The organism is Bradyrhizobium sp. WSM4872 (assembly GCF_055811715.1).
Window position 1 is genome coordinate 112,299 of record NZ_JBVVPT010000016.1, and the last position, 46,289, is coordinate 158,587.

General features: G+C 64.1%; 44 protein-coding genes (1 of these 44 only partly in view). 8 read left to right on the forward strand and 36 right to left on the reverse strand.

Translation table 11 applies throughout. The features are described from left to right. Together AC0L3C_RS21640 and AC0L3C_RS21645 are read right to left on the reverse strand one after the other, a co-directional pair. Nucleotides 1-68, reverse strand: partial view of an RNA polymerase sigma factor gene (locus AC0L3C_RS21640; protein WP_473265459.1) — the 5' end (the start) only. Its footprint begins 1,249 nt before the window's first position; the window shows 68 of its 1,317 coding nt (coding positions 1-68); it begins with the start codon at nt 66-68; its stop codon lies beyond the left edge, outside the window. After that, nucleotides 65-433: a YciI family protein gene (locus tag AC0L3C_RS21645; RefSeq protein WP_027570323.1), complete on the reverse strand. Its 369-nt coding sequence runs from the start codon at nt 431-433 to the stop codon at nt 65-67. The genes AC0L3C_RS21640 and AC0L3C_RS21645 overlap by 4 nt, the downstream gene beginning before the upstream one ends. Nucleotides 434-577: 144 nt before the next feature. Here AC0L3C_RS21645 and AC0L3C_RS21650 point away from each other — a divergent pair, with 144 nt between their 5' ends. Continuing rightward, on the forward strand, nt 578-1,543 hold the full coding sequence (locus AC0L3C_RS21650) for a 2-hydroxyacid dehydrogenase (RefSeq protein ID WP_473408923.1): 966 nt from the start codon (nt 578-580) through the stop codon (nt 1,541-1,543). Between the two features lie 118 nt (nt 1,544-1,661). After that, nucleotides 1,662-3,629, forward strand: coding sequence for a methyl-accepting chemotaxis protein (locus AC0L3C_RS21655; RefSeq protein ID WP_473408924.1), 1,968 nt, complete (start codon nt 1,662-1,664; stop codon nt 3,627-3,629). 163 nt (nt 3,630-3,792) lie between these two features. Here AC0L3C_RS21655 and AC0L3C_RS21660 read toward each other — a convergent pair whose 3' ends face one another. Continuing rightward, the gene (locus AC0L3C_RS21660; RefSeq protein WP_473265466.1) at nt 3,793-4,437 is read right to left on the reverse strand and encodes a TetR/AcrR family transcriptional regulator; all 645 of its coding nucleotides are present in this window, start codon (nt 4,435-4,437) and stop codon (nt 3,793-3,795) included. Nucleotides 4,438-4,553: 116 nt separating this feature from the next. Here AC0L3C_RS21660 and AC0L3C_RS21665 point away from each other — a divergent pair, with 116 nt between their 5' ends. Continuing rightward, nucleotides 4,554-5,198 (forward strand): glutathione binding-like protein, encoded by a 645-nt coding sequence (locus AC0L3C_RS21665; RefSeq protein ID WP_473265468.1) that lies wholly within the window; start codon nt 4,554-4,556, stop codon nt 5,196-5,198. 85 nt (nt 5,199-5,283) lie between these two features. Here AC0L3C_RS21665 and AC0L3C_RS21670 read toward each other — a convergent pair whose 3' ends face one another. The 11 genes from AC0L3C_RS21670 to AC0L3C_RS21720 form a co-directional block, all read right to left on the reverse strand. After that, nucleotides 5,284-6,051, reverse strand: coding sequence for a substrate-binding periplasmic protein (locus tag AC0L3C_RS21670; RefSeq protein WP_473408925.1), 768 nt, complete (start codon nt 6,049-6,051; stop codon nt 5,284-5,286). 34 nt (nt 6,052-6,085) lie between these two features. Continuing rightward, a complete protein-coding gene (locus AC0L3C_RS21675; RefSeq protein ID WP_473265474.1) occupies nt 6,086-6,478 on the reverse strand; it encodes a c-type cytochrome in 393 nt (130 codons plus the stop codon). A gap of 62 nt (nt 6,479-6,540) precedes the next feature. Then, a complete protein-coding gene (locus AC0L3C_RS21680) occupies nt 6,541-8,259 on the reverse strand; it encodes an outer membrane protein assembly factor BamB family protein (protein WP_473265476.1) in 1,719 nt (572 codons plus the stop codon). Between the two features lie 357 nt (nt 8,260-8,616). Beyond that, entirely contained in the window at nt 8,617-9,921 is a 1,305-nt protein-coding gene (locus AC0L3C_RS21685) for a TRAP transporter large permease (RefSeq protein ID WP_473265478.1), read from the reverse strand. 31 nt (nt 9,922-9,952) lie between these two features. Further along, the gene (locus AC0L3C_RS21690; protein WP_473281039.1) at nt 9,953-10,546 is read right to left on the reverse strand and encodes a TRAP transporter small permease subunit; all 594 of its coding nucleotides are present in this window, start codon (nt 10,544-10,546) and stop codon (nt 9,953-9,955) included. Between the two features lie 4 nt (nt 10,547-10,550). Next, on the reverse strand, nt 10,551-11,549 hold the full coding sequence (locus AC0L3C_RS21695; protein ID WP_473408926.1) for a TRAP transporter substrate-binding protein: 999 nt from the start codon (nt 11,547-11,549) through the stop codon (nt 10,551-10,553). Between the two features lie 39 nt (nt 11,550-11,588). After that, nucleotides 11,589-13,247, reverse strand: coding sequence for a hydantoinase B/oxoprolinase family protein (locus AC0L3C_RS21700; RefSeq protein WP_473408927.1), 1,659 nt, complete (start codon nt 13,245-13,247; stop codon nt 11,589-11,591). 2 nt (nt 13,248-13,249) lie between these two features. Then, nucleotides 13,250-15,334: a hydantoinase/oxoprolinase family protein gene (locus AC0L3C_RS21705; RefSeq protein ID WP_473408928.1), complete on the reverse strand. Its 2,085-nt coding sequence runs from the start codon at nt 15,332-15,334 to the stop codon at nt 13,250-13,252. Nucleotides 15,335-15,474: 140 nt separating this feature from the next. Beyond that, the gene (locus AC0L3C_RS21710) at nt 15,475-16,281 is read right to left on the reverse strand and encodes an NAD-dependent protein deacetylase (protein WP_473265489.1); all 807 of its coding nucleotides are present in this window, start codon (nt 16,279-16,281) and stop codon (nt 15,475-15,477) included. Between the two features lie 52 nt (nt 16,282-16,333). Beyond that, nucleotides 16,334-17,170 (reverse strand): SDR family oxidoreductase, encoded by an 837-nt coding sequence (locus AC0L3C_RS21715; RefSeq protein WP_473265491.1) that lies wholly within the window; start codon nt 17,168-17,170, stop codon nt 16,334-16,336. A 74-nt stretch (nt 17,171-17,244) separates the two neighbouring features. After that, entirely contained in the window at nt 17,245-18,564 is a 1,320-nt protein-coding gene (locus AC0L3C_RS21720) for a solute carrier family 23 protein (RefSeq protein ID WP_473408929.1), read from the reverse strand. Nucleotides 18,565-18,689: 125 nt separating this feature from the next. On the opposite strand from AC0L3C_RS21720, the gene AC0L3C_RS21725 reads away from it, so the two are divergent. Next, nucleotides 18,690-20,024: a dicarboxylate/amino acid:cation symporter gene (locus tag AC0L3C_RS21725; RefSeq protein ID WP_354204657.1), complete on the forward strand. Its 1,335-nt coding sequence runs from the start codon at nt 18,690-18,692 to the stop codon at nt 20,022-20,024. 263 nt (nt 20,025-20,287) lie between these two features. On the opposite strand, the gene AC0L3C_RS21730 is transcribed toward AC0L3C_RS21725, so the two are convergent. From AC0L3C_RS21730 to AC0L3C_RS21770, 9 genes are read right to left on the reverse strand one after another with little or no spacing between them, the layout of a single operon-like run. Next, nucleotides 20,288-20,635 carry a RidA family protein gene (locus AC0L3C_RS21730; RefSeq protein ID WP_007596366.1) on the reverse strand — a complete coding sequence of 116 codons (348 nt, stop codon included), beginning with the start codon at nt 20,633-20,635 and terminating at the stop codon, nt 20,288-20,290. Between the two features lie 15 nt (nt 20,636-20,650). Further along, nucleotides 20,651-21,772, reverse strand: a complete 1,122-nt coding sequence (locus AC0L3C_RS21735; protein WP_473408930.1) for an NAD(P)/FAD-dependent oxidoreductase — start codon at nt 21,770-21,772, stop codon at nt 20,651-20,653. After that, nucleotides 21,769-23,187, reverse strand: coding sequence for an FAD/NAD(P)-dependent oxidoreductase (locus AC0L3C_RS21740; RefSeq protein ID WP_473408931.1), 1,419 nt, complete (start codon nt 23,185-23,187; stop codon nt 21,769-21,771). Before AC0L3C_RS21740 ends, AC0L3C_RS21735 begins: the two co-directional genes overlap by 4 nt. Then, entirely contained in the window at nt 23,184-23,480 is a 297-nt protein-coding gene (locus AC0L3C_RS21745; RefSeq protein WP_473265502.1) for a (2Fe-2S)-binding protein, read from the reverse strand. Before AC0L3C_RS21745 ends, AC0L3C_RS21740 begins: the two co-directional genes overlap by 4 nt. Before the next feature lie 19 nt (nt 23,481-23,499). Beyond that, nucleotides 23,500-24,636 carry an NAD(P)/FAD-dependent oxidoreductase gene (locus AC0L3C_RS21750; protein ID WP_473408932.1) on the reverse strand — a complete coding sequence of 379 codons (1,137 nt, stop codon included), beginning with the start codon at nt 24,634-24,636 and terminating at the stop codon, nt 23,500-23,502. Between the two features lie 8 nt (nt 24,637-24,644). After that, the gene (locus AC0L3C_RS21755; protein ID WP_219681720.1) at nt 24,645-25,451 is read right to left on the reverse strand and encodes an ABC transporter permease; all 807 of its coding nucleotides are present in this window, start codon (nt 25,449-25,451) and stop codon (nt 24,645-24,647) included. Continuing rightward, nucleotides 25,448-26,323, reverse strand: coding sequence for an ABC transporter permease (locus AC0L3C_RS21760; RefSeq protein WP_473408933.1), 876 nt, complete (start codon nt 26,321-26,323; stop codon nt 25,448-25,450). Before AC0L3C_RS21760 ends, AC0L3C_RS21755 begins: the two co-directional genes overlap by 4 nt. After that, the gene (locus AC0L3C_RS21765; RefSeq protein ID WP_473408934.1) at nt 26,320-27,354 is read right to left on the reverse strand and encodes an ABC transporter ATP-binding protein; all 1,035 of its coding nucleotides are present in this window, start codon (nt 27,352-27,354) and stop codon (nt 26,320-26,322) included. Before AC0L3C_RS21765 ends, AC0L3C_RS21760 begins: the two co-directional genes overlap by 4 nt. Nucleotides 27,355-27,377: 23 nt before the next feature. Continuing rightward, entirely contained in the window at nt 27,378-28,412 is a 1,035-nt protein-coding gene (locus AC0L3C_RS21770; protein WP_473408935.1) for an ABC transporter substrate-binding protein, read from the reverse strand. Nucleotides 28,413-28,682: 270 nt separating this feature from the next. On the opposite strand from AC0L3C_RS21770, the gene AC0L3C_RS21775 reads away from it, so the two are divergent. Beyond that, complete coding sequence (locus AC0L3C_RS21775; protein WP_473265516.1) at nt 28,683-29,597, forward strand: LysR substrate-binding domain-containing protein; 915 nt, start codon at nt 28,683-28,685, stop codon at nt 29,595-29,597. On the opposite strand, the gene AC0L3C_RS21780 is transcribed toward AC0L3C_RS21775, so the two are convergent. The 9 genes from AC0L3C_RS21780 to AC0L3C_RS21820 are packed head-to-tail and all read right to left on the reverse strand — an operon-like array spanning nt 29,587 to nt 38,354. After that, nucleotides 29,587-30,960 (reverse strand): amidohydrolase family protein, encoded by a 1,374-nt coding sequence (locus tag AC0L3C_RS21780; RefSeq protein WP_473408936.1) that lies wholly within the window; start codon nt 30,958-30,960, stop codon nt 29,587-29,589. The two genes, AC0L3C_RS21775 and AC0L3C_RS21780, sit on opposite strands and share 11 nt — an antisense overlap. Next, entirely contained in the window at nt 30,957-32,540 is a 1,584-nt protein-coding gene (locus AC0L3C_RS21785; RefSeq protein ID WP_473408937.1) for an ABC transporter substrate-binding protein, read from the reverse strand. The genes AC0L3C_RS21780 and AC0L3C_RS21785 overlap by 4 nt, the downstream gene beginning before the upstream one ends. Before the next feature lie 22 nt (nt 32,541-32,562). Beyond that, on the reverse strand, nt 32,563-33,213 hold the full coding sequence (locus AC0L3C_RS21790; protein ID WP_473408938.1) for an aspartate/glutamate racemase family protein: 651 nt from the start codon (nt 33,211-33,213) through the stop codon (nt 32,563-32,565). A gap of 8 nt (nt 33,214-33,221) precedes the next feature. Further along, entirely contained in the window at nt 33,222-34,106 is an 885-nt protein-coding gene (locus AC0L3C_RS21795; protein ID WP_473408939.1) for a polysaccharide deacetylase family protein, read from the reverse strand. Then, a complete protein-coding gene (locus AC0L3C_RS21800) occupies nt 34,093-34,908 on the reverse strand; it encodes an ABC transporter substrate-binding protein (RefSeq protein WP_473408940.1) in 816 nt (271 codons plus the stop codon). Before AC0L3C_RS21800 ends, AC0L3C_RS21795 begins: the two co-directional genes overlap by 14 nt. A gap of 14 nt (nt 34,909-34,922) precedes the next feature. Continuing rightward, a complete protein-coding gene (locus tag AC0L3C_RS21805; protein WP_473265533.1) occupies nt 34,923-35,687 on the reverse strand; it encodes an amino acid ABC transporter ATP-binding protein in 765 nt (254 codons plus the stop codon). Beyond that, the gene (locus AC0L3C_RS21810) at nt 35,684-36,541 is read right to left on the reverse strand and encodes an amino acid ABC transporter permease (protein ID WP_473408941.1); all 858 of its coding nucleotides are present in this window, start codon (nt 36,539-36,541) and stop codon (nt 35,684-35,686) included. The genes AC0L3C_RS21805 and AC0L3C_RS21810 overlap by 4 nt, the downstream gene beginning before the upstream one ends. After that, on the reverse strand, nt 36,538-37,362 hold the full coding sequence (locus AC0L3C_RS21815) for an ABC transporter substrate-binding protein (protein WP_473265538.1): 825 nt from the start codon (nt 37,360-37,362) through the stop codon (nt 36,538-36,540). The genes AC0L3C_RS21810 and AC0L3C_RS21815 overlap by 4 nt, the downstream gene beginning before the upstream one ends. A 35-nt stretch (nt 37,363-37,397) precedes the next feature. Continuing rightward, complete coding sequence (locus AC0L3C_RS21820) at nt 37,398-38,354, reverse strand: N-carbamoyl-D-amino-acid hydrolase (protein WP_473265542.1); 957 nt, start codon at nt 38,352-38,354, stop codon at nt 37,398-37,400. Nucleotides 38,355-38,505: 151 nt separating this feature from the next. Here AC0L3C_RS21820 and AC0L3C_RS21825 point away from each other — a divergent pair, with 151 nt between their 5' ends. Together AC0L3C_RS21825 and AC0L3C_RS21830 are read left to right on the forward strand one after the other, a co-directional pair. After that, nucleotides 38,506-39,438 carry a LysR family transcriptional regulator gene (locus tag AC0L3C_RS21825; protein ID WP_473265546.1) on the forward strand — a complete coding sequence of 311 codons (933 nt, stop codon included), beginning with the start codon at nt 38,506-38,508 and terminating at the stop codon, nt 39,436-39,438. Nucleotides 39,439-39,455: 17 nt separating this feature from the next. Continuing rightward, nucleotides 39,456-40,175 (forward strand): type 1 glutamine amidotransferase, encoded by a 720-nt coding sequence (locus AC0L3C_RS21830; RefSeq protein WP_473265550.1) that lies wholly within the window; start codon nt 39,456-39,458, stop codon nt 40,173-40,175. A gap of 109 nt (nt 40,176-40,284) precedes the next feature. Here the strand turns inward: AC0L3C_RS21830 and AC0L3C_RS21835 are convergent, their stop codons facing one another. Both AC0L3C_RS21835 and AC0L3C_RS21840 read right to left on the reverse strand, forming a co-directional pair. Beyond that, on the reverse strand, nt 40,285-40,752 hold the full coding sequence (locus tag AC0L3C_RS21835; protein ID WP_473265554.1) for a nuclear transport factor 2 family protein: 468 nt from the start codon (nt 40,750-40,752) through the stop codon (nt 40,285-40,287). Nucleotides 40,753-40,829: 77 nt separating this feature from the next. Further along, nucleotides 40,830-41,162 carry an acyl-CoA thioesterase gene (locus AC0L3C_RS21840; RefSeq protein WP_473408946.1) on the reverse strand — a complete coding sequence of 111 codons (333 nt, stop codon included), beginning with the start codon at nt 41,160-41,162 and terminating at the stop codon, nt 40,830-40,832. A gap of 1,280 nt (nt 41,163-42,442) precedes the next feature. Between AC0L3C_RS21840 and AC0L3C_RS21845 the strand changes: the two genes are divergently transcribed. Further along, on the forward strand, nt 42,443-43,177 hold the full coding sequence (locus AC0L3C_RS21845) for an outer membrane protein (RefSeq protein WP_473408942.1): 735 nt from the start codon (nt 42,443-42,445) through the stop codon (nt 43,175-43,177). A 230-nt stretch (nt 43,178-43,407) separates the two neighbouring features. Here AC0L3C_RS21845 and AC0L3C_RS21850 read toward each other — a convergent pair whose 3' ends face one another. Then, a complete protein-coding gene (locus AC0L3C_RS21850) occupies nt 43,408-43,563 on the reverse strand; it encodes a hypothetical protein (RefSeq protein WP_473408943.1) in 156 nt (51 codons plus the stop codon). A 2,174-nt stretch (nt 43,564-45,737) separates the two neighbouring features. Next, a partial coding sequence (locus AC0L3C_RS21855; RefSeq protein ID WP_473408944.1) for an SbmA/BacA-like family transporter occupies nt 45,738-46,289 on the reverse strand: 552 nt, incomplete at its 5' end.

Consider the following 46,289-nt stretch of genomic DNA (forward strand, 5'->3'; position numbering starts at 1 on the left):
GCGCCGACCGCCTGGGGGCGCGCCGAGGTCAGCGCGGTCTCGATCCAGGCGGTATCGGCCTCGCTCACGTCAGATTTCCTCCGGGCCTGAACACGCCGACGGGGCGCACCTCATAGGCGCCGCCGGGATTGGCCGATCCGAGGTCACGCGCAACGTCGAGCGCCTCGTCGAGGTTCTTGCAATCGACGATGTAGAAGCCGAGCAACTGCTCCTTGGTCTCCGCGTAGGGGCCGTCCAGCACCAGCGGCGGGTCCTCCTTGCGCAGCGTCGCTGCCGCAGTGGTCGGCAGCAGCCGCGCCACCGGGCCGAGCCTGCCCTGCTTCGCGAGACCTTCCTGCACCACGGCGAGCTTCTTCATCACGGCCTCGTCCTGGTCCTTGCTCCAGGAGCCGACGAAGTCCTCGTCGTGATAGCAAAGGATCGCATAAAGCATGGGCAGTACCTTCTCTGAGCGCTTGTTTTGAAGACGATCCAGTATGCCTTGCCCCGACATGGCTGCGGAAAAAAACTGCAAGAAAAATCCGGCAGATCGTGCCAAGGAGGGCCTTCAAAAGCGGAACCTAAAGAGGCACTTCGAATGACCGTGGGCACACTGGCCGTCCTGATCAACAGCACGCAGCAAAACTGGCTGCCGGAGCGCTGGAAGGCCCGGTTCGACGCGGTCTGCGGCGGCCGCCGCGTCGTGCTGCTGCCCGATGCCGGGCTCGATCCGGCCGAGGTGCACTATGCCGCGGTGTGGAAGCCGGTGCCGGGCGACCTCGGTTCATTCCCCAATCTGCGCGCGATCTTCAATCTCGGCGCCGGCGTCGATGCGCTGATGGCGGACAAGAGCCTGCCCGACGTGCCGCTGGTGCGCGTCGCCGTGCCCGACCTCACCAACCGCATGACCGAATATGTCGTGCTACATGTGCTGATGCACCACCGCCAGGAGCTTTATCTGCGCCAGTCGCAGCGCGAGAAGCGCTGGGAGCCGACATATCAATGGCCGGCGAGCGCCGTCACGGTCGGTGTCATGGGACTGGGCACGCTCGGCGCTGATGCGGCCGATGTGCTGCGGCGGCTTGGTTTCCGTGTCGCCGGCTGGAGCCGCAGCCCGCGTACCATCGCAGGTGTCGAATGTTTCCATGGCGCCGGGCAGATCGACGCATTCCTGCGCACGACCGATATCCTCGTCAGCCTGTTGCCGCTGACGCCTGATACACACGGCATTCTCAACCGCGACGTCTTCACCAAGCTCAACCGCAAGAGCCCGCTCGGTGCGCCCGTGCTGATCAACGCCGGCCGCGGCGGCCTTCAGAACGAAGTTGACATCCTGGCCTGCCTCGACGACGGCACGCTGGGGGCCGCCTCGCTCGACGTCTTCGTGCAGGAGCCGCAGCCGAAGGACAGCCGGTTCTGGACCCATCCCAAGGTGTTGCTGACGCCCCACAACGCTGCCGACACCGACGCCGATGCGATCTCGGCCTATGTCGCCGAGCAGATCGCGCGGTTCGAGGCGGGTGGTGTGCTGGAGAACGTGGTGGACCGGACGCGGGGGTATTGAGACCTCACGAGCCACCCGGGCCCGTAAAATCACTGATCGCGGGCCGGTATCCCGTTCACCCTCTCTTAGCGAGAAGTTGATAGGCGTTGTTAATCAACGCTCAACGAACGAGTCGGACATGCGGGCGAACCTCGGCCTCAGGATGCGGATCACGGTTGCGCTGGCGGTGACCGCGGCGGCGACCGCCCTGTTCGCCGTGCTCGGGGCGATGTGGATCATTTCCGGCATCATCGACCGGGCCGACCAGCGCGAGCTTCGCAGTCACTACGATGCGCTCCAGTCGCGCATCGCCGAGGAATCCCAGCGCGCCGCCGCCATGAGCGCCGTCGTGGCCGCGATTCCGGCGACGCAGGACGCGATGGCCAAGCAGGATCGCAATACCCTGGTCAGCCTGTTCGGGCCGGTGTTTGCCGCGACCAAATCGGAGTACGGCGTCGAACAGTTCCAGTTCCACGTGGCGCCCGCGACCTCGTTTTTGCGCGTGCACCAGCCTGCCAAATTTGGCGACGACCTCTCGGGCTTCCGCAAAACCGTGATCATGGCCAACCAGGAGCACAAGGTCGTGGTTGGCCTCGAGGGCGGCCTGGCCGGGCTCGGCATCCGCGGCGTGGTGCCGATCGCGCAAGGCGGCAAGCATCTCGGCTCAGTGGAGTTTGGCCTGACCTTCGGCCAGTCCTTCCTGGACGACTTCAAGACCAACCGCCATGTCGACATCGCCTTCCATCTCGCGGACGGCGGCGGCTTCAAGCTGTTCGGCGGCACGCTGAAGGGCAAGAGCTTCTTCGATGCGGCCGATTACGGCCGCGCCGCCGGCGGCGACTTCACGGTCCGACAGGCCAAGCTCGACACCACGCCGGTGGCCGCGCTGCTCGGACCGATCAGGGATTTTTCCGGCAAGCCGCTCGGCGCGGTCGAGCTGGTGATGGACAATGCCGACTATGTGGCCTCCGCCGACCGTGCCTGGCTGCTGGCATTCGGCATCGCCGCGCTCGGGCTCGTGCTCGCCGCCATCGTCGGCTATCTCATCGCCCGCAGCATCTCGCGTCCGATCATCTCCATCACGAGCGTGATGCGCGAGCTGGCCGACGGACACCTCGATGTCGCGGTTCCCGTCAGCAAGGCGAATGACGAGGTCGGCGCGATGGTCAAGGCGGTCGCGGTGTTCCGCGACAACGCCGTCAACTTCAACCGGCTCCAGACCGAACAGGCCGACACTAAGGCGCAATCCGAAGCGGAGAAACGGCGCGCGTTCGCCGCGCTCGCCGACAATTTCGAAGCCAGCATCCGCGACGTCGTCACCACGGTCTCCTCGGCCGCGGTCGAGATGGAGAACACGGCGCGCTCGATGTCTGATATCGTCGAGCGATCACGGCAGCAGACCGGCACGGTGTCGTCGGCCTCGGCGCTCGCCTCGGAGAATGTGCAGACGGTTGCCGCCGCCGCGGAAGAGCTGTCGTCGTCGATGACAGAGATCAGCCGGCGCCTTGCGCACGCGACTGCGGTGGTCGGCAAAGCTGCCAGCGACGGGCGACGGTCGAATGAGCGCGTGCAGAGTCTGGCCGACGCCGCGCAAAAGATCGGCGACGTCGTCTCCTTCATCAGCGGCATTGCCGAGCAAACCAATCTGCTGGCACTCAACGCGACGATCGAGGCGGCGCGCGCGGGCGAAGCCGGCCGCGGCTTTGCGGTGGTCGCCTCCGAGGTGAAGGCGCTGGCAACCCAGACCGCCAAGGCGACCGAGGAGATCGGCGCGCAGGTGACGGCGGTCCAAGGCGAGACCACCGGCGCAGTGGACGGCATCCATTCGATCTGCGCCACGATCCAGGAGGTCGATGAGATCTCCGCCGCGATTGCCGCCGCCGTCGGCCAGCAGGGCACCGCGACGCAGGAGATCGCGCAGAACGTCCAGCAGGCGGCCGCCCGCACCGGCGAGGTCTCGCAAAACATCGCAGGCGTCACCGCCGGCATCGCCGCGACGGGAACAGCGGCGGAGGAGGTGCTGGGCTCGGCGATCGAGCTATCAAAGCAATCGCAGCGGCTGCGCGACGAGGTGGATCGCTTCCTTGCGCATATTCGCGCGGCGTAGGCGGGCTATAAACTCAGTGTCGTCCTGGCGAAAGCCAGGACCCATTATCCCAGGGAGGAGCTGCGGCGCGACGGCGGCAACTCCGAATCTTCGCCAAACCAAGTTCGGTGGCTATGGGTCCTGGCTTTCGCCAGGACGACGTTGGCTCGCGCCACGCAACCGCCTAGCTCTTTCCTCCCACCATCACGTCGATCGCCCCCTTCACGATCGCCTCGAGCTCCTTCCGCGACACACGCGCGCGGGAGCGGATGGCAATTGAGTGCACGGTTGCGGATGCGAGCTGCGCCAGCACGGCGGGATCGGCGCTGTCGGGCAACTCGCCTTTCTCCTTGGCGCGGCGGAAGCAACTCGCAAATGCCTTGTCGAGCTCGTTGAGGCCATCGAGCACCATCGCCCGGATGTCGGGATCGCCGACCGCCTCGGAGGCCGCCGTGACCACGGTGAAGCAGCCGCGCGGGCCGGTCTCGCCCGAGAGATAGATGTTCAGCGCGGAGGCGAAGATACGCTCCAGCCGCTGGCGCACGGGCATCTCCTGGCGAAAGATCTCCACCATCGATGCGCGCGCGTCCTCGCGGTAGCGCTGATAACTCTTGATGTAGAGCTCGCGCTTGTCGCCGAAGGCACCGTAGAGGCTCGGGCGATTCATGCCGGTGGCTTCGCTGAGATCGTCGAGCGAGGTCGCCGCGAAGCCCTGCGTGCGGAACAGGTCGAGCGCCTTGCCAAGCGCGACCTCGGGTTCATAGGCGCGCGGACGGCCCCGGCGCTTGGGTTCACTGGCAGCAGTTGGTGGCTTCGATTTTTGTACCATCTCGCAATTTAATCCTTGACCCTTCCCATAATATGCAAGACAGTACAAAAATCAATCTGGCCAGGTTGAGCGACACTCCAAAAGTCACATCGAGGAATTGCCCAAGGAGGCTCAAGATGGATCTTTATTTCTCGCCGCTCGCCTGTTCAATGGCGAGCCGCGTGGCGCTGTACGAAGCCGGCGCCGAAGCCAATTATCTCGAAGTTGATCCGCCGACCAAGACCGTGCTGAGCGACGGCACTGACTTCCGAACCGTGAACCCGATCGGCCTGGTGCCGACACTGCGGACCGATGAGGGCGTGGTCCTGACCGAGAACGCCGCGATCCTGCAATATATCGCCGACCGCTTCCCGCAATCGGGCCTCGGCGCCGCAGCGGGGATCGATCGCACGCGGCTGCATCAATGGCTCTGCTTCATCGGCACCGAGCTACACAAGGGCCTGTTCATCCCGGTGCTCGACCGCAAGGCGCCGCAGGAGACGAAAGCCTATGCGCTGGAGAAGAACCTGTCGCGGCTGGACTATCTCGACAATTACCTGAAGGGGCGCGACTTCCTGCTCGACCATTTCAGCGTCGCCGACGCCTATCTCGTCACGGTCATCAATTGGACCATGGCGACCCCGCCCATCGAGCTCGCCAAATGGCCGAACGTGAAGGCCTATTACGAACGCCTGCGCCAACGGCCGTCGATCGCCAAGGCGATCGCGGAAGAGTTCGAGCTGTACAAGGCCGAGCAGGCGCGGAAGAAGGCCGCGGCGTAGCGGCATTCGAAACGATCGTCGTTCCGGCCAATACGGCCGGGACGACAGGTTAAACAGCGCGACTGACCGCGCCCGGAACCCGTGGCTATTTCGGTGTCTGCAGTACGACCCCGTAGCGGCCGTATATCCGATCGATCGTGCCGTCGTTTCGCAGCCGTTCAACCGCTCCATCGATGGTGTCGCGCAATGCATCATCCGGACGGACCATGCCGACCGCGACGTTCCAGTTGAGATCGGCTACGGACTCGTCGCGATCCAGGATACGAAATGCCTTGTCCGGATGCGTCAGATTGAAATAACTCGCCGCAGTGGGTGTGACCGCAGCGGCATCGATCTCATGGTTTGACAAGGCATCGAGGCTGTCGCTCTCGAAGCCGAAAGTCGAGGTCGGGACGTGCCGTTGACTGATGATCATGGCAGCGACGGATCCGACCTGCACGCCAACCTTGGTATGCTCGTTGAGGCTCTGGAATGAGGCGAGTGCGCTGGATGAGGGAACGGCGAGTGCGACGCCCGTGCGATAATACGGTTTCGAGATTCTCAAGCGGGTTTCGCCCTGCGCTTCGCGGTCGGCGATGACATCCAGAACAATGTCGCATCCGGCGCTCCGCATCTGGTACTGGGTGATGATCCAGTCGAGACGCAGCGACACCCCGAGCTCGCGTGCCAGCGCGTCGCCCAATTCGATCTGAAAGCCGGGAGGATCGGCGGCCTTGCTTGCGAACGGAAGCGAGTTCGGATGGGCGCATAATCCGAGCACACCGGATGCGCGGATTGCGTCCAGGGTCCGCCCCTTCGCAGGATTCAGCAATCCGATCACGGCGCCGACCACCAGCGGGAGAACTGCCTTCATTCCGGGTCCTCGTGTCGACATCGGCCTGGTCGATTCAGCCCTCGCGCGGCTTCAGGGCGCGGATATATTTGACGATCTGGTCGATCTGCGCGTCGGTGAAGGCCCCGCCGAATGCCGGCATCGCACCAGACTTGCCGTTCTTGATGCGGCTGTGCAGATACTCGTCGTCGCGCGGCGAATTCATCAGTTGCGGTCCTTTGCCGGCGGCCCGGCCGCCAGCGGAGTGACAAAAGCCGCAAGTCCCTGCGAATAACTGCTCGACGTCGAACGTCCCGTTGTCGGGTACGGGAGTGGCAGACTGCGCCTGAACCGGTGCGGCATACAGCGACGAGGCGCCCAGCGCCGCCGACAAGAGCGCGGCGATCTTCTTCAAATGCAAGTTCAAGGTATCCAGCTCCATATCCTGAAGCACGATGTCCTGAAGCACGCCCGGAACTTCCAATGCACGGGAAGCAAGCTTGCGCCTGCTTCCCGGCAATCTGCGATGATCTATTTCAAGCTGAAGACGACGAGTGCCCCGTCATCACGCGGCATGCTCTTGTAGACGCCGCCGAAGTTTGGCGCGTATTCGTCCGCCAGCATGCCGCCAAAGCCGGCGGCCACGGCAATGTACTGCTTGCCATTGACGGAATAGCTGACGATGCCGCCCTGGTGGCCGGTGCCGTTGTTGTGACTCCATAGCTCCGCCCCGGTTTCGGCATCGTAGGCATGAAGGATGCCGCGGGAGTCCGGCACGAATACGAGATTGCCCGCAGTCGACAGCACGCTTCCGAGCGGCGGCTCGGGATAGCGAACCTCCCACTTCTTGGCGCCGGTGATGGGGTCGCGCGCATCGAGATGTCCATAAATCTCTCCGCCCGGAGGGGGTACCATCTTGAAATCGGCGCCGATGTTGAGCTGGACCTGAGGCGCTGTGACCGGCGTCGTCTTCTGGACGTCGAGCGTCATGCACCATTCCTGGCCGATCTTGTAGTACAGGCCGGTCTTCGGGTTGTAGGAGCCGGCGTTCCAGCTGACGCCGCCGCCGATGAAGGGGCACAGCGGCGGTTCGGTGACCTTCCCGGCGCTGAAGTCGCGACGGCCGATCAAGGCACCGGTCTTGGGATCGATATCCTTGACGAAATTGATGTTCTCAACGAGCCGCCAGACATTCTTCACGGCGAGATTGCGGTCATAGACGAAGACGAAACCGCCCTTGTTCGGGTGAACCACGAACTTCTGACCGTCACGTTCGAGCATCACAAACTCGCCGACCGCGCTGTCGAAGTCCCAGGCATCGTGCGGCAATTCCTGATGATGGAATTTCAGCCTGCCGGTATCGACGTCGAGACCGATCACCGAACTCGTGTAGAGATTGTCGCCGGGACGCGCGCCTTGCGTCTTGTAATCGGCGCCCGACCAATCGTAGAGCGGCGCCGGGTTTGCGGTGCCCCACAGGATCGTGTTGGTCTCGGAATCGTAAGTGCCCGGCATCCAGCCACCGCCACCGCCCGTGCGCCAGGAATCGTTTCCCCACGTCTTCATGGCCTCGTCGGTGCCGGCGACGGTCAAGAACTCCCACTTCTTCTTCCCGGTGGTGGCATCCAGGCCGAAGATCGGGCCGCGGCCCGGCCATTCACCGCCTTGCGCTCCGATGATCACCGTGCCCTTCGCGTAAAGCGGTGCACCGGTGAAACCGACCGTGAGCTTCTGCGAGTCGATCAGCCTGGTTTCCCAGAGGACCTTCCCCGACTTCATGTCCAGGCCAAGAACCCTGCCATCCATGGTGCCGACGAAAACCTTGCCCTCGCCGAGCGCTACGCCGCGATTGTAGGGGGAATGGGTCTGACGGGAGATCAGGGCCTCGTCCAGCTCCGGAAAATGGGACCAGATCACCTCGCCTGTCGCGCCGTTGAGCGCAAAAACCCGGCTGTAAGAACCCGAGTAATAGAGCACGCCATCCGCCGCGAGCGGCATCGATTGCAGGCCGCGGGTCGAGCGCCCTGGAATGTGGGTCCAGGCAACGTTCAGATTGCCGATATTGTTTGCATTGATCTGCGCCAGCGGACTGTAGTGATAGGATTTGTATGAACCGTGGTAGGTCAGCCAATCGTTCTGACCGCCGTTTTCGATCCGCGCAGTATCCACGGACTGGGCCAAGGCCGACGACACCACCAGCGTCGCGCCGGCAATAAGAGGTAGGCCAGACTTACACCAACGCTTCTTCATCCGTTCCTCCCGCTTTATGTTGTTTAACTTGCGTCTCACAGACGCCGCCGCGAGGGATGTTGCAGTCCGCTATCTGTCGGTTCTTCTCCATTGCAGACGAGCCGCCAACGGCTCTCGATCGCTCTCGGCGGACATCGCCAAAAGGTGCTACGTTCTCTGGATTGGTTGCAGTTGTGCTTATCCTCGCTCCGGCAGCGTACGCCGGATGATGAGGAGCGCAAAGACGGAACACGCGCACGGCGCGAATTTCACGCGCGGCGCGGATCACAAACGTCAGTTGCGCTGTCCGGTTCGTTTGGCCTCGCAGTCTCAGACTGCTGCGGGCGGACGCGATAGCGCCAAGGCTCGAGGAAGGATTTACCCGTACAGCACGCGCGGGAGGATCGTGACGATGCCGGGCCAGAGCGTCAGTAGCAGCACGAAGCCGACCATGATGAGCAGATAAGGCATCGTGACGCGCGCGATGTAGCCGAGGCCATCGTCTGTCAAGCCCTGGATCACGAACAGATTGAAGCCGACCGGCGGGGTGATTTGCGCCATCTCGACCGCGAGCACGAGGAAGATGCCGAACCAGATCTCGTCGAAGCCGGCGCCCTTCACGATCGGCAGCACGATGGGCAGCGTCATCACGATCATCGAGAAGCCATCGAGGAAGCAGCCGAGGATCAGATAAAAGATAATCAGCACCACGATCAGCATGAAGGGCGATAATCCCAAGCCCTTCACGAAGGCGGCGACGGCCTGCGGGATGCCCAGGAAGGCCGCGGCGTTGCCCAGGATCGAGGCGCCGAGCACGATCAGCGCGATCATCGAGCAGGTCACGACCGAGCCGATCAGCACGTCGCGGATCACCTGCTGCGACATCGAGCCCTGCGCCCAGGCGACCAGCGCCGCGCCGAGCACGCCGACCGCGGCGGCCTCCGACGGCGTCGCCAGCCCGCCATACATGGAGCCGAGCACGCAGGCGATCAGGAACAGCGCCGGCGCGAGGTCCTTCAGCGCCGCAAAACGTTCGCGCCACGGCACCTGCGAGAGTTTGGCTTCCGTCTCCGGCACCATGCTCGGGTTGAGGGTCGTGTGCAGCATCACCCACCCCATGAAGGTGGCGGCCAGCAGTAGTCCGGGCAGCACCCCGGCCGTGAACAGTTTCAGGATCGAGACATCGCCGAGCACACCGTAGATGATCATGATGTTGGACGGCGGAATCAGGAAGCCGAGCGTGCCGGCGCCGGCGAGCGAGCCAATCGCGATGTCCCGGGAATAGCCCCGGCGTGTGAGCTCGTTCAGCGACATGCGGCCGATCACCTGAGTCGTCGCGGCCGACGAGCCGGAGATCGCCGCGAAGATGGTGCAGCCGATCACGTTCACATGCAGAAGGCGACCCGGCAGAAGCCCCGCCCAGGGCGCCAGCCCCTGGAAGAGCGAACGTGACAGACGGGTGCGAAACAGCAGCTCGCCCATCAGGATGAACAGCGGCAGCGCCAGCAGTTCCTGCGTGGTCAGGATGTTCCAGGCATATTGCGGCAGCAGCTTGTCGAGCGGGATCGAGCGGAACATCGCCAGCAGCAGCGTCGCGGTGAGCGCAAGCGTCAGGCCGATCCATACGCCGCATGCCAGAAGCGCAAACAGGATCGCGAAGAGAGCGACGACTTCGATGGTCATGCGGTCGTGAATCCGATTGCGAGCAAGGCGATCATTCGACGGGCGAAGCCTTCATGCGGTGATCCTCCAGCGGCAGGCCGAGCACGGCCTGGATCGCGCGCGCCAGGAACTGGAGCGTCAGCAGCAGCATGCCGAAGGTGACGACGGCCTGCGGAAACCACAGCGGGGTGTCGCTCGAGGTCGAAACCTGGCCGCGCACATAGGCGCCGAAAGCGAACTTCGCCATCGACGAGGTCAGGAAGGCCATGAAGGCGAAGCCCGCGGCGGCCGACAGGATTTCGATCGCGCGCTGAAAGAGCGCCGGAACGTTCTTCAGCAGCAGCACGACACGGATATGGCCGCCGACGCGCAGGGTCATGGCGGCGCCGAAGGTGAAGGACGCGGCCATCAGATAGGAGGAATACTCCCACGCGATCGAGATCGTCGGCGGAAAGAACGGCAGGAAGTTCGAGAGGAAGCGCGTTGCGACCTCGCACAGCATCAGCAGCGTCAGCATCAAGAGGCAGCCGCCGCCGATCCAGCCGTCCAGCCTGCCAAGACGGTCGATGCCGTCGAGCAGGATGCGCAGCGGCGCCGGCGCCGCTGCGTTGAGACTCTGCGGATCCGCGGGCGAAACGCTGACCATGGGCTCAGCGCTTCATCTCGGCGAGATAGGCCCGCACCGGCTTGTCGGCCGCCGGCACGCGCTTGACGAAAGCGTCAAGCTGCGGCGCGGTCTTGACGCGAATGTCCGTGATCATGGCCTCCGAGACCGGCACCACCTCCATGCCGCCTTCCTTGAGCCGGTTGAGGCTGTCGACGTCCGCCTTCAGCGAGTTCGCCCAGAAGCCAGGCTCCATCTTCGCGGCGATACCGGCGACGAGCTGTTGCTGATCGGCGCTCAGCGCCTTCCAGGAATCGAGGTTGACGGTGAGCATCTGCGACGACCAGACGTGGTTGGTCGGGTAGATGTATTTCAGGAATTCCCAGAATTTGCCGTCGACGCCCGACACCGCCGAGGTGGATACGCCGGCGACCGCGCCCGAGGCCAGCGCCGGGATGGTCTCGCCCCAGGGAATCATCACCGGCGCCATGCCGACCACGGCCAGCATGTCGACGGCGTTCTTGTCGGGCACGCGGATCTTGATGTTCTTCAACCCGTCGACATCGGCGACCTTGACCTTAAGGTGCAGATATTGGGTCGGCCAGGGCACGATGTAGAGGATCTTCTGGTTGTTGCGCGCGGCGACCTTCTCGTATTCGGGCCGCACGTATTTGTGCAGCACCTTCAATTCGTCCATCGAGCCGCAGAGAAAGGGAATGCTCTCGACGCCCATGAAGGGCTCGTCGCCGACCTGCTGGATATTGAGGACGTCGGCGAGCGGCACCAGGCCGTCGCGCACGGCGCGCAGATGCTCGGGGCCCTTGAAGCCGAGCTGGCCACCGGCCTTCACGGTGATCGCGACCGAGCCGCCGCTCTGCTTCTTCACCTCCTCCGCGAAGGCAAACGCGTTCTGGGTGTGGAAATTGCCGTCAGGCCATACCGTCGACATGTCCCAGCTCACCGTCGCCGCTTGCGCACGGGTCGAGATGTGGCCGGCCGCGAGCAGCGTCGCTGCGCCCGCTGTAAAATTCCGTCGCGTGATCATTGAGCCCCTCCGTTTGCTACGCGCACGACGCCTGAAGCGTCATCGCGTATGCCCATAAACTGCAACCGCGTTGTCGGCCGACACCAGGCCGCTTTCGATATCGTCGTTGACGGCTGTCGGCGCGCGCTCCCGGGGATCGCCGATGCCGGCGCCGCCTGGTGTCAGCACCACCAGCCGGTCGTCCGGCGGCACCTGCTGAAAGCCTTTTCCACGCAGCTTCTTGCCGGACTTCAGGCCGACATAGCCGGCCTCGCCGTTTTTGCCGCCATCGCGGCCGCGTGGCGGATGATCGATGCGGTCGAACGCCGCCAGGATGTCGAACGGCGCGTCGACGCCGCTGCCGACCTCGATGATCTGGCCGAGGCCGCCGCGGGTGCGCCCTGCCCCGCCGGAATCCGGACGCAGCTCCTTGCGCCAGAAGATCAGCGGCGTCTGTGTCTCCGCGATCTCGACCGGCGTGCCGCGCACGCCGCTGGGATAGGCGGTCGCCGATAGCCCGTCCTTCGCGAAGCGCGCGCCGGTGCCGCCATTGGAGGTCACCGCCATCGAGAATCCGTAATTGCCGCCGGCGCCCGAGCGGGTCTGTCCGCGCACGTTGAGATTCCACAGGCACGATGTGCCTTCGGCGGGCACGCGCTCGGGAATGATCTGGCGCAGGCAGCCGAACACGACGTCGGGCAGCATCTGGCCGATGATGTGACGCGAGGCGACCGGCGCCGGCTTCGGCGCATTGAGGATCGCGCCCGGGGGAGCCGACACCGTCAGCGGCGAGAGCGAGCCGGCATTGTTCGGGATCTGCGAGGCGACGACGCAACCGAGACCGAACACCGTGTAGGCGATGGTGTAGGACAGAGGCACGTTGATGCCGAATCGCGACGCGGCCGAGGTGCCGTCGAAGTCGACGTGGATGCCTTCGTCCGAGATCGTCAGGGTCGCCTCGAGCGTCACCGGCGCGTCATAGCCATCGACCACCATGGTGTTGCGCCAGGTGCCCTTCGGCAGCTTGGCGATCTCGGCCAGAACGGCCTCGCGCGAGCGGTCGCAAATGTAGTCGCCGAGCGCATCGAGCGAGTCGATGCCGAACTCGGTCATCATCTCGACCAGGCGCTCGCAGCCGACGTCGTTGCAGCCGGCGAGCGAGTAGGTGTCGCCCTCGGTGTCGATCGGCAGCCGCGTGTTGGTGCGGATCATCGCCATCAGCGTCTCGTTGACGACACCCTGGTCGATCAGCTTCAGCATGGGGATGTAGAGCCCCTCCATGAACACGTCGGTGGCGTCGGGTCCGAAGCCGATGCCGCCGATGTCCATGAGATGGCTGGTGCAGGAGAACAGCGCCACCGGCTTGCCGCCCTTGAAACAGGGCGTAGTGACGACGAAATCGTTGAGATGGCCGGTGCCCATCCAGGGATCGTTGGTGATGTAGGCGTCGCCCTCCTTCATCGTCTCGATCGGAAAGTGAGCGATGAAGTGCTTGACAGATTCCGCCATCGAATTGACGTGGCCGGGCGTGCCGGTCACCGCCTGCGCCAGCATCCGTCCCTTGAGGTCGAACACGCCGGCCGAGAGGTCGCCGCATTCGCGCACGATCGGGCTAAAAGCGGTGCGGAGCAGCACCTGCGCCTGCTCCTCGACCACGGCGATCAGCCGGTGCCACATGATCTGAAGGTCGATCAGGCTCGCGCCGCTTGCCTTGCTCATGATCAGGCCGCCTTCCGTTCCATGACGATGCTGCCGGCACCGTCGATATGCGCGTCAAAACTGTTGGAGACGAACGTCGAGGTCTCGTCCTCCGCGATCACGGCGGGACCTGCAATCGTCGCGCCCGGCGCCATGTCCTCGCGGCGGTAGAGAGGGATTTCGATCACCTCCCCCGCCCGGCCGTCGAAGAACTTGCGGCTGCCGGTCGCCTTCCCGGCTGGCTTGCGCGTAACGGCCGCGACCGGAGCCGGATTGCGCGCCTCGGTCGTCGCCAGCACCGACCAGCTCAACACCTCGATCGCCGCACCCGGGATCGACCGCTCGAACATCGCCGCATAATCCGCCTCGAACTTCTGGCGCAGGCCGGCCAGATCGGCCGTCGCCAGCCGGCGGTTCGGCAACTCGATCGAGATCTCATGGCCCTGGCCGACATAGCGCATGAAGGCGGCGCGGCGCTCGCGCACCGGCGCACCGGCCGCACCCGTCTCGACCAGTGCGCGCGCTTCGGTCACCATTTCCTGGAGCAGGTCGGAAACACCTTCGGTGTCGGAATCGTCGAGCCTGACATGACGGCTGCGCACCAGCTCGTAGGCGATCGGAGCCGCAAGGAAGCCCACAGCCGAGCCCACCCCGGCATTGGAAGGGACGATCACGCGGGAGACACCGATCTTCTCGGCGACGCGCGCTGCATGCAGCGGTGCCGCGCCGCCGAAGGCGATCAGCGTATGCTGACCGACAATCTCGCCGCGCTCGACCGCATGCACGCGCGCCGCACTCGCCATGTTCTCGCAGACCACCTCGTGCACGGCATAGGCTGCAGTCTCGGCCGACAGACCCAGCGGCTCGCCGACACTGCGCAGCAGCGCCTGCTTCGAGAGCTCAGGGTCGAGCTTGATCGTTCCACCCGCGAAATCGTCGGGATCGATCATGCCGAGCGCAACGTCGGCATCCGTCACGGCCGGGCGCAGGCCGCCACGGCCGTAGCAGGCGGGCCCGGGCTCCGACGAGGCACTCTCGGGGCCGACCGTGACGCGCTTCATCGCATCGACATGGGCGATCGAGCCGCCGCCGGCGCCGATCTCGACCATCTCGATCACGGGAATCCGCACCGGCAGACCCGAACCTTTCAGGAAGCGCGCTGCGCGATCGACCTCGAACACGCGCGAGGTCTCGGGCTGGTATTTTTCAATCAGGCAGATCTTTGCCGTTGTGCCGCCCATGTCGAAGGACAGCACCTTGCTCTCGCCGAGACGCGCCGCGATCTGCGCCGCGAAAATGGCGCCGCCGGCAGGACCGGATTCGACGAGACGCACCGGAAAGCGCCGCGCCGTCTCGATCGAGGTGACACCGCCGCCGGAGGTGACGAGATAGATCGCGCCGCGGTACTGCTCGACCTGCAAGGCGTCGGACATGCGGGCGAGATAACCGTCGATCAGCGGTTGCACATAGGCGTTGGCCACCGCCGTCGATGTCCGCTCATATTCGCGGATCTCCGGGCACACCGCGGAAGATACGGTCACGGAAATACCGGGCATCTCCTCGCTGATGATCGCGGCCGCGCGGCGCTCGTGCTCGGGATTGGCGTAGGAGTGCAGGAAAGCGATCGCGACGCTCTCGACATTCAGCGCGCGCAATCTTGGCGCGAGCGCTCGCACCGCCGCTTCGTCCAGCGAGAGGCGGACGGCACCGTGGGCGTCGATACGCTCGGGCACGGTGAAGCGCAGGGATCGCGGTGCCAGCGGCTTCGGCTTGTCGATGCTGAGGTCATACTGGTCGTAGCGGCTCTCGGTTCCGATATCGAGCACGTCGCGAAAGCCGTCGGTCGCGATCAGCGCCGTCCTGGCGCCGCGACGCTCGATGATGGCATTGGTCGCGAGCGTCGTGCCGTGAATGAAGACGTCGATGTCGCTGATGTGGGCGCGCGCATCAGCGAGAATGAGCCGCATGCCATCGAGCACCGCCTGTTCGGGACGCTGCGGCGTCGTCAGCAATTTGCGCGTCTTGCGATCCTGCCCCACGTCCAGCACGATGTCGGTGAACGTACCACCGATATCGACGGCAAGCCGCACCTCGGCTCCCTCAAGCATTCCAAATTCTCCGTGCTGATCGTCAAGACTGAGGACAAAAGCGCAGCAATTTCCATGCCATGGACGACAGAAACATGCTGCATCCAGCTATTCTGCTTGGCACCCATGCAATAGGCAAGGCGTGTTCGCAGCCCGCGCGATCAGAGCAGGAATGCAAGCGCCGCTTCGCAGCGCTCCTCGACCTTCAGCGCGAGGAGATCATCGGCGCGGGTGCGTCCCAGATTGACCGCAGCGATCGGGATTTGCCGTTGCGCGGCAGCCTGCACGAAGCGGAAGCCGGAATAGACCATCAGTGACGAGCCGACGATGAGCATGGCGTCGGCCTGCGCCAGATGATCCTGCGCGGTTGCGACCACGTCGCGCGGGACGTTCTCGCCGAAGAACACCACATCAGGCTTGAGGATGCCGCCGCAGGCTTCGCAAGGCGGCACCTTGAACGACGAAAAGTCGGCGTGCTCGAGATCGGCGTCGCCGTCCGGCGCATCCGCGGCATCGAGCGTGAGCCATGCTGCATTGGCGCGGCCGAGCCTGTCCTGGAATTCGTTGCGCGGCGTCTTCGCTCCGCAGCCCATGCAGCGGACGAGGTCCAGCCGGCCGTGCAGGTCGATCACCTGGCGGTGGCCGGCGGATTGATGCAGCCGGTCGACGTTCTGGGTCAGCAGCATCTCGCAACGCCCGCTAGCCTCGAGCCGGGCAAGCGCGTGATGCGCATCGTTCGGCCTGGCCTGGCCGAACCGCCGCCAGCCGATCAGGCTGCGCGCCCAATAGCGCCGACGCGTATGCTCTTCCGACATGAAAGCCTGGAAGTTCACCGGCTGGGTCCGCTTCCAGTTACCATGTCTGTCGCGATAATCGGGAATGCCCGAATTGGTGCTACAGCCGGCGCCGGTCAGCACGAACAGATTTTCGTGCCGGTGGACGAAGTCTTCGAGCGGAGCTTTTTCCATGGCGCAGATGTAGTCTGCTGCGCTCGGTTTTGCCAGATGGCAAGGAAGCCCGCTAGCTCGCCCAGTTCTCGCGAAACTCGGGAAACAGCGTCAGGCCTCCGCAGGCATAGACGGTTTGCCCGGTGATGTAACTGGCCTCATCCGAGGCGAGGAAGGCGAACACGGCGGCGATTTCTTCCGGCGTGCCGACGCGGCCGAGCGGAATGTGGCTGGTGACCACGCCGCGCTTTTCCGGATCGCCGGTCCACGCCGCGTTGATCGGCGTGTCGATCGCACCGGGGCCGACCGCATTGACGCGAATGCCACGGCCGGCAAATTCCAGCGCCAGCGTACGCGTCAGATTGGCCATGCCGCCCTTGCTGATGGAATAAGCGAGGTAGCCCGGTTTCGGGATGATCTGGTGCACGCTGGAGCAATTGATGATGCTGCCGCCTCCGCCGCGCGCGACGAAATGGGCAAGCGCCTTCTGCGCGCAGAGCACGGCGCCGTTGAGATTGACGTCGATGATGCGGCGATAGGTGTCGATGTCGAGCGCCTCGCTCGGCGATTCCCGCTGGAAGCCCGCATTGTTGACCAGGCAGTCGAGGCGCTTCCAGCGCGCCAGGATCGTCTCGAACATTGCAGCGACGTCCTGCTCGCTGCTGACGTCGGCCTTGACGATGGTGTGATCGAGCTTGCCATGGCCGCGATCGCTCGATGCCGTACGCGCCAGGGCGAGCACCTCCTCCGCCTTTTCGGGATGATCGACATAGTTGATGGCGACGGACGCACCTTCCTGCGCGAGCCTGATTGCCACGGCGCGCCCGATGCCTTGGGAGGCGCCGGTCACCAACGCGTATTGGCCGACGAGGCGCGAGGAAAAGGTGGTCGAGCGGTCAGTATGTGGCATCGTTCTTCTCCGGGGGACACATCAACATGGAGGGAACCGGCGTTTTGTTCCATCCCCCCGCGCAGCACTGGGATTCACCCTTGGCGGCGAGCCAGTCGCGAAGTCAGGATCTGGTACAGGATGATGGCGCCAAAGGTTGCGGTGCCGATCCCGCCGATCGTGAAGGCGCCGAATTTGAGTGTGAGGTCGCCGGCGCCTGCGGTCAGCGCCACGGCGACGGTGATCAGGTTTGCCGGACTTGAGAAGTCGACCTTGTTCTCGACCCAGATCCGGCCGGCCATCGCGGCGATCAATCCGAACAGCACGATCGAGAGCCCACCGATGACGGGACCCGGGATCGACAGGACCAGCGCGCCGAATTTCGGCGAGAAGCCGAGCACGATCGACACCAGGGCCGCGAAGGCAAACAGCAAGGTCGAATAGACCTTCGTCGCCGCCATGACGCCGATGTTCTCCGCGTAGGTGGTGACGCCGGTGCCGCCGCCGCAGGCCGCCACGATGGTCGCGAGGCTGTCGGCGAGCAAGGCGCGGCCGAGATAGTCATCGAGGCTCCGGCCCGTCATGGCGCCGACCGCCTTGATGTGACCGAGGTTCTCGGCGACGAGGATGATCGCAACGGGCGCGATCAAGAAGATCGCATCGGTCTGGAAGGTCGGCGTGGTGAAGTTCGGCAGGCCGATCCACGGCGCAGCTGAAACTTGCGTGAAGTCGATCGGCTTGCCGAAGCCGAGGCCGTTCGCGAACAGCAGGTACAAAAGATATCCGCCGATCGCGCCGAGAATGATCGGCAGGCGGCGCCACAAGCCAGGTGCGCCAACGGCAACCACGCCGATGATCAGAACGGTCGCGAGCCCGATTCCTGTGTCGAACGCATTGGCGCTCACGGCCTTCACCGCCACCGGTGCAAGGTTGAGGCCGATCGCGGCGACCACCGCGCCGGTGACGACCGGCGGCAACAGCCTCTCGACCCAGCCAACCCCCGACCACATCACGATCAGCGCGATCATGCCGTAGAGGACGCCCGCTCCGACGATCCCGCCAAGCGCAACCGACAGGTTCGGGTTCGGCCCGTGCCCGGCATAGCCGGTGGCGGCGATGACGACCGCGATGAACGCGAAGCTCGAGCCGAGATAGCTCGGCACGCGCCCCGCGACGACGACGAAGAAGATCAGCGTGCCGATGCCGGAAAACAGCACCGCAACATTGGGATCGAACCCCATCAGCAGCGGCGCGATGATCGTCGAGCCTGACATTGCGACGCAATGCTGGAGACCGGAGACCACGGTCTGGCCAAGCGGCAGCCGCTCCTCGGGCATGATCACGCCGGAGGACTTCAGAGTCCAACGCGGGAAATAGCCTTGCGCTCGCTCATCTGAGTCCGTTGCAATCGGCATATTCCCCCCAGTTGCGGTGCAGCGACCGATCTTCGTGCGAACAGACAAAAATGTGATTGTCGCTTCTGCGGCGGCCATCACATGATGCAAATCAAACAAGATCAATACGTTCCGGGGCCTATTCTATGACACAGATTGCGATCCAGCCAGCCATCCACCGCCGGCACCAGCCCTGGTACAAGATCCTCTACATCCAGGTGCTGATCGCGATCGCGCTCGGGGTGCTCGTCGGCTATTTCTATCCCGATCTCGGCAAGGCCCTGAAGCCGCTCGGTGACGGCTTCATCGCGCTGATCAAGATGATGATCGCGCCGGTGATCTTCTGCACGGTGGTGCACGGCATCTCCTCGATGGGCGACCTCAAGCGCGTCGGCCGGGTCGGGCTGAAGTCGCTGATCTATTTCGAGACGGTCTCGACCGTGGCGCTCGCGGTTGGCCTGCTGGTCGGCGAGGTGCTCCAGCCCGGACACGGCTTCAACATCGATCCCGCCACGATCGACCCGAAATCGGTGGCGACCTACGTCACCAAGGCCAAGGAAGAAGGCATCGTCGCCCATCTGATGGCGATCATCCCCGACAGCTATCTTGGCGCCATCGCACGCGGCGATCTGTTGCAGGTGCTGCTGATCTCGATCCTGTCGGGCTTCGCCATTGCCTTTCTCGGCAAGGCCGGCGAGCCCATTGCGGAGGCGATCGACAAGGCCGCAAAGATGTTCTTCGGCATCATTCGCATCATCGTGCGCGTCGCGCCGATCGGGGCGTTCGGCGCAATGGCCTTTACCGTCGGGGCTTACGGCCTCGGTTCGCTGCTCAACCTCGCAGCCCTGATCGGCACGTTCTATCTCACCAGCATCCTGTTCGTTGTGGTCGTGCTCGGCGCAATCGCGCGGCTCGCCGGCTTCTCGATCCTGCGTTTCATCGCCTACATCAAGGACGAGCTGCTGATCGTGCTCGGCACCTCGTCGTCCGAAACGGTGCTGCCGCAGATGATCCAGAAGATGGAGCATCTCGGCGCTTCGCGCTCGGTGGTCGGCCTCGTCATTCCAACCGGTTACAGCTTCAACCTCGACGGCACCAACATCTACATGACGCTGGCGACGCTATTCCTGGCGCAGGCGACCAATACCCATCTGACCATCTGGCAGGAGCTCGGCATTTTGGGCATCGCCATGATCACCTCAAAGGGCGCCTCGGGCGTGACCGGGGCAGGCTTCATCACGCTCGCGGCTACGCTCTCGATCGTGCCCGACATCCCGATCCAGTCGATCGCGATCCTGGTCGGCATCGACAAGTTCATGAGCGAGTGCCGCGCGCTGACCAATCTGATCGGTAACGGCGTCGCCTGCGTCGTCATCAGCATCTCCGAAGGCGAGCTCGACCGTGATGCGCTGCACGAGACCATGGCCCATCCGCTGGAGATGGGTGAGGCGCTTGAACCGGGCGGCAGCGCCGCCTCCTAGGCCGCGCGCGGGTTTGGCGGAGTCCGGTTCCAACGCGGTAGTTTCCCGGAGTGGTAAATTGGCGCGTCGCGAGTCACAACAATTGCGTTGGGATCACGGATTGATACTCATGTTTTCCACCCGACGCGCTGGGGGCAGGGCGTCGGGTTTTTGAAAATCACTGCAAAGGTCGACGCCGCGACCGGCGCGCCGTCGACGGCCCGGATTGGCATCCTCATTCCGGCGGCTGGACGCCCGGCTTCAGTCGCCATCGGCAGACGCCGTTAGCCCTTGAGGGCGGTGACCACGACCTCGATCAGCGCGCTGCCGCCGAGATCGGCGACGCCGACGGTGGCGCGGGTCGGCAGATTGTCGCCGAAGAACTCGGTCCAGACCGCGTCCATCTCCTTCTTCTTGGAAAGGTCCGTGACGAAGATCGAGGTGCTCACGACGCGCGACTTGTCGGTGCCCGCCTCCTTCAGATAGCCGGCGATCTTGCCGAGGATGTTGCGGGTCTGCTCGCCCATCGACACCGAGGTGTCGTCGGCGATGGTACCGCCGATGAAGACAAAGCCGTTGGCTTCGACGGCGCGGTGCATGATGGGCGTGCGGATGCTGCGGGTAATGCTCATGATGTCCTCTTGTTGCTAGAGCGTGGAAGGATGGAAACGGTCGATGCCGAGATCGCCGATGCGGGTCTGGGTGCCGCCGTTGACGATCAGCTCCGCCATGACGGCGCCCGCGCCGGGGCCGAGCTGGAAACCGTGCAGCGAGAAACCGAACTGGTGATAGAGGCCCTTGTGCCGGCTGCTGGGGCCGAACACGGGAATATCGTCCTTCATCTTGGCCTCGATTCCGGCCCAGGCGCGGACGATCGTCGCGCTGCGCATGACCGGGAACAACTCGAACACGGTGCGCGCGCTGGTTGCGAGGCTTTTCCAGTCCAGCACCGTCTCGTTGCGATCCTGATAGGGCGTCGCCAGATGGCCGCCGCCGATCAGCACCGTGCCGTTCTTGAATTGCTTGAAGGACAGTTTGCGTCCGCGCAGGATCACGACGGGGTCGATGAAATGCGGCACGCGCGAGGTGATCATCAGCATCGGCGCCACGCTCTCGACCGGAACGGGCTCACCGAGCGCCGCTGCGATGGTTCCGGCCCAGGCGCCGGCGGCATTGACGAGCACCGGCGCGGCAAAGCTCTCGGCGCCGACATCGACACGCCAGAGGCCGTCGGTGTGCCGGATGTTCGTGGCCGCAATGCCCTCGCGAACGATCGCACCGAGCTGGCCGGCCTTGCGCCGGAACGCCGTCGTTGCCTGCGCGGGATTGGCCGCACCGTCGCGGCGCGAGACCACGCCGCCGGGACAGGTCTCAGCGACGGCAGGCACGAGGCGCCGCAGCTCGGCCGCATCGATCAGCTCCTCGTGGGTAAAGCCGAGCGCGTTGAGCTCGGCCACACGTGCGCGGCAGACCGCGAGTTCCTCCTCGTTCTCTGCGACGAGGACCTGGCCATAGCTCTCAAAGCTGCAATCGTCGTCGAGGAGATCGGTGATCTTCTCCCAGATTCCCATCGAGCGGATCGACAGCGGGATTTCGGGGATGTGCCGCGCGAGCTGGCGCACGCCGCCTGCGTTGACGCCGGAGGCGTGGCGGCCGGCATAGTCCTTCTCGATCAGCACTGGCTTCAAGCCGGCCAGACACAGATGCAGCGCAGTCGAGCACCCGTGGATGCCGCCGCCGACGACGATCGCATCCACGTTTTTCGTCATCCGCGCACCACCGCCTTGATGTCGTCTTCGCTCTTCGGAACCGCGGCAAGCTCGGCGAGCGTGATCGGCTTGACCGGCGCGCGCAGCCGGTAATAGCCGATCTCCTGCGGGCTCTTGTCCCGCGCCTGCGCCATCAGCTCGGTGACGGTGAGGCCGCAGAGCCGGCCCTGGCACGGACCCATGCCGGTGCGGCGATAGGCCTTGAGCTGGTTCGGCCCGGTCGCGCCGATCGCGACGGCGTCGAGAATATCCTTTGCGGTGACCTCCTCGCAGCGACAGACGATGGTGTCGCCCGCGGGAATGCGAAACTGAGGCGCCGGACGGAACAGCGTGTCGAGGAAAACGCGGCCACGCTCGGACTTGGCGAGATCGGCGCGGAGGCTCGCCATCGGCGCAAGTTTTGTGGCAGCCGCAGGCGCCAACGCCTCCAGTGCCGCGCGTGCCGCGATGCGGCCGCGCACCACGGCTGCGTTCGCGCCGCCGATGCCGGCGCCGTCGCCGGCAATCGCAATGCCGGCGACCGACGAATTGCCGCTGGCATCGAGCACCGGAGACCAGCACAATTGCAGATCATCCCAGCGATGCTCGATTCCGGCCGCCATCGCCAGATTGACGTTGGGCACGACGCCTTGATGGAGCAATAGCAGTTCCGCGGGGATGGTCTCGCGCTTGCCACCCGCGACATAGCTGACATTCGCGAGTTGGCCGTCGCCAGAGGCCGCAAGCTCGGTGACACCGGAGACGACCTGCACCTTCGCCTTCACCTCGCGCATCATCGACAGGCCCTTGGCGAAATAGGGCGAGGTCACGAAGGCAAAGGCGTAGGGGAGAGCCGCGAAATAATTGCCGCGCTCGGTGGTGTCGAGAATGCGATCGATGCGGCCGCCGAGACGCAAGATCTGCGCGGCGAGCAGCCAGAGCAACGGCCCCTGCCCCGCGATCACCGTGCGTCCGTCAGGCACCAGGGCCGATGATTTCAACATCGTCTGCGCGGCGCCCGCGGTCATCACGCCCGGTAGTGTCCAGCCCGGAATCGGGAACGGCCGTTCCAGCGCGCCGGTCGCGAGGATCACGCGCTTCGCCTTGACGAACGCTGAGGCGCCGCCGATCGAGACCGCGATGTCGAGATTGCGGTCGAGGCTCCAGACCGTGGCGCGGTGAATCACCTCGGCGTCGCTCGCGCGCAGCGCCTGCACGAGATCGGCGCCCGCCCAATAGTCGGCGCCGAGCTGATTGCGCTCGGTCACCGGCGTCGAGGAGATGGCGCGGAACACCTGTCCGCCGGGCCCGACATTCTCGTCGAGCAGCAGCGTCGACAGGCCCGCTTCGGCGGACGTCGCAGCAGCGGCAAGGCCGGCAGGCCCGGCCCCGATCACCACGACGTCGTATTCTTCGCGCTTGGGAGCCACAGTCATTTTCCGATCTCCCGCTTGCCCTTCTGAATCTCGATCTGCATGCCCTCAGCGACCGGCACCAGGCAGCCCTGTCGGTTGCCGACGCCATCGATGGTGACGAGGCAATCGAAGCACACGCCCATCATGCAATAGGGCAAACGCGGCGCGCCGCTCACCGCGGTCGAACGGCGTGCATCGCAGCTCGAGGCCAGTAGCGCCGCGGAGACTGTGTCGCCCTGCCGCGCCGCCACGACAACGCCATCGACGAAGATCTGCACCGACGGCCGTTTGTCCTGTTCGGATCGTTTGAACATCTGGGTTCCTTCAATATCCCTAGTAGCCGCTGTTGTTCGCGGCACCGGCGGCGCCAAAACGGCTGGCAGAGAACGCACCGACCAGCTCCGGCTCGAGCGCGCCCTGCGCAACCATCCGCGCGATCTCGAAAGCGTGGTTGGAGGCGAGCGTCACGCCGGAATGGCAGCAGGCGACGAAGGCGCCGGGATGCGTTTCCGACTGGTCGTAGATCGGAAAGCCGTCCTGCGGCATGACGCGGATGCCGGCCCAGCTCCTGACCACGTTGAGCCGCGCGAGATGCGGAAACATGCGCTGGGCACGATCGGTCATCACGGCGCTGATCGAATGCTTCATCGTGCGATCGTCGAGCTCGTCTTCCTTGCTGTCGCCGATCATCACCGTGCCCTCGTCGGTCTGGCGGATCGTGGTCAGCGGATGCGGCAGAAACGGCATGGTGCGCTCGGTCACCACGATCTGGCCACGGGTCGGGCCCATCGGGGCGTAGAGACCGACCATCGGGGCCAGCGTCTGGTTGGCATTGCCGGCGGCGAGCACGATCTTGGCGGCACGGAGCTCGCCCTGCGGCGTCGTCAGGCGGAATTCGCCGCGGTTCTGACTGATCGCCGAGACCGGACGCTCCGGAAGATAATCGATGCCGAATGCCCTAAAGCCGGTGTGGAACGCACGAAACGTGCGCAGCGAATTGACGTGACCGTCGAGCGGACAATAACTGCCGCCGGAGACCTCCGGCCCGATCAGCGGCAGCGACTTCCTCACCTCGGATGCGGAGAGCATCTCCATCTTGTAGTCGGCGGCGCCTGTCTGATTGTGCATGCGCTTGACCAGCTCGGTGCGTTGGCCGAATTCGTCTTCGCCGAGCGTGAGATGAAAGCCGCCATTCTGCTGAAGAGAGACATCCAGGCCGGTCTGCTGCTTCAGCTCGGACGCGAGCCGGCCCCACGCCTGCGACGCCTGCACAGTCCAGACCGTATAGGCGGGCATGCCGAGGCCCTTGCTCTGCACCCAGACCAGCGCAAAGTTGGCACGCGAGGCACGCTTGGTGATATCGCCTTCGTCGAGCACGGCGACGCGCTTGCCGAGCCGGCCGAGGCCCCAGGCGATGGCGGAGCCGAGCAATCCGCCGCCGACGACGGCGACGTCGTAATCTGTTCGCATGGATTCTCCTATCGCCCTGTATCGCCCTTGCCGGCGAGCACGCGGTCGAGCCCGTAGAAGCGGTCGAGCAGAATGAGGGCGGTCATGGTGATCGCGATCACGCAGGCCGAGACCGACGTCACCAGCGGATCGATGTTGTCCTGGATATAGAGGAACATGCGCACCGGCAGTGTTTCGGTGCCGGGTGCCGCGAGGAAGACGGTCATGGTGAGATCGTCGAAGGACTGGATGAAGGCGAGCGCCCAGCCGCTGATGACGCCGGGCAAGATCAGCGGCAGCGTCACGCGGCGGAACAGCGTCCAGCCGCCGGCACCGAGAGAGACCGCCGCCATCTCGACCGAAAGGTCCATACCGGTCGCCGCCGCCAGCGTCAGCCGCAGCGCGAACGGAAACACGATGATGACATGCGCGATGATCAGCGCGGCGAAGCTGCCGCCGAGGCCAGCCGAGGTGAAGAAGCGCAGGAAGGCGATGCCGAGCACGACATGCGGGATCATCAGCGGCGAGAGAAAGAGGGCCGCGAGCGCATCACGGCCGCGGAACCGATAGCGCGCGATCGCGAGCGCGGCAGGCACCGCGAACAGCAGCGCCACGAAGGAGGACAGTGCGCCAAGGCCAAGACTGACCCAGAAAGCATGGACGAATTCAGGATAGTTGGCGATCGCCCTGAACCAGCGCAACGAAAAGCCGTTTGTCGGCAGCGACAGGAAGCCTTCTGGCGTGAACGCAACGAGGCAAACGACGAGGATCGGCGCCACCATGACGATGACGAAGACGGTGTGAAAGATCAGCGCCAGCGGTCCGTTCCGGCTCATCGGAACACCTCCGCGTAGCGACGCTCGATCAGCGCGTTGCTGCCGACGACGATCAAGACCAGCGCGGCCAGCAGCAGCGTGGCGACCGCCGCGCCCAGCGGCCAGTTCAGCGTGTTGAGGAACTCGTCATAAGCCAGCGTCGCCGCGACCTTGAGCCGACGGCCGCCGATGATCGCGGGCGTCGCGAACGCGCTGGCCGAGAGCGAAAACACGATGATCGCCCCCGACAGCACGCCCGGCATGATCTGCGGCATGATGATGCGACGGATGATGGTCACGGGGCCGGCGCCGAGCGACATCGCGGCATTCTCGATCTGCGGATCGAGACGCTGCAGCGCCGCCCACACCGACAGCACCATGAATGGCATCATCACATGCGCAAGCGCGACCACCATCCCGGTTTCGGTGAACATGAAGGGGATGGGCGCGCGGATCAGCCCGGCCGACATCAACAGCTTGTTGACCAGCCCGTTGTTGCCGCCGAACAGCAACGCCCAGCCGAGCGTCCGCGCGACTACGGAGATCAACAGCGGCCCCAGGATGACCAGCAGGAAAACGCTCTTCCAGCGTCTGCCCATGCGATTGAGGATGTAGGCTTCGGGCGCACCGAGCAGCGCTGTGAGCAGCGTGGTCAGGATCGCGATGCGAAACGTCCGCCAGAACATCTCGGCGTAATAGGGATCGGTTGCGATCTCTTGCCAGTTCTTGAGGATGAAGACCGGCTCGATGCCCTTGTACTGGCCCCAGTCGTGGAACGACAGCATCACGGTCATCGCGAGTGGAATCAGGAGCACGCCAAAGAACAGCATCAAAGCGGGCGCAGTCAGCGCCCAGGGGGTGCGTGCGTTTCGTTCCTCGGCGGAAGCACTCATGCGACGCCTCTCACGCCCATGTCCTCCGGCCGCCAGGTCAGGCGAACGGCCTCGCCTTCGACCGGCTGCGACCGGCCGTCATTCTGGCGGATCACGGTCGCCGGGCCGCATTCGCTCTCGCACTGGAACAGCCAGTGATTGCCCTGGAAGATGCGCGTGACGATCTTTGCGCCGAGGCCTGCGTCGCCAAAGTCGATCCGCTCGGGGCGAATGCTGATAGTGACGGGACCGCTGAGCGCGGCAGGCGCAGGCGCGCTCCACGACCCGGCGATCAATCGCGCAGGCGCACTCGTCCGATCGATCGTCGCGGCAAAGTCGTTGGTCTTGCCCAAAAACTGCGAGACGAAGGCCGAGGCCGGCTTCTCGTAGGTCTCCTGCGGCGTGCCGATCTGCTCGATCTTGCCCTGGCTCATCACCACGATGCGGTCGGACAGCGACATCGCCTCGTTCTGGTCATGGGTGACGAGGATCGTGGTGGTGCCGATGGTGCGCTGAATCTGGCGCAGCTCGATCTGCATCTCCTCGCGCAGCTTGGCGTCGAGATTGGACAGCGGCTCGTCGAGCAACAGCACGCTTGGCTTGATCACCAGCGCGCGCGCCAGTGCCACGCGCTGCTGCTGGCCGCCGGACATGCGGCGCGGATGACGATCCTCGTAGCCGGCAAGTCCGACCATCGCGAGCGCGGCGCGGACCCGCTCGGTCCGTTCGCCGCGCGGCACATTGCGCATCTCGAGGCCGAAGGCGACATTCTCGGCGGCGGTCATGTGCGGAAACAGCGCGTAGCTCTGGAACACGATCCCGAGCCCGCGTTTGGCCGGATGGATCGCGGTCAGGTCCTTGCCTTCCAGCCGGATCGCACCGCGGCTGGGATCGAGGAAGCCCGCGATCATCTGCAGGGTCGTTGTCTTGCCGCAGCCGGAGGGGCCGAGAAAGGAGATGAACTCTCCCTTCCCCACCGCGAGACTGAAGTCGTCGACGACAGTCTGCGCTCCGAATTGCTTGGCGACCCCTTCGAGCTCGAGATAGGCCATCGCACTGTCTCCGGGACGACCGATCAGCGCTCGACCTCGCGATTCCAGCGCTTGGTCCATTCCTCGCGCTTCTCGTTGATGACGGTCCAGTCCGGATTATACAGCTTTGCGGCACGCTCCCCGATCGGCGCCATCTTGCCGAGCTCGGGCGGGATCACCAGCGATTTCAGCACCGGGCCGTAGCCGTAATCCTTCAGCATCACGAGCTGGATCTTGGGTTCGAGCAGCATCTTGACGAAGCTGGACGCAAGCGGCGAGGCGTTCGGCTTGGTGATCGGACAGGCGGTCGTCAGCAGCGTCGCGGCGCCTTCCTTCGGGTAGACGAAGTCGACGGGGAAACCGGTATTGGCAAAGCTCTGCACGCGGCCCGTGCCCCACACCGCGATCACGGCCTGGCCGGACTGAAACAGCTCGGTCATCTTGCCCGGCGACGGCTCATAGGCGAGCACGTTCGGATTGATCTGCTCCTTGAAGATCTTGAATCCGGAATCGACGTTGGTCTCGCCACCGCCATTCATCTTCGACAGCATCACCAGGGCTTCGAGGCCATAGGTGTTGTTGATCGGCGGGATCACGAGCTGCTTGGCGTATTTCGTGTCCTTGAGATCGTTCCACGATGTCGGCGGCGCCCACCCTTTTTCGGCAAACACCTTGGTGTTGTACATCAGGCCGGTGGCGACGATGCCGATCGCGACCGCACGATCGTCCTTGAAGCGCGCGGTGTCGTAGAGATCGGTCGGCAAGCCCTCGAGCTTGCCGCAGAAGCCGAGCTGGATCGCCTGGTACATCGGGCCGTCGTCGACGATGGCGACGTCGATCTGCTGGTTGCCCTTCTGCGCCTGCAGCTTTGCCAGCGTGTCGGTGGAGTTGCCGGCGACGTACTCGACCTTGACGCCGTTCTCCTTCTCGAAGGCCGGGATCACCTCGTCACGAATGGTCTTCTCGAACGAGCCGCCATAGCCGGCGACATAGAGCGTCTTTTGCTGGGCCGTGGCGACCGACGGGGCGGCGATGAGTGCCGCGATGCTGACCGCTGTCAGAAGGCGAAAAGTCTTCATGTGGTCCGATCTCCATACCGGGATGAGGTGACGCGTCGACGAGTCTCGCTGGCTGAACCTTCCGCATTTCCTTCCGCGCAGACCCTCTCGGACCAGGGCTCCGGTCCCTGCTCGGCGGGTTTTGGCGCGATCCGGAGGTCGAACCCCTCCAATCTGCCGAAAAAGCGGGCCGTCTCCAGCTCTGATGAAAAAGATCGCAAACTCCGGCTTCCATCGTCCAATGAATAATGGCAGCCTCTGCATGCCTAAATGTTATGAATGGAGTTCGGGATGGCGCGGATCAATTCGCGGCAGGTGGAGGCCTTCCGGGCGACGATGCTGACCGGCAGCGTGACTGAGGCGGCGGCGCTGATGAAAGTGACGCAGCCGGCGGTCAGCCGCTTGCTGCGCGACCTCCAGGCGCTGTTGAAGATGGAGCTGTTCGAGCGGCGCGGCACCGGCCTCGTGCCGACCGCTGCGGCCATGGCACTCTACACCGAAGTCGAGCGCTCCTTTGTCGGCCTCGAACGCATCACCGCGGCAGCCGAAGAAATTCGCGGCCGCCGCACCGGCTCGCTGCGGATTGCGGCACTGCCAGCACTGTCGAATGGCTATTTGCCGCGTCTCACCGGGCACTTCCTGAAGGAGCGGCCGAACCTCAACCTCGCTTTCTTCGGCGTGATCTCACCGATCGTGGTCGATTGGGTGCTGAACAACCAATGCGACGTCGGCTTTGCCGAGGTGCCGATCGCGCATTCGGGCTTGCCGAGCCAGAAGCTGCCGGCGCCCGCGCGTGTGGCTGTACTGCCCACCGGTCACCGCCTCGCGGAAAAGGAAGTGCTGGAGCCCCGCGATTTCGAGAGCGAGACTTTCATCTCGCTGTCGGCGGGCTCGTCGAGTCGCCACCTCGTCGACCAGGTCTTCCATCGCCACGATGTCCGCCGCGTGCTCAGGGTCGAGACCACGCTGTCGGAGATCATGTGCGGCATGGTGTCGTCAGGACTTGGCGTCGCCATCTGCGATCCCTTCACGGCTCAGGAATTTTCCACCCGCGGCGTCGTCGTGCGCCGCTTCCTGCCGCGGATCGATTTCGAATTCTCCGCGGTTTTTCCGGCGCAGCGCAGCCCCTCGCCGGTGGCGCTGGATCTGGTCGAGACCATGCGCAAGGCGCTCGCCGAATTCGACGAGCCAACCCTCAGCCGTTGAACGCCGCCTGCGCTTCCGGCAGGTCCCAGATCTTGCCGATCGCAGCGGTCCCCGCCGCCGTGATCGCCGCCTCGTCAGCGCCAAGATAACGGCCGCCATCGACCAGCATGCGGCCGTCGACCATGACCTGAGCGATATTGGCGCGATTGGCGAGTGCGATCAGTGCGCGGCGCGGATCGAACAACGGCTGAAGATGCGGATGGGTAAGATCGACGATCGTGAGGTCGGCGGTCGCGCCGGGCGCGATGCGGCCGAGGTCAGGCCGCTTGATGACATCGGCCGCGATCGCCGTGTTCGCCTCGATCAATTCGGCTGAGTTCGCGACATCGGCGCGCGCTGAGGTGATCTTGGAGATCAGCGACGCCGCATTGAGCTCGCCGAGCAGGTCCATGTTGTAGCCGTCGGTGCCGACCACGGTGCGAACGCCGTGCTCCGCGAACCGGCTGAAGGCCGCGGTAACGCCGGCGCGCGCGAACACGCGCGGGCAGTTGAGAACCGTCATACCGCGCGCGGCCATCAGCTTGAGATCGTCATCGGTGCTGAACATGCAGTGCGCCGCCATCAAATCGGGCGCCAGCAGGCCGAGCCAGTCGAGATATTGCGCCGGCGTGCGGCCAGCATAGCGCTTGCCGATGGTCTCGACCTCGGCACGGCTCTGCGCCATATGCGTCGTGATGGGAACGCCAAGCTCGCGCGCCCGCGTGGCGCAGGCTTTCAAGAGATCGGGGCCGCAGGTGTCAGTGGCGTGTGGGCTCATCGCAAGGCCGATGCGACCGTCGCCGCGATTATTCCAGCGCTGGTAGAGCGCATCCCAGGTCGCCATGTCGGCGGTGCCATCATCGCCGGAATAGCGCACGACGCCGTCGGGGCCGGCCTTGGCGTCCGACGTGGAGAACAGATAGGGCGCGCCGTAGAAACGGATGCCCATCTCCTCGGCGGCGCCGAACATCTCCGGGATCGAGTTTCGGAACGGCTCCATCACCGTGGTGGCGCCGCCCTTCAGGAGTTGAAGGATGCCGAGCCGCGCGACCGCCATTCGCTCTTCCGCCGACAAGATATCAGCGCCGCGCTTGGTCAACGGCAAAAGCACCGTATAGACGATGCTCTGGTTGTTGCGGCGGCCATTGCCGTCCTCGGTGTGACTGCGCGCCACCGCTTCCGAGAAGCAGTGATTATGCAGGTTCAACAGGCCCGGCAGCACGAATCGGCCGGGACGGTCATGCACCTCGTCCGCGCGCGGCTTATCGCGCGTAATCGCGGCGATCTTCTTGCCTTCGACCAGAACCCAATGGTCGCGCAACACATCCTGCGCGCCGTCCTTGCGAGACAGCACATAGCTGCCGAAAATTGCTGAGGTGCTCATGCGGGGCGTACGTTCCAGAAGACGGCGGTGCCGTCGAGAATGCCGGTGACGGCTTTGCGATAGGCGGTCGGCTGCTTGTACAGGCCGATCGGAATATAGGGGATTTCCTGGAAAGCCACCGCCTGGATCTCACGGCAGATGCGCTGCTGCTCCGCGAGCTCGGAGGCCGCCAGCCACTGGCTGCGCAGGCCGGCCATCTTCTCGCTCGCATACCAGCCGGCGACCTTGCCTTCGCCGCGGATGTTGGTGTTGCCGGCCGGATTGAGCCAGTCGATGCCCTGCCAGTTGCCGACCGCCGCGCTCCAGCCGCCCTGACCGATTGGATCTTTCTTGAGCTGGCGCTGCAACACCACCGCGAAATCGAGCCCGGCATATTCGACGTTCATGCCGGCCTTGCGCAAGGAATCGACGGCGATCTCGCCAAGCGGCTTCTGCGCCAGTGAGTTGGTGGGCACGAGCACCACGATCTTCTCGCCATTATAGCCGGCGGCCTTGAGGTCGGCCTTCACCTTGGCGTAGTCACGCGGGCCGCGGAACACATTGAGGCCGACTTCGCTCGCCATCGGCGTATTCGGCGCGAAATAGCCGATGGGGGAGACCTGGAAGTTCGGATCGGTACCGGCTACCGCTGTCATGAAGGCGGATTGATCGATCGCCCCCAGGAGCGCGCGGCGAACGGCAGGGTTGTTGAACGGCGGCTGAAGATGATTGAGGCGTAGCATGCAGGCATAGCCGCGAGGATCAAGGACGCGCGTCTCGATGTCGCCGGCCGCCTTGATGATCGGCAGCAGGTCGTGCGGCGTGGTCTCCTGCCAGTCCTGCTCGCCGGTCTGCAGCGCGGCGACGCCGGTGCCCGCATCGGGTGTGGTGGTCCAGACCACGCGGTCGTAGTGCACGATCTTGGGCCCAGCCGTCCAATCCGGCTTGCCATCAGTGCGCGGCTGATAGCGCTCGAATTTGGCATAGGCGTTGCGCGCACCCTGCACGCGCTCGTCGGCGAGATAACGGAACGGGCCGCTACCGATCACTTCGGTCAGCGGCTTGAATGGATCCTGGCTCGCCAGCCGCTCCGGCATCATGAAGCACGCGTTGATCGCGGCCTTGCCCAGCGCCTGCGGCAGCAGCGGGAACGGACGCTTGAGGCGGAAGCGGATGGTGCGGTCGTCAGTGGCCGACAGTTCGTCCGTCGCCTCCATCAGCTCACCGCCAAAGCCGTCGCGCGCGGCCCAGCGGCGGATGCTCGCGACGCAGTCCCGCGCAAGCACGCGCTCGCCGTCGTGCCAGAACAGGCCATCGCGCAAGCTGAGGTCCCATTGCAGCCCGTCGCCGGAGACGACATGGCCCGACAGCATCTGCGGCGAGACCTGCAGGGAGGAGCTCATGCCGTAGAGCGTGTCGTAGACCATGAAGCCGTGGTTTCGCGACACCTGTGCCGTGGAATAGATGGGGTCGACGAAAGCGAGGTCGATCACCGGAATGAAGCGCAGCGTCGTCTGGGATTCGGCGCGCAGGATGCCCGGAAATGACAGCGCCGGCACAGCGGCTGCGGCCTTGAGGAGCGAACGACGGGAGAGGGGCATTGCACGAGGCTCCTGAAGGATCTTACGCGTTCAACAACACCGCACCGATCGCAGCGGCCACCGCCTGCTGCGCCGGCTCGACCACGGGCACGCCGATCGCCTCCGCAATCGCCGCGCGATGCGAGGCCATCCCGGCGCAGCCCATCACCACGACATCGGCGCGGCATTGCGAGACCAGCGCGCGGCCTGCTTCGATCAACCGTCCCCGGATGTCCGCGCCTGCCGTCTCCGCGGCGCTCGCGCCGACCGACCAGCTTCCGGCATAACGACTATCGACGCCCATCACCCGCGCCATCCGCTGTTGGCGGCGAATGCTCGACGGCGACAGCGCGATGATTCCAAAACGTTCGCCCAGCATCAGCGCGCGAAAGATGCCGCACTCGGCGATGCCCATCACCGGGCGCCCGCCGGCGGCCTCGCGCACCGCATGCAGGCCGGGATCACTGAAGCAGGCGAGCACGAAGGCATCCGCCTCGTCGCGCGTGACGCGATTGACCAGCGGCATGACGACGCTGTCGGCGCCGCGTTGCGAGCTGATGCCGGGCGGCCCCTCGGCAAGACCGGCGACCTCGATTTCGGGTCCGCCGACGATGCGCAGCGGCGCGACGGCGTCATCGATCGCCGCCGTTACCGATGCGGAGGAGTTGGGGTTGATGACGAGGATGCGGGTCATGGCGTGGCTCAGCTTTTTCCGGCCTCGTGGCGCAGGAAGTTGGCCGCGATCTTCTCACCGGTCGTGATCCAGACATCCGGGCACGACCTTGCGTAGGTCAGGAACTCACGCAGGAGGCGCAGCCGCATCGGTCGACCGCTGCATTGCGGATGCAGCACGGTCGTCACCATCGCGCCCCAGTCGCGGACTTCGTCAAGCTCGTCCTTCCAGATCGAAAGCACATGCTCCTTGGGGAAAATCGAGCGCGGACTGAAGCGCGCCGACAGGCCGTGCATCCAGTCGTCATAGCTTGCGGTCACCGGCAGCTCGATCGTGCCCGGCTTGCCGCCTGCGAGACGATGCCGATAAGGCCGCACGTCGTCGCGAAACGAGGAGGTGTAGACGATGCCGTGTCGCACCAACGCCACCCGCAGCTCCTCGGTGAACTCGCCGTAGGGCGCGCGATAGCCGGTCGGCTTGACGCCAAGCCGGCGCTTGAGCGTCTCGAAGCCGCGCTCAAGCTCCTCCTCGATCCAGGGATCGCCGGGATCGGGAAGGAGATGGTGATAACCGTGGTGGCCGATCTCGTGACCGGCCTTGAGAATGGCCTCGGCCATCGCCGGATGCGCGTCGACCGACCATCCCGTGACGAAGAAGGTCGCCTTGAGATCCAGCTGGTCGAGCAGCTCCAGGAGCTTCGGCGTGCCGACGCGCGCCTCATAGCCGCCATAGCTCATGGTGATGAGCCGCTGCGCATGCATCGCGTCCTTGCTGGTCCAGGCGCTCTCCGCGTCCACGTCGAACGACAGGAACATCGCCGAATTGTACGGCTTCGGCCAGGGGTATTCCGGCGCAGGATCCGCGGTGTTGGCTGGGGTGAGCGGGATGCTCTGGAGTGCCTTACTGTCCAGCATTGAGGGTCGCCTTTTCGAGTGCGTTGTCGGTCAGTTTCCACTTAGCGAGCAGCGTGCGATAGGTGCCGTCCGCGATCAGCGCATCGACCGCCTCCAGCATCGCTTGCTGCAGCGCCTTTTCCTTGACCGGCAGAGCGATGCCGGTGAATTGCTGCGCGATGGGCTCGCCCACGGTCGCATAGGTGCCGGGCTCGAGATCCATGATGTAGGGCAGCGTCTCGTTGCCCTGGGCGGCGGCATCGATGCGGCCCTGCCTGAGCTGGGTGCGGGCATCGGCCGAGCCGTCGGTGCCGACGAACTGGATCGGATTGGTGCCGCAATTCTTCTCGCTCCAGGCCGCGATCTGCGCCGGGAACATGGTGCGGCGGCTGGCGCCGACCTTCTTGCCACAGAGCGCGGCCGCGTCCTTGAACTCCGCCTTACGCGACTGCTGCACGAAGAACTGCGGACCGCTGCGCAGATAATCGACGAAGGACGCGATCTCGTGCCGGCTGGCATAGTCCGTGAAGCCGGACATGATGGCGTCCACCCGCCCGGTCGAGATCGACGGCATGAACTCGGCAAAGCTGGTCTCCTGCCATTCGATCTTGACGCCGAGCTTGCGGCCGATGGCCTCGCCGAGATCGATGTCGAAGCCGGACAACGCGTTGGTGGCGGGATCGCGGAACTCCATCGGCGGATAGTTCGGCACCAGCGCGACCTTGATGCTGCCGCGCTTGGCGATCTCCGCCGGCAGCTCGACCGCCATGACCGGAGCGCTCATGGCGCCAACGAGTGCCGCCGTAACCAGAAGTCTCTTCATCGATACGCCCCCATTCAGATCACTGCCGAAAGAAATGCCTTGGTGCGCTCCTCGCGCGGCGTGCCTAAGACGTCCGAGGCGCTGCCCTGCTCGATGATCGCGCCCTGGTCCATGTAGACGACGCGGTCGGCGACCTCGCGCGCGAAGCCGAGTTCGTGTGTCACGACCATCATGGTCATGCCGCTCCGCGCCAGCTCCTTCATGACTGCCAAGACCTCGCCGACGAGCTCGGGATCGAGCGCGCTGGTCGGCTCGTCGAACAGCATCAGCATCGGCTTCATGGCAAGCGCGCGGGCAATCGCGACGCGCTGCTGCTGGCCGCCGGAGAGTTGGGCGGGATACCAGTCCGCTTTGGCCGACAATCCGACGCGCCGCAGCAGTTCGATCGCCTCCGCACGCACCTCGTCGGATTTTCGGCCCTGAACCTGGAGCGGACCTTCGGTGATGTTTTCGAGCGCGGTCTTGTGCGGAAACAAATTGAAGCGCTGGAACACCATGCCGGTCTTCAACCGCTGCCGCCCGATTTCGCGCTCGCTGAGCCGATGCAGCCGGCCGCCCTGCTCGCGCACGCCCAAGAGCTCGCCGTCGAGCCAGATGCCGCCGCTGTCGATCGCGGCGAGCTGGTTGATGCAGCGGAGCAGCGTGGTCTTGCCGGAGCCGGAGGCGCCGATCAGGCACATCACCTCGCCGGGCCGGATGTCGAGCGAGACATTTTTGAGAGCCTGAAACTCGCCAAAACTCTTGCTGACGGAGCGGATCGCGACGAGGGGTTTTGTCATCGCGCGAGCCGCAATGTGCCGCGCGCAAAACGGCGTTCGAGCAGCATCTGGAGCGGCGTCAGCACCGAGACGACGAGCAGGTACCAGAGCCCGGCGACGATCAGGAGCTCGATCACGCGCGAATTGGCGTAGTAGATGTTTTCGGCGTTGTGCAGCAGCTCCGGATACTGGATGACGCTGGCGAGCGAGGTCGCCTTCACCATGCCGATGAACTCGTTACCGAGCGGCGGGATCACCACCCGCATCGCCTGCGGTAGCACGATCCGGCGCAGCGCACGCAAGCGTCCCATGCCGATCGCCTGCGCCGCCTCATATTGCCCGATATCGACCGACAGCATGCCGGCGCGCATCACTTCCGACGTATAGGCGCCCTGGTTGATGCCGAGCCCGAGCAGCGCGGCAAGGAAGGGCGTCATGACGTCGACGGCGCGCGCGCTCCACAGGCCGGGAATACCGATGGTCGGAAACACCAGCGCGAGATTGAACCACAGCAGCAGTTGCAGGATCAACGGCGTGCCGCGGAACAACCAGGTGTAGCCGGCGGCAACGGTCTTCAGCACCGGGTTGGGCGACAGCCGCATGATCGCGATGACGACGCCGAGGAAGATGCCAAGCGCCATCGCCAGCACCGCCATCACCATGGTGTTGACGATGCCCTCGAGAATGACCTTTGCGGTCAGGAAGCGGCTGACATAGGACCATTCGATCTGGCCGGCCGCAAACGCACGCACGATCAGTGCGAGCACAGCAACGATCAGCGCGGCGCTGAGCCAGCGAAGCCAGTGCGGCTCGCGCGCGATCCGCATCCCCGACAGATCGGGAAAACCCTCCGCGAGTGCCGGTACCGGCTTCATTGCGGCGCCGCGTTCAGCATGGGCTTCTCGACTGCGTTGGCGCCGAGACCCCATTTGTCGAGGACAGCCTTGTAGGAACCGTCGGCGATCATCGCGGTGAGCTTCTCGGTCACCACTTCACGAAGCGCCGCATCGTCCTTGCGGAACATGATGCCCTGATAGCCTTTGGCGAAGGGTTCGCCGATCACGCGGTATTTTCCGGCTTCCTGCGTCTGCGCATAAGGCAGCGTCTCGCTGCCCTGTACGGCGGCATCGATGCGGCCCTGCTTGAGCTGGTTGCGAACGTCGATCGAGTTCTCGCCCGGCACGTACTGGATCGCCGGCTTGCCGGCCAGCTCGCAATTCTGCTTGCTCCACTTCTCGATTTCGACCGGGAAGCTGGTGCTGCGGGTAGTCCCGACCTTCTTGCCGCAGAGATCGGTCGCAGCCTTGGCTTCGTTCTCCGCCATCACGAAGAACTGCGGGCCGGTCCCGAGATAATCGACGAAATCGGCGGTCTCGCGCCGCGAGGCGCGATCGGAGATGCCGGAGATGATGAAATCGGCGCGCTTGGTCTGGAGCGACGGGATCAATTCGGCGAACGGCGTCTCGCTCCAGACGATCTTCACGCCGAGACGCTTCGCGAGCTCGTTCGCCAGATCGACGTCGAGCCCGACGAGCTCATTGGTCGCGGGATCGCGATATTCCATCGGCGCATATGTCGAGTTGACGGTGAGCTTCAACGCGCCCGCCTGCTTGATCTCCGCCGGAAGCTCCGCCGCCTGCGCGGACGTCACGGCCGCCAACGCTGCGATGCCGAGGAAATACGAGAGGCGTGTCATGTCAGCTCCTTTGCCAACGTTGTTGGAACGTCCTGTCAGTCCGCGTCGAGAACCGCGGGCTCGATGACGCCAGCGCGTTCCGTGATCACCCTGTATTGCTCCGGCCGCCGGTGCGCGGCGAAGTTAAACATCTTGTCCTTGCCCTGGCGGCAGAGGTCGAGATCGATGTCGGCGACGATCACCTCGTCAGTCAACGTTGCGGCCTGCGCGACGATGCGGCCATTGGGATCGACGATGCAGGAGCCGCCGATCAGCCCGGAGCCGTCCTCCTCGCCGGCCTTCGCCACCGAGATCGCCCAGGTCGCGTTCATGTAGGCGTTGGCCTGCGTGACCAGCGTAGAGTGGAAGGTGCGCAAGGAGGCGTCTTCCGTGCTGCCGCCATTGGGATCATAAGCCGCCGAATTGTAGCCGATGCAGACGAGCTCGACGCCCTGCAGGCCAAGCACGCGCCAGGATTCCGGCCAGCGGCGATCGTTGCAGATCATCATGCCCATGATGGCGTGGGCCCAGGCCGATCCGGAGCGAAAGGCCGGAAAGCCGAGATCGCCGTATTCGAAATAGCGCTTCTCGAGCTGCTGGTAGCGCGCACCTTGTCGCGGCTCGACCGAGCCCGGCAGGTGCACCTTGCGATAGCGGCCAAGCAGCTCGCCGTCGCGATCGACCAGGATGGCGCAATTGTAGCGGCGTCCATCCGGCGTCAACTCGGCATAGCCGACATAGAAGCCGACGCGCAGCGCACGCGCGCGGTCGAACAAGGCGGCGACGTTCGGGTTCGGCATGCCGCGTTCGAAATAATGGTCGAGTTCGTCACCTTCGAGCAGCCAGCGCGGAAAGAATGTGGTGAAGGCAAGCTCGGGAAACACCACGAGGCTGGCGCCGCGGCCGGCCGCCTCCTCCAGCAGCGCAAGCATCCGCGACAGCGTATGCTCGCGCGTATCGGCTTTTTGCGTCGGCCCCATCTGTGCGGCGGCGGCGCGAAGGACACGAACCAAGATTGCCTCCAATCTGTGCGCAGTGCTGCCTCAATGGGCGACTGAACCCTTTGATGCGACGCGCAAATCCGCTGCCATTACGCGGAAGCGGGGCTGCAAAATCAATTCGTTCTGCTATGATGTTTTGGCCCAGAGTATAACCGGCAGTGATATGAACCTGCGCCAGCTCGAGATTCTCCGCGCCGTCATCCGCCACCGCACCACGGTTGCGGCCGCCGACGAACTGGCGCTGTCGCAGCCCGCAGTCAGCAACGCGCTGAAGACGATGGAGGCGCAGGCGGGTTTTGCGCTGTTCGAACGCGTCAACAACCGACTGTTTCCGACCACGGAAGCGATGGCGCTCTACAAGGAGAGCGAGGCGATCTTCGCGCTGCACGCCAAGCTCGAGAACCGCGTGCGCGATCTGCGCGAGAACCGCTCCGGGCATCTCGCGCTGGTCGCGACGCCGCCGCTCGCTTACAGCATCATCCCCTCGGCGCTGTCAGGCTTCCTGCGCCGCCGTCCGGAAACGCGGGTGTTCTTCGACGTGCGGCGCTATGAGGGCATCATCGAAGGCGTGCTCAACCGCGTCGCCGAGCTCGGCTTTGCGCTCGGGCTGACACATCATCCAGGCATCGCCCATGAGGTGGTGCACACCGGCGAGATGGTGTGCGTGCTGCCGCCGCAGCACCCGCTCGCCGACCTGCCGGTGATCTCGGCCGCGGACCTATCCGGTCTGCCGTTCATCGGGCTCGAGCGTGGGACGCGACTGGGCGAGGCCGTGCGTGACAGTTTTGTCCGGGCCGGCGCACCGTTCCAGCCGACCGTCGAGGTGCGCTACTGCAACACGGCCTGCGTGCTCGCCGCCGCCGGCGTCGGCGCCGCGGTGGTCGATCCCTTCTCGCCGCGGCAAAACGGCGGGACCGGCCTCGTCGTGCGGCCGTTTGCACCGACGACGCACGCGGTGGCCTATATGTTATGGTCGGAAGCCGAGCCGCTGTCGCGCCTGGCCAAGGCGTTTCTCAACGAGGTCCGGAAAGAGAGTGCGTTGCTGGAGCGCACAGCGCCACACCAGCAACATGGGGCAGGAAGCGACCAGGCTTGACCTTGACCAGAGGGCATATGGCACGCATCACCATCATCGAGACCGGGCAGGTCCCACAAAAATATCGCGAGCGCTACGGTTCGTTCCCCGACATGTTCGAGCGCATGGTCCGCGCCGGGGATCCGACAGCCACGGTTGACATCGTCAGCATCCCGAACGGCGATGCGCTTCCCGACCCGCGCAATTTGGAGGCGGTGCTGATCACCGGCGCGGCCGCCGGCGTCTATGACGGGCTCGAGTGGATCGCGCCGCTGGAAGATTTCGTGCGCACGGCCTACGCCAACAGGACACCGATGGTCGGCGTCTGCTTCGGCCATCAGCTGATCGCGCAGGCGCTCGGCGGCACCGTGCGCAAGTCGGAGAAGGGCTGGGGCATCGGCCGGCACGTCTATCAGGTGCTGCCGGACAACGGTGTCGTCGACGGCGAAGCGGTCGCCATCGCCTGCTCGCATCAGGACCAGGTCATCGAGCCGCCAAACGATGCGCTGACGATCCTCTCCTCCGATTTCACCCCGCATGCCGGCCTGCTCTACGCCAACGGCGCGACGCTGACTGTGCAGCCGCATCCGGAGTTCGACGTGGAGTTTGCGCAGGTGTGCTGCGAACTGCGCGACGGCAAGGCGCCGGACGCTGTCGTTGCCACGGCGAGGGAATCACTGGCGGAGCCGATGGATCACGCCAAGCTCGGTAGCGCGATTACGCGATTTCTGGCGCGCAGGTCCATCTCCTCGTCCTGAGGAGCGTGCCAATTGCGCGCGTCTCGAAGGATCGAGGCACCGCTGCAGCAACGGGGGCCTGCATGGTTCGGACGCCGCTTCGCGGCTCCTCACCATGAGGGTTGAAATCTCAGAACGGGCTCTCTCCTAACCCCACCACATCCGCGGGCCTCGGCCCCGGCGCCGGCCAGTGAAATCGCCTGTCCTTCTCCGTAATCACCATGTCGTTGATCGACGCCTCGCGCCGCCGCATCAGGCCGTGCTCGTCGAACTCCCACTGCTCGTTGCCGTAGGAGCGATACCACTGGCCGCTCGCATCGTGCCATTCGTACTGGAAGCGCACGGCGATGCGGTTTTCGTCGAACGCCCAGAGATCCTTGATCAGGCGGTAGTCGTGCTCCTTCTCCCATTTGCGGGTGAGGAACGCGACGATGGCTTCGCGCCCCTGAAAAACCTCGGAGCGATTGCGCCAGCGGCTGTCCTCTGTGTAGGCGAGCGAGACGCGCACCGGGTCGCGCGAATTCCAGGCATCCTCGGCCATGCGGGCCTTCTGCGCTGCGGTCTCACGGGTAAAGGGCGGAAGCGGCGGGCGCGACATGATGGCCTCATCGGTTGGCGGGAGTGCAATCTATCGCCGCGCGCGGGGGAGTCGAGAGGCCGTCCGCTATCGCCCGATCACGAAATCAGATCAGCCTTCATCAAGGCGCGGATCGACTTCGGGATCGGCTGGGCGCGGCCGCCGCTGATGAAGGCGACGCGCACCTCGGCTTTCACCAGCACGTTTTCCCCGCGCCGCACCTCCTGCGCCAGCACGATGGACGCACCCTTCACGGCGACCGGCCAGGTCACGACATCGAGCACGTCATCCATCCGGGCAGGCTTGAGGAAATCGAGATGCATCGAACGCACCACGAAGGCAAAGCCTGCGTCTTCCGCCTCGGCCTGCTCGAACAATGCCTGCTGCTCGGCGCCCATCAGCCGCAAATGATTGGTCCGCCCGCGCTCCATGAAGCGCAAATAGTTGGCGTGATAGACGATGCCCGAAAACTCTGGTTTGACGATATCGCAACAGAATACCAACTGCTTGATTTCGTTGGGGCGCTGGAGGGCGATAGCGTGAACAAGCGCAGATTTTTCTATTCCCTTTCATGGCGAGCCGCAGCGCCTTCGGGATCAGCTTCAGTGTTCACCCTAGCTCGCCTCGAGAGAAATGTCAGCCCGGCCGCGAGCATAGCGGCCCGAAGGGGCATGCGGGACGAGTGCAGCGACAACACCGGTGTTTGAGCGGCACGTGGGAACGGGGCCGTAATAACGCTCGCCACAGGCGAGCCCGTTTTCCGAGAGCCCCCGGCGAGGAGCACTTTATGGCTTGCGCGAGGCATCGTGATCCGAAGGGCCGAGATAGCATGGCTCGGCAAGCTGGCTCATAGAGCCCCGTCCGCGGAGCGGACGCGCCCACAACCTAATCAGACCCGTACTTGTGCCATGGGCGAAAACCGCGGCACTTATGAGCCTGATTTCGGGAGATCCTATCGCGGACCTCACACCACTGACCCACATTAAGAACGTGTGCGGTTGTTTGCGTGAGAGTTTCCGGGTTCGTTGCTCCGTCGGCGCCGCCCCTGACCGAAAGCCCAACCGATCGCTCTTGCATTGACGGTTTCATCCGCGGAGCCGGAGCAGGACTGGCGTGTATCGTACTCCGTCAACCCAGCTCCATGGTCTGGCCTGAATAGTCGACGAACAGCTTCTCGCCGGCGACATGGACCTGGGGACAGGATGGGCTTGAGGGGGCCGGCCCATTCCTTGTAGCGTTCGCATAGCTGAAGCAGTCGGAGTTAGGCACCAAGGTAGCCGGGTTGCAGACTGTCAGCGGTGCGCGCCTCCTGGTTACCCCGATCAATCGCTGAAATAGCGATCACGATCGACTGGAAACGGTGATCACGATGCTCTGGAATGGGCGATCACGATGGCTTGGACTCCGTGATCACGAACGGCGGGAACACGCACTTACCGGGCGCCCCGTCGACCTACCACGCTACTACGTCGCGAGGTGGAGCGATGCCGTCAAGCTGTCGGGTGCGCGAGAGGCAGGACACCGCGCTGATCTACGCTCGCAAGCGAAGGGGCATGTCAAGGAGTTGGAGATATCTGCAACGCCGCAACCTGACGCGGCGTTTGATTCACGCATTTCTTCCAGCGCCAATGTTGCGATGCAGTTACAGCAATTTGCGTGCACGTTGTTAAGACGCAGCAGGCTCGGGGGCACTCAAGACATGGGAATAGAAATGAAGAACTTGTTGCTTATGACAGTCAGTACGGTGGCGCTTGCTGCGCTGGCCCCCGCATTCAGTGCTGATCTGCCTGCGCAACCCATCGGGCCTCTCTACACCACCGCTGCGGGACCTGTCGCGGCTGCAATCTACGATTGGAGTGCTTACTATTTCGGCGTGAACGGTGGTCTGAGCTCAGGCGAGAGTTGTTGGGAATACCTTGGCAGCACGCCCGAGGGCTGTCATCATCCGACAGGCGGTAGCGTGGGCCTCCAGATCGGCTATCGATGGCAGATGGGCCGGATCGTGCTGGGTGTTGAGGGCCAGGGCAACTGGGCTGATTTGACCGGGTCCAATCACAGCATCGCGTTTTTCGATACTACCAACCAGACTAAGATTGACGCCTTCGGTCTCATGACGGGGCAGATTGGTTATGCCTTTGGGAACAACGTACTTTACGGCAAAGGCGGCGCCGCAGTCACGAGCAACATCCATCAGATCAGCTCGACCGTGGCAGGCGCCGGTAGGAAAAGTGACGTTCTTTGGGGCGGTGTGTTGGGGGTCGGATTCGAGCACGGCATCGCACCGAACTGGACGGTGGGCTTCGAGTACGACCACCTGTTCTTCCAGCCCCGCACGGTGAAATTCAGCGGGAACATTGGCGGGGCCGATCGCATCCGCGAGGATCTCGATCTTGTCACGGTACGGGTCAACTATAAGTTTGGCGGTCCGATTCTCCTGAAATATTGATCCGTAGTTGCGTCGATGGCCCCGGCCTAGCCGGGGCCATTTGAAGGGAAAGCATGGCCCGCTCAGAGCCCGGCCATTCAGGCAATTCCGACGTGAGATTCAAGCGCCGCCTGCGCGATCCCGCCCTTCGCCTTTCGCTGGCCTGCGACCCCTCCTTCTCCGGACGGCAAGCTCGGCAGCACTTCGCGGGGAACCGCCGGCTCAGCGCTGAGCACTCTCGACACCGAAAGTCAGCCGTAATCGTGGACAGGGGTAGTCGCAAGGGCGACGAGCTCGGAACCTGCGTCGATGCCGCGGGAATGATACTGCTTAGCTTGCGGCTGCCGCCTTGCCAGGGTAAGCGGCGCATCGCCCTCGCAATCGAGGCAGACGAGATCGTCGAACACAGCTGCCTCCGCTGAGGCGGCCACGGCAAGATCCGCCTGCAAACGTTGAGGACATAATAGATCGGCTCATCCGCGTCTGTCGCGAACCCGGACGATAGGCAGCTCGGCTTTCCAACATCTCACCGGCCCGTCCGATCTTTCGGATCACTCGCCTCGCCCGCTTCGGCAACTAGCGGCAACCGAGCAGGCGAGCACCCTGCCCTCCGACATCGCCGATATCGCGCGCCAACCGCCGATGCGGACCGAGGAGAAATCATCTGTGCCGCGGGCGGGGCGCAATGACGTCAGTGAAAGCCGCGGACACGGGCGACTCCATGATGAAGCAAGGCGGCATCCACAGCAGGACTGACCCGAGTTTCTCCGGCCAGGACGCCATAACCCTCGCGCTCAGATGGCATCGCTGCCGGGCGCAAGCTCCATGGCCGGGCAGAACTCTAATCTCGCGTCGCCTTGCAACCCGCCGAAACCCAGTCGGTCAGCCACGCCGGAGCGCGGGGAATAGGTTTGGAGTTCATTCTCGGTCCTTCACACCTCGAAGGGGGTTCTGCAGTTCGCACCCGTAGCAACCACAACAGGATTCCTGCAGACTCCGTAGCGCGAGACGCGTCAAGACAGTTGGATCCAAGTGGCCTTTTGCGGCCAGAGCTAATACCTTTTCGGCGAGGCACGCCTTCAACGAAGACGTCCGGTTTGCTTCGGGCACCATCCCGATCGCATCGTCCAGAACACCTCGCAACAAAGCGCATAGTTTGGTTTTCGGTGTCATGGCGCTAATCCAAAAACAACGGAGATCTGGCCGACCTCGGCTCCGGCCCGCCTGGCCGGTGGCCCCCGGAAAGCCGTGCGGAATAAACCTTCTTCGCTCCAGGGAGCGGGAGAAATAAGGGAGACGGCCGAGCCTACAAGTACAAGAGCTAGGTTTCGGTAATGTGACAGTTCGTGCTCCGCTCATTCTGGATGCATGACGGCTTAAGAAAGCATCCTGCGGATAGGTCCTTTGGTTTTCAAGTCGACGCTTGCTGACGCTATCAACAAAAATTCGTAAAGCATTTGGTGAGGATCGCCGAGCCGTGAATTGGGCAGCCTTAGTGGAATTCTTGTTCCGATCGCGCCAATTCCGGCTTAGGAGCTCGTCGCGCCTTTTGAGCCGGATGTGCGGCGCGGTTGCTATAGTCGGCGAGCCACGCTTGTGAATCCACGCTGCTCAATCTGGCGGTCATGTTCACGGCCAGAGCTCCGGCTCGGCGGAAACGGATTGGTCCGCAGGCTCAGAGTTGTCAAATCCCGGTTCTGGTAGTTGAAACACGACGCAACATCATCTTGAACTCTTCTGGCACGGTTCACAGTTGAGCTTACGGTGATAAGAATTTCTCTTCGAGATCATTTCGGCGTGCTCCGGCCAGCCCAGCTTGTCGCCGTCCAGGATCGCTGGTTCGAGTGGCTCGATATTCGCACCGAAACTTTCGCCCAGCTGCGCGATCCAGTGACGCTAGAACGAGCTTGGGTGCCACTGGGCTCGATTACCGTTCCGCCAGAACCAGAATGGACACCAACACATCCGGCGGTCACAAGGGCTCGCCGCCCCACGTAATGCCTACTCCTGTTTAGCACCGTATTCCATGGAGGCGGATCAAGTTTGAAACATCCCGCATGGTCGTTCTGGCTAGTCAGTCAGTGTCCGGTGCCATGTGTGACACAATTATGATTGCTCGCGGGACAACACCGTTGAGGCGTGTCTGACTCACACTGTCGAACTTACGACAAGCTGGTACTTATTTGTAGAGCTAGGCGGTGCGGACTCTGAGAACCCATTTCCAGGAGCAAATCAGATTCATGGCTGTTTTCTCGGAGCAAGTCTTCGGTGTCATGAACCCGCTGGCTCGACTGCAGGTCGAACGCGACGCGGCTGCTTTGTAGCTTACCCGCCGCGGCTGTAATGGCCCCTACAGCCATCCGCCGCCCCTTTGCCTCAGTCCGCGCGCTGCAACAGCGCGCTAGCCGTCATCCACAACAACACGTCACGGGGGTTCCGATATGCAGTTGCTAAGTTTCTCCACGCCGAGCGCCATTCTCTCGAGTGCCCCTTCTCACAACTTAAGCAATTCAGCAGCGTTGCGACCGATTGACGCGGAACGGAAGGTCAGGTGTCCGTCAACTCCCTACAACTATAGGAATCATGTGGCTGGCTTCCTTATCTCGATCGACGGCAGTAGCCCACCGTGGATCATTGCCTCAAAGCTCCGCAGGCGCTGATAAATCGAGATCAGTTCGACGATCGTGCTCCAGGAGTTGACGAGATACTGAAACGAGGTTCGCACTTGCTTGAACGCGTTGAGGATCTGGTTCATCGCGCCGAGGGTGATCCTGCCCGCGATGATTGTGGGCGCAAGCAGCAGATAAGGAAAGATGACGTCAGTCTGCAGATAGACGATCCGGCCGATATTGAAGTACATGAAGTTCACATAGAGCCGGAAGTAATTCCTGCGAATGTCTCTAAACAGTACGCTCAATGTCGGCGCATTGGCACGCGCCGTATCATCCTCGCCGAGCACGAGCTCCTTGCGATAGGCCGCTTCAACCCGTTGGTTGAAAAATTCAATTCCGGGCAGGCGGATGCCGATAAGCGCGAGAACGCCGGTGCCCAGGATCGACCAGATCACCGCGGCGAACACCAGCGGATAGGGAATCGAGCCGAACAGAGGCAACTCCGTGACGTTGCTGGACAG

What these genes read in the sequence shown, in the direction of transcription:
- AC0L3C_RS21645 (WP_027570323.1), bottom strand. Translation starts at nt 433, where the DNA reads ATGCTTTATGCGATCCTTTGCTATCACGACGAGGACTTCGTCGGCTCC.
- AC0L3C_RS21650 (WP_473408923.1), top strand. Translation starts at nt 578, where the DNA reads ATGACCGTGGGCACACTGGCCGTCCTGATCAACAGCACGCAGCAAAAC.
- AC0L3C_RS21655 (WP_473408924.1), top strand. Translation starts at nt 1,662, where the DNA reads ATGCGGGCGAACCTCGGCCTCAGGATGCGGATCACGGTTGCGCTGGCG.
- AC0L3C_RS21660 (WP_473265466.1), bottom strand. Translation starts at nt 4,437, where the DNA reads ATGGTACAAAAATCGAAGCCACCAACTGCTGCCAGTGAACCCAAGCGC.
- AC0L3C_RS21665 (WP_473265468.1), top strand. Translation starts at nt 4,554, where the DNA reads ATGGATCTTTATTTCTCGCCGCTCGCCTGTTCAATGGCGAGCCGCGTG.
- AC0L3C_RS21670 (WP_473408925.1), bottom strand. Translation starts at nt 6,051, where the DNA reads ATGAAGGCAGTTCTCCCGCTGGTGGTCGGCGCCGTGATCGGATTGCTG.
- AC0L3C_RS21680 (WP_473265476.1), bottom strand. Translation starts at nt 8,259, where the DNA reads ATGAAGAAGCGTTGGTGTAAGTCTGGCCTACCTCTTATTGCCGGCGCG.
- AC0L3C_RS21685 (WP_473265478.1), bottom strand. Translation starts at nt 9,921, where the DNA reads ATGACCATCGAAGTCGTCGCTCTCTTCGCGATCCTGTTTGCGCTTCTG.
- AC0L3C_RS21690 (WP_473281039.1), bottom strand. Translation starts at nt 10,546, where the DNA reads ATGGTCAGCGTTTCGCCCGCGGATCCGCAGAGTCTCAACGCAGCGGCG.
- AC0L3C_RS21695 (WP_473408926.1), bottom strand. Translation starts at nt 11,549, where the DNA reads ATGATCACGCGACGGAATTTTACAGCGGGCGCAGCGACGCTGCTCGCG.
- AC0L3C_RS21700 (WP_473408927.1), bottom strand. Translation starts at nt 13,247, where the DNA reads ATGAGCAAGGCAAGCGGCGCGAGCCTGATCGACCTTCAGATCATGTGG.
- AC0L3C_RS21705 (WP_473408928.1), bottom strand. Translation starts at nt 15,334, where the DNA reads ATGCTTGAGGGAGCCGAGGTGCGGCTTGCCGTCGATATCGGTGGTACG.
- AC0L3C_RS21710 (WP_473265489.1), bottom strand. Translation starts at nt 16,281, where the DNA reads ATGGAAAAAGCTCCGCTCGAAGACTTCGTCCACCGGCACGAAAATCTG.
- AC0L3C_RS21715 (WP_473265491.1), bottom strand. Translation starts at nt 17,170, where the DNA reads ATGCCACATACTGACCGCTCGACCACCTTTTCCTCGCGCCTCGTCGGC.
- AC0L3C_RS21720 (WP_473408929.1), bottom strand. Translation starts at nt 18,564, where the DNA reads ATGCCGATTGCAACGGACTCAGATGAGCGAGCGCAAGGCTATTTCCCG.
- AC0L3C_RS21725 (WP_354204657.1), top strand. Translation starts at nt 18,690, where the DNA reads ATGACACAGATTGCGATCCAGCCAGCCATCCACCGCCGGCACCAGCCC.
- AC0L3C_RS21730 (WP_007596366.1), bottom strand. Translation starts at nt 20,635, where the DNA reads ATGAGCATTACCCGCAGCATCCGCACGCCCATCATGCACCGCGCCGTC.
- AC0L3C_RS21735 (WP_473408930.1), bottom strand. Translation starts at nt 21,772, where the DNA reads ATGACGAAAAACGTGGATGCGATCGTCGTCGGCGGCGGCATCCACGGG.
- AC0L3C_RS21740 (WP_473408931.1), bottom strand. Translation starts at nt 23,187, where the DNA reads ATGACTGTGGCTCCCAAGCGCGAAGAATACGACGTCGTGGTGATCGGG.
- AC0L3C_RS21745 (WP_473265502.1), bottom strand. Translation starts at nt 23,480, where the DNA reads ATGTTCAAACGATCCGAACAGGACAAACGGCCGTCGGTGCAGATCTTC.
- AC0L3C_RS21750 (WP_473408932.1), bottom strand. Translation starts at nt 24,636, where the DNA reads ATGCGAACAGATTACGACGTCGCCGTCGTCGGCGGCGGATTGCTCGGC.
- AC0L3C_RS21755 (WP_219681720.1), bottom strand. Translation starts at nt 25,451, where the DNA reads ATGAGCCGGAACGGACCGCTGGCGCTGATCTTTCACACCGTCTTCGTC.
- AC0L3C_RS21760 (WP_473408933.1), bottom strand. Translation starts at nt 26,323, where the DNA reads ATGAGTGCTTCCGCCGAGGAACGAAACGCACGCACCCCCTGGGCGCTG.
- AC0L3C_RS21765 (WP_473408934.1), bottom strand. Translation starts at nt 27,354, where the DNA reads ATGGCCTATCTCGAGCTCGAAGGGGTCGCCAAGCAATTCGGAGCGCAG.
- AC0L3C_RS21770 (WP_473408935.1), bottom strand. Translation starts at nt 28,412, where the DNA reads ATGAAGACTTTTCGCCTTCTGACAGCGGTCAGCATCGCGGCACTCATC.
- AC0L3C_RS21775 (WP_473265516.1), top strand. Translation starts at nt 28,683, where the DNA reads ATGGCGCGGATCAATTCGCGGCAGGTGGAGGCCTTCCGGGCGACGATG.
- AC0L3C_RS21780 (WP_473408936.1), bottom strand. Translation starts at nt 30,960, where the DNA reads ATGAGCACCTCAGCAATTTTCGGCAGCTATGTGCTGTCTCGCAAGGAC.
- AC0L3C_RS21785 (WP_473408937.1), bottom strand. Translation starts at nt 32,540, where the DNA reads ATGCCCCTCTCCCGTCGTTCGCTCCTCAAGGCCGCAGCCGCTGTGCCG.
- AC0L3C_RS21790 (WP_473408938.1), bottom strand. Translation starts at nt 33,213, where the DNA reads ATGACCCGCATCCTCGTCATCAACCCCAACTCCTCCGCATCGGTAACG.
- AC0L3C_RS21795 (WP_473408939.1), bottom strand. Translation starts at nt 34,106, where the DNA reads ATGCTGGACAGTAAGGCACTCCAGAGCATCCCGCTCACCCCAGCCAAC.
- AC0L3C_RS21800 (WP_473408940.1), bottom strand. Translation starts at nt 34,908, where the DNA reads ATGAAGAGACTTCTGGTTACGGCGGCACTCGTTGGCGCCATGAGCGCT.
- AC0L3C_RS21805 (WP_473265533.1), bottom strand. Translation starts at nt 35,687, where the DNA reads ATGACAAAACCCCTCGTCGCGATCCGCTCCGTCAGCAAGAGTTTTGGC.
- AC0L3C_RS21810 (WP_473408941.1), bottom strand. Translation starts at nt 36,541, where the DNA reads ATGAAGCCGGTACCGGCACTCGCGGAGGGTTTTCCCGATCTGTCGGGG.
- AC0L3C_RS21815 (WP_473265538.1), bottom strand. Translation starts at nt 37,362, where the DNA reads ATGACACGCCTCTCGTATTTCCTCGGCATCGCAGCGTTGGCGGCCGTG.
- AC0L3C_RS21825 (WP_473265546.1), top strand. Translation starts at nt 38,506, where the DNA reads ATGAACCTGCGCCAGCTCGAGATTCTCCGCGCCGTCATCCGCCACCGC.
- AC0L3C_RS21830 (WP_473265550.1), top strand. Translation starts at nt 39,456, where the DNA reads ATGGCACGCATCACCATCATCGAGACCGGGCAGGTCCCACAAAAATAT.
- AC0L3C_RS21835 (WP_473265554.1), bottom strand. Translation starts at nt 40,752, where the DNA reads ATGTCGCGCCCGCCGCTTCCGCCCTTTACCCGTGAGACCGCAGCGCAG.
- AC0L3C_RS21840 (WP_473408946.1), bottom strand. Translation starts at nt 41,162, where the DNA reads ATGGAGCGCGGGCGGACCAATCATTTGCGGCTGATGGGCGCCGAGCAG.
- AC0L3C_RS21845 (WP_473408942.1), top strand. Translation starts at nt 42,443, where the DNA reads ATGAAGAACTTGTTGCTTATGACAGTCAGTACGGTGGCGCTTGCTGCG.